General features: G+C 37.4%; 47 protein-coding genes, 2 pseudogenes and 1 riboswitch (1 of these 50 running past the window's edge). Of the genes and pseudogenes, 36 read left to right on the top strand and 13 right to left on the bottom strand.

The window, feature by feature from the left end:
* The first annotated feature begins 541 nt into the window (after nt 1–541).
* A riboswitch (PreQ1 riboswitch) is annotated at nt 542–585 on the top strand.
* Nucleotides 586–693: 108 nt separating this feature from the next.
* Genes queC through queE form a run of 3 tightly spaced genes read left to right on the top strand, consistent with a single transcriptional unit; the run spans nt 694 to nt 2,509 of the window.
* A complete protein-coding gene (gene queC, locus U8D43_RS08630) occupies nt 694–1,353 on the top strand; it encodes a 7-cyano-7-deazaguanine synthase QueC (protein WP_335870787.1) in 660 nt (219 codons plus the stop codon).
* Nucleotides 1,350–1,790, top strand: coding sequence for a 6-carboxytetrahydropterin synthase QueD (queD, locus tag U8D43_RS08635; protein ID WP_335870788.1), 441 nt, complete (start codon nt 1,350–1,352; stop codon nt 1,788–1,790). The genes queC and queD overlap by 4 nt, the downstream gene beginning before the upstream one ends.
* A complete protein-coding gene (gene queE, locus U8D43_RS08640; protein ID WP_335870789.1) occupies nt 1,787–2,509 on the top strand; it encodes a 7-carboxy-7-deazaguanine synthase QueE in 723 nt (240 codons plus the stop codon). The genes queD and queE overlap by 4 nt, the downstream gene beginning before the upstream one ends.
* Nucleotides 2,510–3,122: 613 nt before the next feature.
* Here queE and U8D43_RS08645 read toward each other — a convergent pair.
* The 3 genes from U8D43_RS08645 to pxpB are packed head-to-tail and all read right to left on the bottom strand — an operon-like array spanning nt 3,123 to nt 5,492.
* Nucleotides 3,123–3,857: a 5-oxoprolinase subunit PxpA gene (locus U8D43_RS08645; protein WP_335870790.1), complete on the bottom strand. Its 735-nt coding sequence runs from the start codon at nt 3,855–3,857 to the stop codon at nt 3,123–3,125.
* On the bottom strand, nt 3,854–4,810 hold the full coding sequence (locus U8D43_RS08650; protein ID WP_335870791.1) for a 5-oxoprolinase subunit C family protein: 957 nt from the start codon (nt 4,808–4,810) through the stop codon (nt 3,854–3,856). The genes U8D43_RS08645 and U8D43_RS08650 overlap by 4 nt, the downstream gene beginning before the upstream one ends.
* Nucleotides 4,794–5,492, bottom strand: coding sequence for a 5-oxoprolinase subunit PxpB (gene pxpB, locus U8D43_RS08655; RefSeq protein ID WP_335870792.1), 699 nt, complete (start codon nt 5,490–5,492; stop codon nt 4,794–4,796). Before pxpB ends, U8D43_RS08650 begins: the two co-directional genes overlap by 17 nt.
* 151 nt (nt 5,493–5,643) lie before the next feature.
* Here pxpB and U8D43_RS08660 point away from each other — a divergent pair, with 151 nt between their 5' ends.
* From U8D43_RS08660 to odhB, 4 genes are all read left to right on the top strand, one after another.
* Entirely contained in the window at nt 5,644–6,315 is a 672-nt protein-coding gene (locus U8D43_RS08660; RefSeq protein WP_335870793.1) for a response regulator transcription factor, read from the top strand.
* Nucleotides 6,312–7,721 (top strand): sensor histidine kinase, encoded by a 1,410-nt coding sequence (locus U8D43_RS08665; RefSeq protein WP_335870794.1) that lies wholly within the window; start codon nt 6,312–6,314, stop codon nt 7,719–7,721. Before U8D43_RS08660 ends, U8D43_RS08665 begins: the two co-directional genes overlap by 4 nt.
* Nucleotides 7,722–8,324: 603 nt before the next feature.
* Nucleotides 8,325–11,150 carry a 2-oxoglutarate dehydrogenase E1 component gene (locus U8D43_RS08670; protein WP_335870795.1) on the top strand — a complete coding sequence of 942 codons (2,826 nt, stop codon included), beginning with the start codon at nt 8,325–8,327 and terminating at the stop codon, nt 11,148–11,150.
* Nucleotides 11,151–11,169: 19 nt separating this feature from the next.
* Nucleotides 11,170–12,411, top strand: coding sequence for a 2-oxoglutarate dehydrogenase complex dihydrolipoyllysine-residue succinyltransferase (gene odhB / locus U8D43_RS08675; RefSeq protein WP_335870796.1), 1,242 nt, complete (start codon nt 11,170–11,172; stop codon nt 12,409–12,411).
* A 329-nt stretch (nt 12,412–12,740) separates the two neighbouring features.
* On the opposite strand, the gene sda is transcribed toward odhB, so the two are convergent.
* On the bottom strand, nt 12,741–12,875 hold the full coding sequence (sda, locus tag U8D43_RS08680) for a sporulation histidine kinase inhibitor Sda (protein ID WP_335870797.1): 135 nt from the start codon (nt 12,873–12,875) through the stop codon (nt 12,741–12,743).
* 163 nt (nt 12,876–13,038) lie between these two features.
* On the opposite strand from sda, the gene U8D43_RS08685 reads away from it, so the two are divergent.
* From U8D43_RS08685 to U8D43_RS08700, 4 genes are all read left to right on the top strand, one after another.
* Nucleotides 13,039–13,845, top strand: a complete 807-nt coding sequence (locus tag U8D43_RS08685) for an AAC(3) family N-acetyltransferase (RefSeq protein WP_335870798.1) — start codon at nt 13,039–13,041, stop codon at nt 13,843–13,845.
* 126 nt (nt 13,846–13,971) lie between these two features.
* Nucleotides 13,972–15,618 (top strand): AMP-binding protein, encoded by a 1,647-nt coding sequence (locus tag U8D43_RS08690; protein ID WP_335870799.1) that lies wholly within the window; start codon nt 13,972–13,974, stop codon nt 15,616–15,618.
* Nucleotides 15,619–15,781: 163 nt separating this feature from the next.
* The gene (locus U8D43_RS08695; protein WP_335870800.1) at nt 15,782–16,681 is read left to right on the top strand and encodes a gamma-glutamylcyclotransferase; all 900 of its coding nucleotides are present in this window, start codon (nt 15,782–15,784) and stop codon (nt 16,679–16,681) included.
* A 1,848-nt stretch (nt 16,682–18,529) separates the two neighbouring features.
* The gene (locus tag U8D43_RS08700; RefSeq protein ID WP_335870888.1) at nt 18,530–19,744 is read left to right on the top strand and encodes an NADH:flavin oxidoreductase/NADH oxidase family protein; all 1,215 of its coding nucleotides are present in this window, start codon (nt 18,530–18,532) and stop codon (nt 19,742–19,744) included.
* Nucleotides 19,745–19,774: 30 nt separating this feature from the next.
* Here the strand turns inward: U8D43_RS08700 and U8D43_RS08705 are convergent, their stop codons facing one another.
* The gene (locus U8D43_RS08705) at nt 19,775–20,089 is read right to left on the bottom strand and encodes a hypothetical protein (RefSeq protein WP_335870801.1); all 315 of its coding nucleotides are present in this window, start codon (nt 20,087–20,089) and stop codon (nt 19,775–19,777) included.
* A gap of 444 nt (nt 20,090–20,533) precedes the next feature.
* On the opposite strand from U8D43_RS08705, the gene U8D43_RS08710 reads away from it, so the two are divergent.
* The 4 genes from U8D43_RS08710 (at nt 20,534) to U8D43_RS08725 (ending at nt 26,001) form a co-directional block, all read left to right on the top strand.
* Nucleotides 20,534–20,740: a DUF6501 family protein gene (locus tag U8D43_RS08710; RefSeq protein ID WP_335870802.1), complete on the top strand. Its 207-nt coding sequence runs from the start codon at nt 20,534–20,536 to the stop codon at nt 20,738–20,740.
* A gap of 574 nt (nt 20,741–21,314) precedes the next feature.
* Nucleotides 21,315–22,196: an ATP-binding protein gene (locus tag U8D43_RS08715; RefSeq protein WP_335870803.1), complete on the top strand. Its 882-nt coding sequence runs from the start codon at nt 21,315–21,317 to the stop codon at nt 22,194–22,196.
* Between the two features lie 10 nt (nt 22,197–22,206).
* Complete coding sequence (locus U8D43_RS08720) at nt 22,207–24,114, top strand: vWA domain-containing protein (RefSeq protein WP_335870804.1); 1,908 nt, start codon at nt 22,207–22,209, stop codon at nt 24,112–24,114.
* Nucleotides 24,115–24,426: 312 nt separating this feature from the next.
* Complete coding sequence (locus tag U8D43_RS08725) at nt 24,427–26,001, top strand: cation:proton antiporter (protein ID WP_335870805.1); 1,575 nt, start codon at nt 24,427–24,429, stop codon at nt 25,999–26,001.
* A gap of 30 nt (nt 26,002–26,031) precedes the next feature.
* Here the strand turns inward: U8D43_RS08725 and yidC are convergent, their stop codons facing one another.
* The gene (gene yidC / locus U8D43_RS08730; protein WP_335870806.1) at nt 26,032–26,799 is read right to left on the bottom strand and encodes a membrane protein insertase YidC; all 768 of its coding nucleotides are present in this window, start codon (nt 26,797–26,799) and stop codon (nt 26,032–26,034) included.
* Nucleotides 26,800–26,829: 30 nt separating this feature from the next.
* Nucleotides 26,830–27,114 (bottom strand): hypothetical protein, encoded by a 285-nt coding sequence (locus tag U8D43_RS08735; RefSeq protein ID WP_335870807.1) that lies wholly within the window; start codon nt 27,112–27,114, stop codon nt 26,830–26,832.
* A gap of 157 nt (nt 27,115–27,271) precedes the next feature.
* Here U8D43_RS08735 and U8D43_RS08740 point away from each other — a divergent pair, with 157 nt between their 5' ends.
* Genes U8D43_RS08740 through U8D43_RS08750 form a run of 3 tightly spaced genes read left to right on the top strand, consistent with a single transcriptional unit; the run spans nt 27,272 to nt 28,363 of the window.
* Entirely contained in the window at nt 27,272–27,646 is a 375-nt protein-coding gene (locus tag U8D43_RS08740; protein WP_335870808.1) for a fluoride efflux transporter FluC, read from the top strand.
* The gene (gene crcB, locus U8D43_RS08745) at nt 27,646–27,993 is read left to right on the top strand and encodes a fluoride efflux transporter CrcB (RefSeq protein WP_335870889.1); all 348 of its coding nucleotides are present in this window, start codon (nt 27,646–27,648) and stop codon (nt 27,991–27,993) included. Before U8D43_RS08740 ends, crcB begins: the two co-directional genes overlap by 1 nt.
* A 16-nt stretch (nt 27,994–28,009) precedes the next feature.
* Nucleotides 28,010–28,363, top strand: coding sequence for a DUF1033 family protein (locus tag U8D43_RS08750; protein WP_335870809.1), 354 nt, complete (start codon nt 28,010–28,012; stop codon nt 28,361–28,363).
* A 205-nt stretch (nt 28,364–28,568) separates the two neighbouring features.
* On the opposite strand, the gene U8D43_RS08755 is transcribed toward U8D43_RS08750, so the two are convergent.
* From U8D43_RS08755 to U8D43_RS08765, 3 genes are read right to left on the bottom strand one after another with little or no spacing between them, the layout of a single operon-like run.
* A complete protein-coding gene (locus U8D43_RS08755) occupies nt 28,569–29,723 on the bottom strand; it encodes a Ger(x)C family spore germination protein (RefSeq protein WP_335870810.1) in 1,155 nt (384 codons plus the stop codon).
* 7 nt (nt 29,724–29,730) lie between these two features.
* On the bottom strand, nt 29,731–30,828 hold the full coding sequence (locus tag U8D43_RS08760) for a GerAB/ArcD/ProY family transporter (RefSeq protein WP_335870811.1): 1,098 nt from the start codon (nt 30,826–30,828) through the stop codon (nt 29,731–29,733).
* A 13-nt stretch (nt 30,829–30,841) separates the two neighbouring features.
* Nucleotides 30,842–32,356, bottom strand: a complete 1,515-nt coding sequence (locus tag U8D43_RS08765) for a spore germination protein (protein WP_335870812.1) — start codon at nt 32,354–32,356, stop codon at nt 30,842–30,844.
* A 321-nt stretch (nt 32,357–32,677) separates the two neighbouring features.
* Between U8D43_RS08765 and U8D43_RS08770 the strand changes: the two genes are divergently transcribed.
* Both U8D43_RS08770 and U8D43_RS08775 read left to right on the top strand, forming a co-directional pair.
* Nucleotides 32,678–32,878 (top strand): cold-shock protein, encoded by a 201-nt coding sequence (locus U8D43_RS08770; RefSeq protein ID WP_335870813.1) that lies wholly within the window; start codon nt 32,678–32,680, stop codon nt 32,876–32,878.
* An 81-nt stretch (nt 32,879–32,959) separates the two neighbouring features.
* On the top strand, nt 32,960–33,160 hold the full coding sequence (locus tag U8D43_RS08775; RefSeq protein ID WP_335870814.1) for a cold-inducible protein YdjO-related protein: 201 nt from the start codon (nt 32,960–32,962) through the stop codon (nt 33,158–33,160).
* A gap of 386 nt (nt 33,161–33,546) precedes the next feature.
* Here the strand turns inward: U8D43_RS08775 and U8D43_RS08780 are convergent, their stop codons facing one another.
* Complete coding sequence (locus U8D43_RS08780) at nt 33,547–35,028, bottom strand: aldehyde dehydrogenase family protein (protein ID WP_335870815.1); 1,482 nt, start codon at nt 35,026–35,028, stop codon at nt 33,547–33,549.
* Between the two features lie 282 nt (nt 35,029–35,310).
* Between U8D43_RS08780 and U8D43_RS08785 the strand changes: the two genes are divergently transcribed.
* The 7 genes and pseudogenes from U8D43_RS08785 (at nt 35,311) to U8D43_RS08815 (ending at nt 41,443) form a co-directional block, all read left to right on the top strand.
* Nucleotides 35,311–35,499, top strand: a complete 189-nt coding sequence (locus U8D43_RS08785) for a hypothetical protein (protein ID WP_335870816.1) — start codon at nt 35,311–35,313, stop codon at nt 35,497–35,499.
* A gap of 112 nt (nt 35,500–35,611) precedes the next feature.
* Nucleotides 35,612–36,205: pseudogene (locus U8D43_RS08790) on the top strand (flavodoxin family protein).
* A 283-nt stretch (nt 36,206–36,488) separates the two neighbouring features.
* Entirely contained in the window at nt 36,489–36,791 is a 303-nt protein-coding gene (locus U8D43_RS08795) for a UPF0236 family transposase-like protein (RefSeq protein ID WP_335870817.1), read from the top strand.
* Complete coding sequence (locus tag U8D43_RS08800) at nt 36,788–37,723, top strand: ISLre2 family transposase (protein WP_335870818.1); 936 nt, start codon at nt 36,788–36,790, stop codon at nt 37,721–37,723. Before U8D43_RS08795 ends, U8D43_RS08800 begins: the two co-directional genes overlap by 4 nt.
* Before the next feature lie 398 nt (nt 37,724–38,121).
* Nucleotides 38,122–38,721 (top strand): LbetaH domain-containing protein, encoded by a 600-nt coding sequence (locus U8D43_RS08805; RefSeq protein ID WP_335870819.1) that lies wholly within the window; start codon nt 38,122–38,124, stop codon nt 38,719–38,721.
* A gap of 300 nt (nt 38,722–39,021) precedes the next feature.
* On the top strand, nt 39,022–40,806 hold the full coding sequence (recQ, locus tag U8D43_RS08810) for a DNA helicase RecQ (RefSeq protein WP_335870820.1): 1,785 nt from the start codon (nt 39,022–39,024) through the stop codon (nt 40,804–40,806).
* A 142-nt stretch (nt 40,807–40,948) separates the two neighbouring features.
* Nucleotides 40,949–41,443, top strand: coding sequence for a DinB family protein (locus tag U8D43_RS08815; protein ID WP_335870821.1), 495 nt, complete (start codon nt 40,949–40,951; stop codon nt 41,441–41,443).
* Nucleotides 41,444–41,916: 473 nt separating this feature from the next.
* Here U8D43_RS08815 and U8D43_RS08820 read toward each other — a convergent pair whose 3' ends face one another.
* Nucleotides 41,917–42,672, bottom strand: coding sequence for an NAD-dependent epimerase/dehydratase family protein (locus U8D43_RS08820; protein WP_335870822.1), 756 nt, complete (start codon nt 42,670–42,672; stop codon nt 41,917–41,919).
* A gap of 131 nt (nt 42,673–42,803) precedes the next feature.
* Between U8D43_RS08820 and U8D43_RS08825 the strand changes: the two genes are divergently transcribed.
* Complete coding sequence (locus tag U8D43_RS08825; RefSeq protein WP_335870823.1) at nt 42,804–43,676, top strand: LysR family transcriptional regulator; 873 nt, start codon at nt 42,804–42,806, stop codon at nt 43,674–43,676.
* 76 nt (nt 43,677–43,752) lie between these two features.
* Here U8D43_RS08825 and U8D43_RS08830 read toward each other — a convergent pair whose 3' ends face one another.
* The gene (locus U8D43_RS08830; RefSeq protein WP_335870824.1) at nt 43,753–45,357 is read right to left on the bottom strand and encodes an ABC-F family ATP-binding cassette domain-containing protein; all 1,605 of its coding nucleotides are present in this window, start codon (nt 45,355–45,357) and stop codon (nt 43,753–43,755) included.
* Nucleotides 45,358–45,807: 450 nt separating this feature from the next.
* Between U8D43_RS08830 and U8D43_RS08835 the strand changes: the two are divergent.
* The 8 genes and pseudogenes from U8D43_RS08835 to U8D43_RS08870 form a co-directional block, all read left to right on the top strand.
* Nucleotides 45,808–46,816 (top strand): annotated as a pseudogene (locus U8D43_RS08835) (GGDEF domain-containing protein).
* 324 nt (nt 46,817–47,140) lie between these two features.
* Nucleotides 47,141–49,069, top strand: coding sequence for an endonuclease MutS2 (locus U8D43_RS08840; protein ID WP_335870826.1), 1,929 nt, complete (start codon nt 47,141–47,143; stop codon nt 49,067–49,069).
* Nucleotides 49,070–49,943: 874 nt separating this feature from the next.
* Entirely contained in the window at nt 49,944–51,989 is a 2,046-nt protein-coding gene (locus U8D43_RS08845) for a sigma 54-interacting transcriptional regulator (protein WP_335870827.1), read from the top strand.
* Nucleotides 51,990–52,300: 311 nt separating this feature from the next.
* Entirely contained in the window at nt 52,301–52,747 is a 447-nt protein-coding gene (locus U8D43_RS08850; RefSeq protein WP_335870828.1) for a MaoC/PaaZ C-terminal domain-containing protein, read from the top strand.
* Nucleotides 52,747–54,276: a long-chain-fatty-acid--CoA ligase gene (locus U8D43_RS08855; RefSeq protein WP_335870829.1), complete on the top strand. Its 1,530-nt coding sequence runs from the start codon at nt 52,747–52,749 to the stop codon at nt 54,274–54,276. Before U8D43_RS08850 ends, U8D43_RS08855 begins: the two co-directional genes overlap by 1 nt.
* Before the next feature lie 13 nt (nt 54,277–54,289).
* Nucleotides 54,290–55,708 carry an OB-fold domain-containing protein gene (locus U8D43_RS08860; RefSeq protein WP_335870830.1) on the top strand — a complete coding sequence of 473 codons (1,419 nt, stop codon included), beginning with the start codon at nt 54,290–54,292 and terminating at the stop codon, nt 55,706–55,708.
* A complete protein-coding gene (locus tag U8D43_RS08865) occupies nt 55,698–56,882 on the top strand; it encodes an acetyl-CoA acetyltransferase (protein WP_335870831.1) in 1,185 nt (394 codons plus the stop codon). The genes U8D43_RS08860 and U8D43_RS08865 overlap by 11 nt, the downstream gene beginning before the upstream one ends.
* 19 nt (nt 56,883–56,901) lie before the next feature.
* Nucleotides 56,902–57,671, top strand: the 5' portion of a protein-coding gene (locus tag U8D43_RS08870) for an acyl-CoA dehydrogenase family protein (RefSeq protein ID WP_335870832.1). 376 nt of this gene lie beyond the right edge of the window; 770 of the gene's 1,146 nt are visible here — the first part of the coding sequence; it begins with the start codon at nt 56,902–56,904; its stop codon lies off the right edge, out of view.

The following is a 57,671-nucleotide window of genomic DNA, read 5'->3' on the forward strand; positions in this document are numbered from 1 at the left end:
CTATGAGGTAGATATCCAAAAATCAAAACCAGCTTAAATCAAGTAATGGTGCCATAGCCAATCTTTAAAAATGGTCATTCCATTTTAGGGAGGGTGCTTTTTTGTGTCAAAATCAGCATCAAAACCCATTTTCGTATAAAAAGGAGCTTTAATATTAAGCTGCTTTTTAATGTAGTTGATTGAAGGAGAGATGGAATAAAATGAGAATATAAGCTTGTAAAAATGTTTGGAATAGTGTAAAATTACACTATAAATGTAAGTCTGCAGTTCGATTTTGGCGTAGGGTTCCTAGCCAATCGAGATATGAAGGAGGATGGGCTTAATTGACAATCCTATTTATTTTTTGTCTGTATATGTTAGTTAAGAGGAAATATCAACATCGAAAAATATAAATATCTATGTATAAACTGTAAACTTTGATAAGAGAAAATTTCAACTCTGCTTCATGGATGAAATTTGTCAGGCGTAGCCCTTTACCAATTCATTTTCTCATGATAATCTTAAGAGGAATCAATTTATGAAAAGAAGATAGTCTGCTTAAGCAGAAGAGGTTCGAAAACTCCCTCTATAAAAAACTATAAAACGGTATTATGATATACTGTTTTTTTGTCTTTTTGCAAATATAGAGTCGAAATTGAACCTCTTTCTTCTTTCAGTCTAAAATAACTGAAAAAGAGAGAGGAGTTTTTAAGAATGAAAAATGAAAAAGCAATTGTTGTTTTTAGTGGTGGACAAGATAGTACGACTTGTTTATTTTGGGCGCTGGAACGCTTCAAACAAGTTGAAGCGATTACGTTTAATTATGGTCAGCGTCATGCACTTGAATTAGAAGTAGCTGCAGACATTACTGCCAAATTAAATGTACCCCATCATGTTTTAGATATGGGGTTATTAAACCAACTGGCTCCGAGTGCCCTCACTCGTCATGATCAAGAAATATCGGAAACTGAAGGAGAACTGCCTTCTACTTTTGTTCCAGGTAGGAATTTAGTGTTTCTATCATTTGCTGCTATTTTAGCAAAACAAGTTGGAGGGAAGCATATCATCACGGGTGTATGTGAAACCGACTTTAGCGGTTATCCGGATTGTCGCGATGTCTTTATTAAATCACTAAATGTATCATTGAATTTATCAATGGATGATCAGTTTGTTATTCATACGCCATTAATGTGGCTCAATAAAGCGGAGACATGGGAGCTTGCTGATCAATTAAATGCATTTGAGTATGTTCGTGAACATACGTTAACGTGCTACAATGGAGTGATTGGCGACGGCTGTGGAGACTGCCCTGCCTGCTTTCTTCGTAGACGTGGATTAGAAGAATACCTCGTTCGAAAAGAGGGAACAAAATGATCCAGCAAATCTATCCAGCACCCCTTCATGATTATCGATATGAATTAAATAAAGACTTCCAATTTGCTGCTGCCCATTTTATACCTCATGAGGAAGCAGGTGAGTGTCAACAAATACACGGTCATACGTATTTTGCTAACATCACTATTGTTGGAAATGAGTTAAATGAAACTGGTTTTTTAATAAATTTTCAACAAATCAAAAAAATTATTCATAACCGTTTTGATCATCGAATCCTGAACGAAGATCCATTATTTTCCAAAGAAAAAGCTAATTATTTTCCAACGACAGAAGTTGTAGCACGAACGATCTGGGAGTTGATTCAATCTCACCTAGATACCTTGCCTACTCAATCTAAATGTGCACAAGTTTTCTTAAGAGAAACACCAACGAGTTATTGCATCTATCGTCCGCAAAAGGAGTTTTTGCAATCATGAAAAAATTCCCGATTCTAGAAGTGTTTGGACCAACTATTCAAGGAGAAGGTATGGTAATTGGACAAAAGACGATGTTTATTCGGACAGCGGGTTGTGATTATGCTTGCGACTGGTGTGACTCTGCATTTACTTGGGATGGAAGTGGCAAAGAAGATATACGTATGATGACAGCCGTCGAAATTTGGGAAGAGCTTCATCGCATAGGTGGACATCATTTTTCTCATGTAACGATTTCGGGTGGGAACCCAGCCTTACTCCCGCACCTGGGCGAATTACTAGAAATTTTCAAAGATAACGGTATTACTTCAGCACTTGAAACTCAAGGGAGTCGGTGGCAAGATTGGTTTCTTCAAATTGATGAATTAACCATTTCTCCGAAACCGCCGAGCTCTAAAATGAGGGTGAATATCGAGGTCTTAGATGAAATTTTGGTGACTTTACAAAGAGAGAATGTCAATACGAGCTTAAAAGTAGTTATATTTGATCTTGAAGATTTGCAATTTGCAACCGGAATTCATCAAAAGTATCCAAAAATCCCATTTTTTATACAAACTGGAAATCGATCTATTACAGAGGCGGATAATCAAAAATTAATAGCGGAACTTATGCAAAATTATCAGTGGTTAATAGATCAAGTCATGAAGTCCACACAATTAAATGATGTACGAGTGCTACCTCAGTTACATACATATGTATGGGGTAACAAGCGTGGAGTATAAAAAATGCCCTTATTGGGCATTTTTTCGTGTTTTTATTGAACGAAATTTCAGCAAACAGTAAGAGATCAACCGAAAGAACTATTGGTTAATAATGCATACATATCCAAATGAGTCTGGTGTCTGTCTCCATTCGGATGGACATTTTTTTAATTTATATCTTAGAAGCCATTAAAACTCATTTTCCGCACATCGTTATTCTATTAAAAATAATATATACTACATAGTCATTAATTCACAAAATACAACGAATAGTAAAACAAAATGACTTGAAATAGCCTTAAGTGCACATGAAAAAGTTAATTTTTTTTTTCAGTCGTGATACGAAAATTGTAAATGAATATTGAATAGGTGCACTTACGGAAAGTGAGTTAAAAGTACGTGAAACATTAAAGGAAACATGTATTGCCCACATAAAAAAACGAAACATGGATATGATGGAGGCAAAAAACGATCCTTTTGGTGTACTTGTAACATGGAAAACATATTAATATATAACAAAATTGATGAGAATATATTCCAGTCATTCATATGACCAAACAGATCCATTATTGAGAAAATCGCTATAAAGGTACGACTAGTATGTTCCCACGCAAGGTAAAAATATACATAAATGTTATCCGATTGATATAGCCATTTTTATTAAACGATCATGAATAAATTTAGCAAATAATGGTGCATGAGGGTGATCGCCATGCAGACAAACGGTATCCCCTTCTACCAAAATTTCAGTTCCGTTAGGTGTGATGACTTTTTGTTCTTTAATAATTGAAATAATTTGTTGTAAGGCCTGTTCTTTGTCAACAATAGTGGCAGAAGTTTCGTTTCGAGGAGTCAAGTATCCTCTTGAAGTATAAGTACGATCAGCAAAGATTTCCTTTCGGTATTGAATTCCATGGACCTTGCAGATCTCAAGCAAGGGACTATTATGAAAACCATAAACAATCAGTTCATCATCAAATTCTTTTACACTTTGGCAAAAGGCTACTGCTAGTTCTGAATCTTCATTAATCATATGATAGAGGGCACCATGTGCTTTGACATGATAAAGCTTAGCACCTTTACTTTTTGCAATACAACTGAGGGCATCTATTTGAGTGTGGACGATAGTAAATAAATCATTCGGAGAGAGCGGGGTTTTTTTTCTCCCGAAGTTTTCCTTATCAGGTAGACCAGGATGTGCACCGATTTTAACTGAGTTTTTTAAAGATAGCTCTACAGCTTCTTTCATTAGTTGGGCATTTCCTGCATGAAATCCACATGCAATATTTGCAGAGGAAATGTATTTCATCATTTCTTCATCATGATCGAATCCTTCTGCTAAATCACAATTTAAATCGATTTTCTTCATTTGAATATCTCCTTTTTCCTGTGAATAGATGAAGTAACCAACTTTTGTTCTAATTGGAGTTCCTGATTTATTTTAAACGCCTCTTCCCAATCCACTTCGATAAAAGTGAGTAAATCATGTGGCTTTTTTTGAGCTAATATACGTAAGTCAGCCGACACAATATGTGCAATCTTAGGATAACCACCCGTCGTTTGTGCGTCACTCATGAGCACGATTGGCTCTCCGCTAGGTGGAACCTGAATTGAACCAATCGTGATACCTTCCGTTGAGTAGTGATTCTCTTGTTTGAGATGGAGTGAATCTCCGTTGAGACGATAACCCATCCGATTGGAGTCTGAGGTAACCTGAAACTGGGATGTAAATAATTGAATTTGTGAGGATGTTGAAAAGTCATCAAAGTGGTTGCCGCGTATCAGCCTAAGTTCAGCAGTGCCTAAATAGTGAAATAAACTGGAAGATAACCGCCATTTAGAGCGTTTTTCGGAACAGGGCTGAAAGAATAATGTATCTCCTGGTTGCAAGGATCTGCCATGTAATCCACCAAACCCTGAAGTCATATATGTGCTACTACTTTTCAAAACTTGTTGTATTTGAATTCCTCCTTTTACCGCAATATATGCCCTGCAGCCAGTGAAGGCCCTGTCCATTTTTAAGATATCTCCCTTAGAAACAGGATAAATTTTTCCGTTCCAAAGGGATTGCTGATTTAAAGTGGCTGAGAATTTTCCACCACAAATACAGATTAAGGTGTTTTGGTTGAATTCAATCGTTGGTCCTATTAGTGTGATTTCTAAACAGGCGCTATCTTTTGGATTCCCAAGTGTAATATTTGCCAATTCAAGAGCCCATGTATCCATTGCACCGCTCCTTGGAACACCGTATTTTCGATATCCCACCCGGCCCAAATCTTGAACAGTTGTCATAAAGCCAGACTTATTAATTGTTAAGCTCATTTAAAGACCAACTCCTAAATTCTGAAGATGAAATGGAAGTAAATTGAACAGCATCTCCAGGTCGAAAAAAGGACGGCGGAGATTGGTTAATGTTGAAAAGCTTCAGCGGTGTTCTCCCAATGATTTGCCAGCCACCAGGACTAGCCTCTGGATAAATTCCTGTTTGAGGTCCTGCAATCCCGACAGATCCTGCTGGTACTTTTAAGCGAGGAGTCTTTTTTCGTGGATAGGCGAGTGTGGCAGGCAGTCCAGATAAAAATGGAAATCCAGGAGTAAATCCGATAAATTGCACATGATAAATCGGTTCCGTATGCTGAAGGATAAATTGGGATGAAGATAAATTTAACTCTTTACATAAGTAGGGTAAGTCTATGGCATACTTTTCTTCATAACAGACAGGTATTTGCAGTGTTCGAGAAGGCGATGAGGTAGAAGAGTTGTGTTGCAATGCCATTTTTACCAAATGATCTATTTCAAGAAGCTTCTCTCTGTAAAGCGTGAGAGGCGGGTAATAGAGCGTTATGGACTGATAAGCAGGAACAATATCAAGGATTTCATCACCCAAAGTATTTTCTATCACTCTAGTGACGTGACGAATTAGAGAAAAAATTTGTTTAAACTCGGCATGAAGTTGTATAATGATGGCGCTATCACCCATAAAGTCAATCCTGTAAGTAGTCATAAATCGCTCCTTGACTTTTCTAATTTTTCTAATATTAGTAGACTACCATAGAACATCGCCTTTTTCTAATATCTTCGTTTGTTTGGAAAATCAGGTAGTATGAGCGGTAAGGTAAAAGAACGTTTAATAGACCATAAAAGTAGGTGCGAAAATGAACATTTTAATAGTAGAAGACGAGAAGAACCTCTCGAGATTTCTTGAATTAGAACTAAAACATGAAGGATATGATGTCAAAGTAGTAGCCGACGGGCGAGAAGCGATTACTGTTGCTATTGTCGAAGAATGGGATTTAATCTTACTAGATGTTATGCTACCAAGCCTAAATGGAATAGAAGTGTGTAGAAGAGTACGGAAGTCTAAATCGACCCCCATTATTATGATTACGGCAAGAGACGGGGTTATGGATAGAGTTTCTGGGCTAGATAGTGGTGCAGATGATTATATTGTCAAACCCTTTGCAATCGAAGAACTACTTGCGCGAATTCGAGCGGTAGATAGACGAACCGCAAGTAGGCTGGGCCTGTCTACCAAACTTACGGTGAAAGATCTTAGTCTCGAAAAAGAAGCAAGGATATTAATAAGGAGAAACAAGGAGATCGATTTAACCAAACGTGAATTTGAACTACTTCTTACTTTTATGGAAAATATAAATATCGTACTAACTAGAGAACAACTATTAGATAAAGTCTGGGGATTTGATTCGGAAGTGGAAACAAACGTTGTAGATGTTTATGTGCGATATGTGCGAAATAAACTTCAACATGAGAATAATGAGCATTATATCGAAACAGTCCGTGGTATTGGATATGTGATGAGAACATGAAAAGAACATCGGAGTGGATTACTGTCAATTCGCTAAAAAAGAAATGGGCGATAGCTTCTGCGACAATCATTTTCTTCACCTTTACCCTTTTTAGTGTGATTCAATATGTCTCCTTACGTGAATGGATGTTAGAAGAAGAAAAGAAAGGTGTCACCCAAGCCTTAAATGATCTTTTTGTCTTTTTTCAACAACGAGGTCCAATTATTACAAGACAAGAAATTTTGGAAAGTCGCGACCTTATTCAACAGATATTAGACAGAAACCAGACCGTGGTCATCGTAAATCACCTAGGACAAGAAGTACTTTCTATTGAATCCAATTCTGTATCCCTTGCTAATATGCCCATTAAACTGATAAACGAAAAAAATACTGAACTTTTTAACTATGAATCTAATCGTTATTACCTAGCACAAGGACCGATCCAATCAAGAGAGTTTAATGGTCACATCATTGTCGTCTCCCCTTTAACCAGATTTGAACAAATGATGACGAACTTATTCTGGTTAACAGTCGGTTTAGGAGTATTAGCACTCATAATTAGTTCAATCGCTGGCTATCAACTCGCGAAAAGGTTAAGTTCCCCAATTAAACAACTAAAAGACACTATTTCTAAAATTGAAAAAAATGGATTACAAGAACGAGTGGATTTGACCCACTCTCATGATGAGATTGGTGAACTGTTGGAATTATTTAATCGAATGATGGGAAAAGTGGAGAGAAGCTTTGAGCAGCAACAACAATTTGTTGAAGATGCATCTCATGAGCTCCGCACTCCGTTGCAGATTATAGAGGGACATATAAGGATGCTGCAGAGATGGGGGAAAAGCGAGCCGCCAGTGTTAGAGGAATCACTAGAAACCTCTCTTGAAGAAATTGCTAGACTTAAAGGGTTAGTGGAAGATTTGTTAATCCTAACAAATCATGAAACTAAAAAAGTAGAATACTTTAAGACCGACACACTGGCACTTGTCAAAAAGGTTTTAGAGGATTTTCGACGACTTTATCCTGAATTCACGTTCTCGCTTCAAAGTGGAAAAGATTTGTTATTGGCCGACATTTCTCCTCAACACCTTGAACAACTTTTACTAATCCTCTTAGATAACTCGGTGAAGTATTCCAAGGAAAGGAAAGAACTGATCGTGAGTATTCAAACTAGTGGTGAAAATGTTTCAGTTTCTATTCAGGATTTTGGCCATGGTATCTCAAAAGAAGATTTGCCTAAAATATATCGCCGTTTTTATCGAGCAGATAAATCAAGAAGTCGAGATTCGGGCGGTCACGGATTAGGGTTATCTATTGCAAGACGAATCATAGAATTTAATGAAGGTACTCTTACTCTATCAAGTGAGATTGGCCAGGGAACCAATGCAATGGTGACAATCCCCCTCTCCCGAAAAACTGAGTAAAGAAAAATTACTCAGTTTTTTCTTGCGATTTTCGAAATATCTCTTCAGGTAGATTGAAATGGAGGGTTAAGGGTAAAGGATGAAAGATGTTTTAATCACATGTAAAGCAATAGATGTTTAAACCAATCGAACAAGGTTATCGATTGAAATATTCTTCCTTATAATTGGGTTGATAGTAAATAAATGGTAGTTAATCTATTTTTGAACAAAATATGTCTAAAATAGAAAAAAATATTTGGTTTTTTTAGGTTGTAGTAGTAAGATGGTATTTGATAATAAGTGAGAAAAATGCTTACATAATACTTTGAAAAGGAAGCGCTTTACTGATTGTTATTTTAGAATAGTCATTATGTTCGTTCTTTTTAGAGGGTTTTTGATTAGCTTTCGAAAGAAAAGAGAGCTAAAAATCAAGAAACATCAAAATTTTGCGGAATTTCGGATTAAGTCTTTTCCTGAGATCTTTCGAGTGATAAAATGGCAATGTAAGCGTTTCATTTCTCTCTCACTATAATATTTCTACTATTGCAATATTGAAAAAAGAAGAAATAATGGAACCCAAATTCAAGCAAAGAAAATGGGGCAATATCGTTGGAGGTTTTTCACATGAAAAAGCATTCGAACCAAGATCCATGGCAACAATTTTCCGGACCAAATCTTGGTTATGTCATGGATGTCTATGAACAATATCAAAATGATCCAGAAAATGTTGATCCAGAACTACGGGAACTATTTGAACTATACGGTTCCCCGTATAAAAGAAACACAACCAAGTTAAGTGGGATTCCAGAAGAAGATTCTTCACATGAACCTACATCTTATTCAAAAGTGGTTGCTGCTGTTCAATTAGCAGATAATATTCGTAGATTCGGTCATTTAGCAGCCGATATAAACCCGTTAGGGACGAGAAAGCTAGACACTCGCAGAATAGAGCTTGATTCTTTTAATTTAACCGAAGAAGACTTAAAACATGTACCCGTTCAATATATTTGTCCGGATGCACCAACTCACATAAAAAATGGATTAGAAGCAATCCAGCATTTAAAAGAGGTTTATACGAGTAAACTGGCTTATGAATATAGCCATGTACATGAACTAGAAGAGAAAAACTGGTTACGTCAAAAAATTGAATCCGCATCGGTACCCCTTACATTCTCGAATGATGATAAGCGCCAATTATTGCGCCGCTTAGCGGAAGTAGAAGGTTTTGAAACGTTTGTTCATCGAACATTCGTTGGGCAGAAGCGTTTTTCCATTGAGGGTCTTGAATCCATGGTTCCGTTCTTGGATCATTTGGTTCAATATTCAGTACAAAAGGGAGCTAAGACCGTTAACATTGGCATGGCTCACCGTGGAAGATTAAATGTTCTAGCTCATGTCATCGGAAAACCTTATGAAATGATTTTTGCTGAATTCCAACATTCTCCAAGTAAAGACTTAATCCCATCTGAAGGTTCAATCGGTATTACATATGGATGGACAGGAGATGTGAAGTATCATCTTGGAGCAGACAGACAAATTAAGGGAGCCAATACAGTCAGAGCTCGAATTACACTCGCGAATAACCCAAGTCACTTAGAAGTAATTAGCCCAATTGTTGCCGGTTATTCACGAGCTGCTCAAGAAGAACGACATGAGAATGGTTATCCAAAACAATCCTCCGAATCTTCTTATGCCATTATGATTCATGGTGACGCGGCATTCCCAGGTCAAGGGATTGTTGCTGAAACGTTTAATTTCAGTGGTTTGCGTGGCTACTCTACGGGTGGTTCTATCCACCTTATCGCCAATAATATGATTGGGTTTACCACCGAAAGCTATGATTCTCGTTCGACGAAGTATTCTTCTGATACAGCCAAAGGATTTGAGGTCCCGATTGTACATGTTAATGGCGACGACCCTGAAGCATGTTTAGCGGCAGCGTTAATGGCGTATGAATATCGTGAAAAATTCAATAAGGATTTTGTAATTGACTTAATCGGATATCGTCGTTATGGCCATAATGAAATGGATGAACCAATGGTAACAAATCCATTAATGTATAGCATCATTTCATCACACCCTACAGTGAAATCACTTTATGCAGATAAGCTGAAAAATGAAAACATCATATCTGGCGAAGAATTTGAAAAAATGGAAAAAGAAATACAGGAAAAATTACAGGCTTCATTTGAAAAAGTGCCCAAAAAAGAAGCAGATCCAGATATCGTTATGAGTCCACCTGAAATTGTCGCCAAAGGATTATCGAATGTAGATACAAGCATCGATCGGGTTGAGTTAGAGAACATCAATAATGAATTATTAACTTGGCCAGAAGAAATTAATGTGTTCAAGAAATTAGGGCGTATTTTGAATCGACGTAAGGATCCTTTTCAAGGCAAAGGGAAAATTGATTGGGCTCATGCAGAAACACTAGCATTCGCTGGCATTCTTAAGGATGGTACTCCTATTCGTTTAAGCGGACAAGATTCAGAACGAGGGACATTTGCTCAGCGACATCTTGTTTTGCACGATGTTGATTCTGGGAAAGAATATATACCACTCCATCACATTGACGGGGGCAAGGCCTCTTTTGTAGTACACAACAGCCCATTAACAGAAGTTGCTGTCGTAGGATATGAATACGGTTATAACGTGTTCGCTCCTGAAACATTAGTATTATGGGAAGCTCAATTCGGTGACTTTGCCAATATGGCTCAAGTGATGTTCGATCAATTTATTTCTTCAGGTCGGGCAAAATGGGGCCAAAAATCAGGCTTGGTAATGTTATTACCACATGGATATGAGGGGCAAGGACCTGAACACTCTTCTGGTCGTGTGGAACGATTCTTGCAATCAGCCGCTGAAAATAACTGGACTGTTGCCAATGTTTCTACTGCAAGCCAGTATTTTCATATATTACGGAGGCAAGCAGCTATTCTTCAGAAAGAAGAAGTCCGACCACTCGTAGTTATGACTCCAAAGAGCCTTTTACGAAATAATTTGGCTTCCGCAACTCCTGATCAATTGGCTACAGGAAGATTCCAACCAGTGCTTGAACAAGAAGGACTAGGTACTAATATAGAGAAGGTGGAACGCTTGGTTCTTTGTACCGGGAAGATTGGTATTGAACTGGCTGAAAAACTATCGAACAATCAGGAACATGATTGGATGCATATTGTTAGAGTGGAAGAAATCTATCCATTCCCGAAAAGGCAGTTAACGAAAATTCTTGAGCGATATCCAAATGTAAATGAACTGCTTTGGGTTCAAGAGGAACCAAAAAATATGGGAGCATGGACCTTTGTAGAGCCTAATTTACGTGAATTAGACTTAGAGTCCATTAACATCCGTTATGTTGGTCGCCGCCGACGTTCAAGTCCGTCTGAAGGGGAACCAACTGTACACAAAAAAGAACAAGAGAGAATAATAACGGAAGCGATAAATCGCTAAGTTAGAGGAGGACGTACAAGTGGCAGAAATTAAGGTACCAGAATTAGCAGAATCAATTACTGAAGGAACTATTGCACAATGGTTAAAGCAACCAGGTGATTCAGTTGTAAAGGGAGAATATATTGTTGAGCTTGAGACAGATAAAGTCAACGTTGAAGTCATATCAGAAGAAGCAGGTGTTGTACAAGAGTTGAAAGCTGCAGAAGGTGATACTGTCGAAGTGGGACAAGTAATTGCATTAGTAGGAGAAGGTATTGCTTCTACTAAATCTCAAGCTCCTTCGGAGAAAGAGTCAAAAGAAGATTCTCCACAAAGAAAAGAAGAAAATCTGCATGCAAAACAAGAAGGTGACGTGAATGAAAGACGTATGATTGCGTCTCCATCTGCTCGTAAATTGGCAAGAGAAAAAGGAATTGATTTAACTGAAATACCAACAGTTGATCCGATGGGACGCGTGCGAAAACAAGATGTAGAGTCCTTCTCTCACCAATCTCAAGAGACTTCTCAACCTGCAAAACAGGCGTCATCACCCGCTCCAATGAATGCGGCTCCCGATACAAAACCTGTTGAAAGAGAAAAAATGTCTCGTCGTAGACAAACCATCGCTAAACGATTAGTAGAGGTACAGCAAACGGCTGCGATGTTGACCACATTCAATGAAATTGATATGACAAATGTTATGGAGTTAAGAAAGCGTAAAAAAGATAAATTCTTTGAAAGCCATGATGTACGTTTAGGGTTTATGTCGTTCTTCACAAAAGCAGTTGTTGCGGCTCTAAAACAATATCCTTATGTAAATGCAGAAATTCAAGGGGATGAAGTCGTTCTTAAGAAATTCTATGATGTAGGTGTAGCAGTTTCTACAGAAGACGGCTTAGTCGTTCCGGTTGTTCGTGATTGTGATCGTAAAAACTTTGCAGAAATCGAAGGCGAAATTCTTGAACTTGCAACAAGAGCAAGAAACAACAAACTTGCTTTAAGTGACCTTCAAGGAGGTAGCTTCACGATTACAAATGGTGGTGTGTTTGGTTCTTTATTATCGACTCCAATTCTTAATGGCCCACAAGTAGGGATTTTAGGCATGCATACGATTCAATTACGTCCAGTTGCGATCGATGCTGAACGTATGGAAAATCGTCCGATGATGTACATTGCACTTTCTTATGATCACCGTATAATTGATGGCAAGCAAGCAGTTGGTTTCTTAGCCAAAATAAAGTTCTTGTTAGAGAATCCAGAAGATTTGCTTCTTGAAGGATAAATATTTAACATGCTCTTGTTATAATGTAGCACGTTAGGAAATCTTCCTAACGTGCTTTTTGAATTTTAGATTGATCATCCTATTTAATATAATTGCACTAAGGAAACTTTTTTAGTTATTTGCATAAATTATAAGTAAATGCAATAAGAGGGGAGGAGGGAAATAAATGACCTCTAAAACGGCAAAAAAAGTCGCCATATATAGTCATCTATTTCATGCATTAGGTATTATTTCAGATCATGAGTTTGAAAAACTCATGAATAAAAAAAGAGCTAATTAAAAACGCTTGGCCATGGCCAAGCGTTTTATTTCTATTGACTGATCATTGTTTAAGAGTGTTTAAAGGAAGTTAATCCTCTTTGTCGTAGTTCCTTTTTCAACAGTTGAATCCAATCCTTTTCTTGACCATGTTTCGATGCGTCCCGATAGGCTGCCACCAATTGTTCATTACTTAAAATCTTCATAATCAACCTCCTAGACAATTTAAATATTGAATATTCAATATTTTCTCTACATTTTACACTGTATTCATCTGAATGAAAAGTAATAACCATTGAACGAAGAAAATTCTTGTTTGTTAAAAAATATTCCCTCATACTAAAAGAAAAACAAAAGGGGATTATTAATTTGGGGGAACAAAACGTAGTGCATAAAACTAGTGGACCAATAACAAAACAAACGCTAATCGACGACCTAAAAAGAATCGGAGTCCAAAAAGGAGATTATTTAATGGTCCATTCTTCCCTCTCTTCCTTAGGTTGGGTGTGTGGTGGAGAGCAAGCCGTAGTGGAGGCTTTGCTCGAAGTAGTTACTGAAGAAGGAAGTATCATCATGTCGACCCAGTCATCGAACAATTCTGATCCAACATATTGGGAAAACCCTCCTGTACCTGAGGATTGGCATGAGGTCATAAGGAACCAGATGCCAGCTTATCATCCTGCTCTCACTTCGACACGCGGAATGGGCAGAATAGTAGAGTCATTTCGAACTCACCCAGATGTGATAAGAAGCGCCCATCCGAAGCTTTCTTTTGCAGCATATGGAAATGTCGCCCAGAGTCTAATAGACAATCATTCAATAAATCTTCCATTTGGAGAAGAATCTCCTTTAGCCAGACTTTACGAGAGGAATAGCAAAATTCTCTTGCTTGGTGTGGATTATGATAGTTGTACCGCGATGCATTTAGCAGAATACCGATTGGGCACCTTACCAGTTAACCAGCAAGGATCAGCCATGATGGAAGACGGTCAAAGAGTATGGAAAGTATATGAAGAATTTGATGTAGATTCTGATCAATTTCCAGCGATTGGGCGGGCTTTTGAAGAGAAGGGTAAGGGAGCTTATGGAATCGTAGGCATGGCTGAAACAAAATTGTTGCCACTAAAAGAACTTGTCGATTTTACTTTGGAATATCTGCAAAAATCAACAAAATGATCGTATTACCTTTACATAAATAGACAAAAACCCCACTAGCTCCTATGGTAGGATAAGGATAAAACGTGGCTGATACCGTACTAGAGGCGTTTCACTCCACGAATCTTTTATCAGGAGGGAATAGTGTTGAAAGATCTACTGAGAACAACGATTGGTGAGTTATTAGATGAAAAGGCACAGTTTTGCCCAAATGATCTCGCCGTCATTTATTCAGATAAACAAATCCAGTGGAGTTATCAACAGTTTAATGATCTTTGCCGTCAAGTGGCAAAAGGTTTTCAACAACTCGATATACAGCACGGGGATCACATGGCTATTTGGGCAACTAATCGGCCAGAATGGTTAGTGACTCAATTTGCAAGTAGTAAAATAGGTGCTGTACTAGTTACTGTGAATACAAACTACCAAAAAGCAGAATTAGAATATTTATTACGTCAATCCGATTCTTCTACTCTTATTCTTATGGACACTTACAAGTCTAGTTCCTTTATAGAAATGTTACTTGAAATTTGTCCAGAGCTAAAAGACTGTAAACCGGGTCAATTGAAAAGTAAACGTCTTCCTCACTTGAAAAATGTTATTATTCTTAGCGAGAAATCCTATTTGGGTGTATATAATTGGAAGGAAATTTTAGAATTAGGCAAAATAGGGTCAGAGGAAGACTTAGCAAAAGAGTCTGCTCGTTGTCACCCTGATGATGTCATCAATATGCAGTATACTTCTGGAACGACAGGCTTTCCGAAAGGGGTTATGTTGACTCATAGTAATATTATTAATAACGCATTTAATATTGCAAAATGCATGGAGTTGTCAAAGCAGGATCGTTTATGTATTCCTGTCCCATTCTTCCATTGCTTCGGTTGTGTCTTAGGAACATTAGCTTGTGTGACTGTTGGAGCAACGATGGTGCCGATAGAAATATTTTCTCCTGAAAAAGTGCTAAAAACGGTAGAAAAGGAAAAGTGTACGGCTCTTCACGGAGTTCCGACAATGTTTATTGCTGAATTAAATTCCCCACATTTTGCTGAATTTGACTTAAGCTCATTGCGAACAGGTATAATGGCGGGATCTACCTGTCCGATGGAGGTAATGAAAGGCATTATGAATAAAATGGGTGTAGCTGAAATCACCATTGCCTACGGACAAACGGAAGCATCCCCAGTCATTACTCAATCAAGGACAAATGACCCAATCGAACTTCGTGTGCAAACGGTCGGAAGAGCCTTGCCTCATGTCGAAGTAAGAATTGTTATTCCAGGTACAAACACAGAAGTCAATGCTGGTCAACAAGGAGAACTATGTACAAGAGGCTATCATGTTATGAAGGGGTATTATAAAAATAAAGATGCCACTAGGGAAGTTATTGACAAAGATGGATGGCTTCATACTGGTGATTTGGCTATCATGGATGCACAAGGCTATTGTCGGATAACAGGGAGATTGAAGGATATGATTATTCGAGGTGGCGAAAATGTTTATCCTCGAGAAATAGAAGAATTCCTTTATCAGCACCCTAAGATTTTAGATGTGCAAGTCATAGGTGTTCCGAACGAAATCTATGGAGAAGAGATCATGGGATGGGTTATTTTAAAAGAGGGAGAAAAAGCGACATCAAAAGAACTTAGAGAGTATTGTATAGGGAAAATTTCAAAACATAAAATCCCTCAATTTTTCGAATTCATCGAGGGTTACCCGATGACTGCTTCAGGAAAGATTCAAAAATTTAAACTTAAAGAAATGGCCGAACAAAAGGCTTTTACGACAAAGCTATAAAAGGATTCCTGCTGCTACTTTAGTATGCAGGTTTTTTGTTATACTATTAAAATAGGAAAATCTTGTTACGAATACTTTATTAATAGTAAACTCCCAAATATTCTAGAGCAATTCACTAGGAATAGGGACTTTTTAACCTGTAAGTAATGGAGAGGAGAAAGTTATGTATCTATTTGTTTATGGATCACTTAGAAAATATGAAAAGAACCATTTTTTTTTAGATAAAGCGACCCTTGTTTCCAACCAAGCCTGGGTCATCGGAACGCTATATGATACTGGTAAAGGCTATCCAACCTTATCAAATGGTAAGCAACGGGTTTATGGTGAAGTGTATGAAGTGAATAATGAAATAATAGCGAGAATTGATGCTTTAGAAGGGTATCATTCAGAAAATAGGCATAATTTATTCGAGAGAAGCAATATGTCAATTCATACAGATGAAAAAAGAGTGAAGGCATACGTCTATTTTTGTGAAAATATACATAAATCATATATCCCGATTGCCAGTGGCGATTGGCGCATTTCACAGTTTTTTCAAACACCACTGTCAACCATATATTATTTTGCCTATGGTTCCTGTATGGATCAAGAACGTTTTTCTATTGCCCAGGTTCACCATCTTTTTCAAGATAAAGTAGGACGTGGTATTCTTGAGGGGTATTCGATGAAATATTGTTTTGAAGTTCCTGATGGAGGACGTGGCGATATTGTCGAGGATGGTGGAACTACAGAAGGCGTCATTTATCAAATTGATAAGCAAGGAAAGGAATACCTTTATATGCGCGAAGGTGTGGATGCAGGATGGTATCGTCCTGCTCTCATAGATGTGGTTGTGAATGAGGGGGAAATGAAGAATGTGCTTACATTTATTGTGATAGATAAAAAGGAAGAAAAATGTCCACCTTTCCATTATGCTAGGGAGATTCTCCGTGGGGCTCATCCTTTCGTAAGTAAAGAATATACGCAATCCCTTTTGAATCAATTGAAAAATCTGAAAATGGATGAAGTGGAAATTGAGCAAATAATAAATGAACTTACTCAATTGAAAAGGTCTCCACAATGAGCAGCGACTGATTAATTCGAATCGACGAAATTCAGTGAGATTATGAAGAAGAATATGTTCCAGGAGAGATCGAAGTGATTAGAGTAGAAGAAATCATTTTGATAAAGAGTCCTATTATACCACATTCGAACAGCAATATAGTTTCTCGGTGCAGGTGAAGATTGGAAAGAGGGAATTGATCGTAGCCAATCCTTTTAGGTGAGTTACCTTATGCCATTTGGCTTAATAAAGCTTATCATGAAGGGTATACAAATATGTAACTCAACGATATATTTATAAAAAATAGACGAATATGTAGGCGTTTGTCTTAAATTAATACGGCCAATAAATCTTTTTCATTTTCACATCAAAGAAATGATATATGAGAAGGATATTCAAGATCTAGTGGAGGTATGTGGTGAAATATAGGATTGCGATGATGGATTAAAAGAAAACATTCAAAAGAGGCGTAGCGATTATCTTTCATTATCAACTAAACGTGGGGGATTTCTTCTTAATTTACCGGAGAAAAGGCATTTATAATACTCTAGTTCAAGGACGGTTGTAAATAGCGATCAGGAGTCTCATGAGGTACATGCTAAGCACGTGTCGGCCATTCTACTAAGATCTTAACTAAAGTCGGTTTTGAAACAAAAATAGAGTATGAATATTGGGTTTAAGAGAGCTGATAGGGCAATCAAATCATTGTGTTGTATGAATCGTTTCACTTTTAATTAAGGCTCTTTGTATGAAAAAAGGCATCTCTAAATTAGTAAGTTCGCCCCAAATATATCAGGTATATAACAATATTGGGGTTAAAATTTTTTTTTGATAGGCGGTGGCGGCGTGACATGAGCGCTGCCATCGAGTTTTTCGTATAATATGTTGCTATTGGCACAATGAAAAAAAAGCAGTAAGGTTTTTTGACGGATTTTGGACTTTTTATCTAGAAATGGAGAAGTTTTCATTAAGAAAAGAGCACGAAGTAATACAAATCAGGGGATATATTCCTATTCGAAAAGCCACAATCTTTGCGAAAACACCCTTAATTAAAGAGAAAGCTCGATAAAGGGAGGGAGGTGCTGAATTGATTTTCTTGTTCCTCCTGTTGAGCAGTATGGAAATATCAGTCTTTACCTTATTAGTTGGCGTATTTATTTTGAATTTCCCCTACCAAACGAACTGGCGGCAGCTTTCCCCGGGGATGATTTTAACTTAGAAAGGGTATAGCTTTCTTCTATCCTTTGGCTTGATCTATTTAGTCCTTATTACTTCCTTGACAATATCGTATGGAATCGGCAAGCAGTTAGGCTACTATTTTATTAATCTATTTTCCAAAAGAAAAAGCGAGCGAAGTATTTAAAAAACAAAGAAGTGAATCAACCAATATGGACTTCTCTCCAAATTTTTTCTTTTTTATCCCAGGTTTACGCATCACCATGCCCTACTTTTCAGGAACCATTAAATTGTCTTTAGTTAAGGCTCTTTTCGTATATATTGTGGCTATTTCATCTGAATTTTGATTAAATCGCCCATTTCACTGTTGATTCCCATCAAAAATAGACGAAATGATGCCGGAAACAAAGCGATATCACCATTTATAGACTGGTTCGAAAAGCAACAATCTTTGCGAACACAGCCTTAGTTAAATATATGCTCTACGCCTCTCCAGCGCCTTCGTTTGGTGAATGATGTACTTTTAAATTGGTCAGTTTTTTCCAGACACATACGAATATATTGTGGAATATACCTTCTTAGTGATAGCAGTTGTGATGGTTATTTCCTTTGTATTGTTTATCCATTTTCACATTTGTAAAAGATAAATTAAATCCGTATCATGAAAAGAGGTAGAATGTTATTCTAGACAATATACTATTTAAACCTTACACACTTCCCTGTGGAGTCACGGTAAAAAATCGTTTTTTTAAAGGTGCTATGAGTGAAGGATTAGCTTCACCAACCTACTTTCCAACCAATCAACTCTACTCATTATATGAAACATGGGCAGATGGAGAAATCGGTGTTGTTGTGACAGGAAACGTCATGGTTGATAAAAGGGCATTAGGTGAACCACGAAATGTGGTTGTTGAGAGTGATGAAGTGAGACCCTATTTAGAAAAATGGGCAGAGTCTGGTACTAAGAATAATACCCAACTCTGGATGCAGTTGAACCACCCAGGAAAGCAAGTATTTAAAGGGGTTGTTAGTGATTCAGTTGCACCTTCAGCAATTCCATTTGAGGGTTCACTTGGACGGTTTTTCCCTCCCCCACGAGCTCTAAATTCTCTAGAAATCAAGGAGATTATTCACCGATTTGGTTATTCCGCTAAGCTAGCTAAAATATCGGGGTTTACAGGAGTTCAAATTCATGCAGCGCATGGGTATTTATTAAGTCAATTTCTCTCCCCGACACATAATCAACGTGAGGATGAATGGGGAGGAAGTATCGATAATCGATGTCGGTTATTAATCGAAGTCTTTCGCGAAATTCGTACACAAACAGGAAGTGATTTCCCAATTAGTGTTAAGTTAAATTCAACGGATTTTCAAAAAGCTGGATTTTCAGAAGATGACTCCTTGTATGTGGCTCACCGTCTGCATCAAGAAGGGGTAGATCTATTAGAACTATCTGGTGGTACATACGAGAGTCCCGTGATGACGGGGGTAGTAAAAGATAGCACGAGAGAAAGAGAGGCCTATTTCCTGGAATTTGCGGAAACATTGCGTAAAGAAAGTTCACTGCCCCTAGCTGTAACGGGAGGTTTTCGAACAAAAGAAGGAATGATGGAGGCGGTTTTGTCTGGAGCGACGGATTTCATTGGAATGGCTCGACCACTCGCTGTTTATCCGGATTATCCACTAAAAGTACTGAATGGTGAAAATCAAAACATAGTCATCAGTGAAAAGAGAACAGGGATCAAAACAATAGATCAAAGCGCCATGCTTGAAATGACTTGGTATGCTCAACAACTTGAACGATTAAGTAAAGGGAAAAATCCAAAGCCTAATTTCCCAGTATTTTTGTCTCTAATAAAATCTCTGCTGAAAAACGGCAATGAAATTTTTGGCAGTAGAAGAAGCTAGTACCTCTTAAGATTTTCTCTTAAAAGTGAACTAGCTGCTTTCTTGAACTATGGGAATGTAATTTCCTAAAATGCCAATTACCTTTATATTAAGGAGTGAGCCATCATCTTTTTCATAGGTTTTATCGATCGTATGAAAAATTAAATATCCTTTTTCAATAAAGGAACCAACTTCAAGATATGTTGATGATTGTTTATTGTTGAGGGATTGAGTACAAGTAAAGGAACCACAGGACAATTGATGGGTATCTTCGAGCCAGGAATAAAATTCGTTTTCATTAGGTTGTTGGATGATAAGGAGAATAAGAACTCCGAGAAGAAAGAGGTAAGGTAAAATTCGTTTCATAAAAATTCCCCTTTTATTAAATATTTTCCATTTTTATCATAGCATATTTCTTCTTTAGAAAAGGCTCTTTTCCTATACATTATTGCTATTTAATCTAAATTCAGATGAAGACCTCAAAATTTGCTGTTGATTTTCATTTTTAAATAGACGAAATGATGTCCCGAAATGAAGTTATATCAACGTTAATAGATTGATTCCAAAAGCAATAAACTTTGCGAAACTGCTTTAGAAAATAAAAATTTAGTAAAATAATGAACAAAAAATTCAAATTAATATCTTTTTTGATAAAAAAACTTATATTACCACTGCAGATTTTGACGATTTCTCTTATATTTAAACATATTTATAGGGAATTGAAAAGCGTAGGAATTCATTGTATTGAGGGATTGATAACTAAGGGTGAGAAGACTATACTAGACTTATTAAACTAAAAGGGGATAAATCATGTTGCATTTAAAATGGAAAAATCAAGATAGTATGAAACAGATTCAATGTACGCACACGGATGCGAAGAAATACATGGTACACAATATGTTAACAGTTGGGCATAAATATGAAGTGAAAAATGAAACAGAAGAGTATTACTTTATTGTTGATAATGCCGGAAAGGTCTCTGGTTTTTATAAAGAGTATTTTGCTGAAGTAGTATAAAGGAGAAAGTTGGATTTGGGTGAAAGTAATTTTCCATTATTATTTAAGACTCATTTCGTATACATTGTTGCTGTTTCTTCTAATTTTTGAGGGGGTTTCTATTTTGCAGTTGATTTTCGTCAACGAAGAGGAAAGATGTCTTGAAATAAAGCTATGTCATTGTTATAGACTGTTAAGAAAAGCAACAAACTTTGCGAAAATAGCCTAAAAAAACACGCGAAAATGCAACTGCATTTTGCGTGTTTTTTGTTAAAGTTATTAGTCAAAAAGAATGTTACTTTCATTTTTTGGAGAAATACCATCGGCTAAACTGAGGAATCCGTTATTGATAAATTCCATTAGATTGAGAGTGTACGAAAAGAGTCTATTTTTATTAAGAATGGATAGTTTGTTACTTGATTTGTGTGTTCATTATCTTGAGATTAATGAATGATTTCTTTACATGTTAGCTCTTATTTTTCTGTTTAAAGAGAGTGAATAAAAGTCCCACCAACGAAAAGAAACAATCTTTGCGATATTACGACGTTTCGTTGTAGAATGAAGGATGCATGTTAAGAAAGAGAGGATTGTCGTTATGAAACAGTATATTCAACAACTTCCATCAGAAATTCAACATAAAATCCGAGAGCGAAAAGAACACTTTTTAAATAATGAGCAGAACTTAATCGGGACAGGTGGCTACACCCCAGCTGAGCCATCCATCATAGCAGATTGTTTGATCGCCATGAGCCTGGGCAAAAACGTCTTATTAAAGGGACCAACTGGAGCTGGTAAGACCAAACTCGCAGATACACTATCAGCAATATTTGGTCAACCGATGCATAGTGTGAATTGTTCGGTCGATTTAGATGCAGAAGCGTTGCTGGGATACAAAACTCTACAGCAGCAAAACGATAAAAATGTGATTGAATTTGTTCCGGGTCCTGTTACGAAGGCTATGAATTCAGGTCATCTATTGTATATTGATGAAATTAATATGGCTAAACCCGAAACCTTACCGATCTTAAATGGGGTTCTTGATTATAGAAGGATGATTACGAATCCCTTTACGAGTGAAGTTATCAGTGCAAAACCATCATTTGGAGTCATAGCTGCTATAAATGAAGGATATGTTGGGACGGTACCCTTGAATGAAGCTCTAAAAAATCGGTTTATTGTCGTAGAAGTACCTTATATTCAAGGAGAGGTGTTATTCTCAGTCTTAAAAGAACAATCACAACTACAAGAAAACTCATTGTTACAGCAATTTGTGACTTTATCTGAGGATTTATATACCCAGGTTAAAAATGGTCAAGTGTCAGAAGAAGCAGCATCTATTCGTGCTTTGTTAGATGTCTGTGATTTGTCACTTTACTTACCTCCTATGCGAGCTATTCAAAGAGGAATTGTTGATAAATTAGAAGACGAGCGTGAAAAAGCGGCAATCATAAACATTGCCCAAACGATTTTTGGATAAGGATGATTTTATGCATCGTTTTATACAATTCAATGATGAGACCATCAACTCCTTCATGGTCATGGAGCTCGTTGATTTAGCAAAAACACTGATAAGAAGCAAGAATGTCGATATTCAGTACGGTCCTCATTCATATTTAGACCCCAAAAATTCGATTATCTATATCAGTCACTTTTGGGATCATCGACCTATTGAAGAAGAAATGAATGGGCTAAAAAGTGATATTTACTTGAGAAGCATTGGTAGCTATAAATATAGTGATTTCAGTGCAATTACAATGTACGTAAATAAAATAAAAAAAACTTCTATTCCTAGTTTTGCAAAACAATTATTTATGCTAGGAGAAGATATTAGACTTGAACAGATCTGTATAAAGCAAAGAAAGGGGACAAAAAGGGCATTCGACATTCGCCGAGAGATATATTATAAGCATTTTTCGACACAACTAAAGACAAATCTCGTAAAAAGTCTCCATACAGATGCTCTTTTTAATACCTTGTATTTGCTACTTCATGCTGATAGAGTTGTTGATCCTCCGCATATCTCAGACAGGATCACCCTTGCGTTGCCATATATTCAAAGAGAGCTCCAGTTTTTTCATGAAACTAAATCAACAGGAGACGTTATTGGGCACTGTTTAAAAATAATTGCTGTATTAGAAGATCTTTTAGATAAAGATATGTTAAATGAATATTTTCATTTGCCAGAACATGAGTACACTATGGAAATAGATGCGCTAAGCTTTGACGAATTAAAACGAAAAGATAAGTTGAAAAACGATGATACCATTTCCTCAAGGGATGAAGAAACGTATGAAGAGAAAATGGATATGTGGCATCGGGAAACGAGTGAAACAGGTCAAAGTTTTTTGCAATTTGATATCGAACAAGGATCACAAACTGATATTTTAGGTGATGGAGTACGTGAAGGAGACGAAGGGGATCAAGCGTTAGGAGCAGTTCAAGGCTCTTCCCAGCAAACGGCTCGAAACCAATATGATCAGCTTGAAGCAGTGCAGCAAGAACGAACAGAATTAAGTGGAGGTCAAGCAGAACCCTACGGAAAAGAAAATAAATATGCGAATCCCGTTTATTTGAACGCTTCTCGTATCGAGTTTGAACATAAACGAGCGTACGATGAAAATTTGGCGTCCGTATTTACGTATCAGAAGAAGCTACAAAAAATGATTGAAAAAACATTAGAACATAAAAAGGTACAACCTCGGTCTGATTTACATGTAGGAAGATTAGGTAAGAAATTACTTAAGTATGTAACTGATGAGAATCCTCGTTTATTTTATAAGAAGAATAATCCTTCTACTGAGATTGACGCAGTATTTTCCTTGTTAGTTGATTGCTCGGCAAGCATGTATGACAAAATGAAACAAACAAAGCTTGGTATTACTCTCTTCCATGAGGCGTTAAAATCAGTCAAAGTTCCTCATGAAATTATTGGTTTTTGGGAAGATACTGATTCAGCAACTAAAATGCATCAACCAAATTATTTTCAGGAATGCATTACATTTTCAACGTCCTTAAAACGGAATAGTGGTCCCGAGATTATGCAATTAGAACCGCAGGAAGACAATCGTGATGGATTGGCAATCCGAATCATGACACAACGTTTGCTACCTCGTCATGAGCAACAGAAATTTTTACTCGTATTTTCAGACGGAGAACCTGCTGCCCTAGATTATGAGCAGAACGGAATTATAGATACACATGAAGCTGTAATTGAAGCAAGAAAGCTTGGGATTGAAGTGTTGAATGTTTTCCTTTCTAATGGCGAGATTGATCATGCGCAAAAAAATACAATTCAAAATATATATGGTCGCTACAGCATTCTCGTTTCCGATGTAGAAGAACTTCCAGATGTGTTGTTTCCTTTGCTTAGAAAGCTTTTGTATAGAAGTATCTAGCGTAATGGAAAACAACGTTAAAATCGAGGCCACTAAAAAAGCAACTTTAATTATTTTTACTGCAGAGTTTCATAAATGCACAAAAAATTCAATAAGCCAAGGACTTATATATATTAGGTTCTTGGCTTATTTTTCTTATTAATGTCACTTTTTCAGTGCCTCTTCAAACAACAGAAATTTGTCAATTAATCACCTCGACCTTAGAAAATTCTAATGGGAGGATAAAATTGCTATGAATTTTTGAACTTTTTACAGAAAAACGGTATTCTAAGGAAGACGGTAAAGATATACATAGAAGAGAGGAAGAAAAGAATGCATGAACTAGATTTACATCATATTTTCGAATTATTGCTAATATTAGTAATGATCGCAGCAGGTATTACAGCTATTGCCAAAAAGTTGAATCAACCATATCCGATTGCGTTGGTTATCGTCGGTGCCTTGATTGGGCTATTTAACATTCCGGTTTTAGAACCTCTAAAGCAATTTATTACCGAGGGTGAAGTCTTTAATTTTGTAATTATAACCTTGTTTTTACCTGCATTGTTAGGGGAAGCCGCATTAAAATTGCCATTCTCTCACTTGAAAGAAAATAAAGCACCAATTATTTCGCTAGCATTTGGCGGTACCTTAATTTCGTTTTTATTTATTGGATTTACATCTTATTATTTGTTTGATTTTTCAATTTCAGCCGCCTTTGTTTTTGCAGCATTAATGAGTGCGACTGATCCAGTAAGTGTACTATCAATATTTAAAAGCGTCGGCGTTCAAAAACGACTAGCGGTAGTGATTGAAGGGGAGTCACTTTTCAATGATGGTTTAGCCGTTGTATTGTTCAACATCTCTGCATTTTACCTTGTTTCCTACATCGATGCAGGATGGAGTGGTTTAGGTAGCGGACTCTTCGAATTTATTCGAGTCGTATCCTTAGGTCTGATAATCGGTGGTTCATTAGGTTACGGTTTCTCCATATTAACCAAGTATTTTGATGACTATCCTTTAGAAATTATTTTTTCAATCATATTGTTTTATGGCTCGTTTTTATTGGCAGAAAGCGTACATGCTTCAGGTGTTATCGCTGTCGTCGTTGCCGCGTTGATTTTTGGGAACTTTGGAGGAAAGGTAGGCATGAGTCCAACCACAAAATTAAATATTAACAACTTTTGGGATGTAGCTGCCCTCCTAGCTAATTCTCTCGTATTTTTAATGGTAGGTCTCGAAATAACTAGAATTGATTTAACTGACAAGTGGGGATTAATTTTTGCAGCTTTGTTTGTTGTTCTAATAGGACGAAGCATAGCAGTCTATACGAGTTTATCGTTTATTAAAAGCTTTCCAATAAAATGGAAACATATTTTAAACTGGGGTGGGTTAAAAGGGTCTCTCTCGATTGCTCTTGTGCTTAGTCTTCCGCGGAATTTTGATGGAAGGGAAGAAATATTAATAATAGCCTTTTCCGTCGTCCTATTCTCGTTAGTAGTCCAAGGTTTAACGATTAAACCTTTGATTGCTCTCCTAGGAATTAAGCCAAAAGAAGAAGGGGCGGACGAATTTCAATCTTATATTGCTAAATTACATCGTTATGAAGCGGCTATTCAAGAAATACAAGTGACCAAAAAACGATTGTATATTGCGGAGGCAGTCGCAAGTGAATTAACTGAGAGTTATGAAAAGGAATTAGATATAGTGAAGAAAAGCCTAGAAAAATTATACCTTGAGCAACCACATTTAAAAGAAACACAACTCGATTCATTGAAAAAGATGTCGCTTTATGCCGAGCATGAAATCATTGACTTATTGGTTAAGGAAGAAGTTATTTCGAGTGGAACGGCTGAAAAGGAACATAACTTGATTACAAATGATATTGTTAATGTAGAAGAGCATTAGAAAAGGAGGAGCGGAAATCGCTCCTCCTTTTTAGGCTTCTTCTTTACTTTTATCTGGATGACTTTGAAAATATTTTTTACTTATAAGTGTTTGACCGATTAAAAAGATTCCGCCGACAGTCCAATATAAAGGAAGAGCAGAAGGTGCCGTAAAGGAAAAGATAAGAATCATTACCGGAGACAAATAACTAATCATTTTCATTTGTTTCAATTGTTCTTCTGGCAACCCTACTAAGGTTACTTTTGCTTGACCAAAATAGATGATTCCGGCAATTATTGCCATTGCAATGTCTGGTTGACCTAAGTTAAACCAAAGAAATGTGTGTGAAGCAATTTCCTCAGATCCACGAATGGCATAGTATAAACCTAGTAAAATAGGCATTTGAATAAGAACGGGTAAACATCCCATATTCAGAGGATTTACACCATGCTTTTGGTACAGTTGCATCATGTCTTGTTGTAACCTTTTTTTCTCTTCTGCATCCTCTGTGGTTTTCATTTTATCCTGGATTTCTTTCATTTCAGGTTTTAGGTTCTCCATTTTCCCCTTCATTGCTTGTTGTGTTTTATAAGTTTTGATCATAAAAGGCATTAGAACAAGACGAATGAGTAAGGTGATGATGATAATGGCAAGACCGAAATTCCCACCTAAAAATGTACCAATTCCATGTAGGGCTTTAGCAAAAGGAAATACAAACGTATTGTAAAATAATCCTTCTTCATTCTGCACGGCTTGACATCCAGATAAAAAGAAAACGGATGATAACATAAGTATTAAATAAAAAACTTTATTTTTCATAATTATTCCTCCCAAATGTAAGTTGATTATTTATATATTCAACTTACAATGAGAGTCATCTTCGTTGTTTGAAGCAAGTTTCAAACGAATGGTTCTTAATAACCAATGAGTTGGTGAATTGAATGAATCAATCATATCTCTAGAATTGAATTGGCTATGAACATCATGATCGTGCGGGATCAAATCTGATGTAGAATACGAATCATAATGGATTTGAATCCAAGCATAGACAAAGGAGAAAAATGAGGTAACAGCCAAACTTGCGTATAACGAATACAAAAGCAAATCAGGCGTATAGTCTAACAGGAAATGCATAACTAAATTTCTCCTTCTTCATGAGTAGATGGTTGAAGTATACATGATTTAGTGGGTAGAATCAATTATGGTTTAAAGTTTAATCGTTACAAATTTAAGGACAAACTGTGTTAAAATGCTACTGGGTCTTTTAATGCTACTGAACAGGAGTTTAAATATGAACTATCTTATGGTTTTTTTCGGAGGTGCAATTGGAAGTTTATTGAGATATCTCGTTAGTGTACTGGGAAATCAAGGTGGGTTTCCATTTGGAACTTTAAGTGTAAACATTCTAGGAGCATTTTTGTTGGGTTACGTTACTCATATTTTTTTCCATCAGGTTAAATTCCCTCCTTTAATCGTGAGAGGCGTCTCGACAGGATTAATCGGATCTTTTACTACGTTCTCAGCATTGAGTGTGGAGATGGCAAATTACATCTTGAATGAAGAGTACTTCTATTTTGTATCCTATCTTTTTGTGTCTGTACTCGGGGGTCTTGTGTTTGCACTTTTAGGATACGCTTTAGGAGGAAAGAGGGGGCGATTACATTGATGGTCTTTATAGCAATTGGAGGAGGATTGGGAGCTTTAGGACGGTATATCGTTGGCAATGCACTAAACAAATCAAAGTCATACCTCCCGTGGGGAACGTGGCTAGTGAATATACTGGGATCATTTATCCTTGGAGTAATCGTAGGCTCACACATCGAAGAGGTAACCTATGCATTCATTGGAATCGGATTTTTAGGTGGGTTCACGACCTTCTCAACATTTATGGTAGAGTCAATTCAGTTGTGGAAAAAAAATAAAATAAATTTCGTGATCTATGTGTTGACTACTTATCTCCTTGGCATAATGTTTGCTATATTTGGCTTGATCATAGGGAGAGGAACGATCTAGATTGGAGGTGAGGAAAATGAGTGAGTGGCATATATTTGAAACTCGGGCAGAGTATGAACCCTGGTGGTTTTTTGAAGGATGGAGAGCGACAATATCAAAAAGTGATACCTTTATTGATAAAGACAATGCCCTCTCATATTTCTTAATGCGGACGGAAGAACTGTTTGATCGGAATAAAAACCGAAAAGCCAAAACCTATAGTACTTTAGCTTTTTGGAAGGATGAGGAAAAAATATTTTGCGAGGCCTGTGATGATGATTTGCAAATGTACACGGGTTTAATATTGATGAATGGTACATCAATCTATGAATGGAAAGAAGAAGAGTATGAAGAAACAATACTAAAAAAAATCAAAGTAAAACCAAGCTGATAAGCTTGGTTTTACTTTGATTTTTTTGAAGTTGGTTTTAGCGTTTTCGAATTAGGGTGTGTAGACAGCTTCAGATATGTCCACGCATCAATATGTAGAAAAATTTTGGGTATCACTTCGTATGTTTTTTTCACGTGTTGAATCTCTAAACAAGTGTATGTCCCCCACATTAAATTATATAGCTACAAAGGATACAAAAAGATTCTTAATCAATCACTCCCGTTCGAGCAATCTCACCATTAACTTCCACGTTTATTTGAGTATGTTGATAGATTTTTCGCCATTCATTTAATGTAAGACTACTATCTACTTTAGCACGATAATACCTACCGAATCCCACAACGTCTGAGTTTAAATTTTGTAAATCTGAAATGGACTTCTTTACTTTTTTCTTAATTTGCTTATTGATTTCTTTAGTTAGAGCTTCTATTGTTTTAGGGTCGCCTAAATCCATGTCTTGGGTCATTTCAATTATTTCCATTTTTAATTTTAAATCAATATCAAAGGTAGGTGTAGTTTGATCTCCGATTTTGATTTTGTTTTGGGTTTGAATATTGTTTATCGTAACATAGAGCTCTTCTTCTGATTCAACCTGGGTTTCTGGATCGATTAATGGAGAAAGGAAGTATTTCTTTAAATTATCCTGATTCAATTTTAATTCTAATGTTCCTGATTGATAATTGTCCATCAAAATATTGAAAAAGAACAAATCTTCAATGGGTAATTCGCCAACTAAATGATCATCTACGAAGACGCCCAGACTACTGATGCGGATTTCATCTTTATCAATCGATAGAATTGGCAACATCGGATCCACTCCGACATCTAAGAGATTTGTTAAGAAAGTATGCAAAGTGGGATCATTAATAATTTCCATTTTTATGTTTTGTTTTATTAAATTATATAAGTAGGTACCCATATTACCTTGGATTTCTTCACTTTTGAATGAAAGAATGTCATTCGCTTTAGTATCCGCAATAGCTAAGAAGAGCATATTACCAATAGCGGCATCCCTAGAAAGGGTATCGCCTAAGTAGCTGACCCCTTTTTCCGCTAATTCTTTTCCGTAAATTGATACGCGGAGTTGTCCTGATACTAGACTCTTACTTGTTTTTAAGTTTAATTTCTGTCTAATCCCTTTGCTAGTGTGAGCATCTGCAGTGATTACTTTTGATATTTCACTTTGCTGAGGGTCGAATTGATGTATAACTATGGTTCCGTGAATCAACTGGTCTCCTGTGATATCATACCCAACCGCAGTAGATAACCCCAGCGTTTCAATGTATTGAGTTTGAACACAACTTGTCAGAAGGGGGAGGGTTACTAGGAAAACGACCATTAATTTAAAATGTCTTTTCATCTCTTCATCACCGTTTCAATATTTTTTTCTTCAACATTACTAGGAGAAAGAGGATGAATGGGTATATGAGGACCAAAGCAATACCTACGTCTCCTGTAAAGTCCGATATTTTGTTTATTTGAAGCCTTGTGGAAAAAAAGAAAGAAATAATCCAAATAATAATGGCCATAAAATAAACGCTGTACCGTTGATTCATATTAAAAACTCGTTTAAGACCTCTTGTTGCTGCCCAATAATAAAAGCAAAGATTAGGCAAGATTATGAGCATCCAAAAAGAGATCGCAATAAACTCAAACCGTTCTAAATTAGGGACTCGGACTATTTTAAACATTGATAAGACAGGCCATATCGTTACTTTCAATCCCTCAAATGAAAAAAAACCAATGGAGGTGAACGTAATAATCGAAAATAGGATCGTTGTATATAAAACAGCAAAAATAGAGTATTTTAGTGCTTTCTTTTTTTCTTTGATATAGGGAAAAACAAAATATAGCATCTCAAATCCAAGAATAGATAAACTTGTTTTAAAAGTACCCATTGCAATTTCTTTTAAAGAGTGGTCCCATACCGGAAAGTAATGAGTCCAAATTATCAGCTTGAATGGTGAATAGAGAATAAATGTTATCCAAAATGAAAGGGTGAAGGACATGAAAGCTACCCCAGCAATCACCCGGATTCCACCTAGTACCCCGTAAATGGTTAGAATAAGGAGTAAAGCCATTACTACCCAAGTTGGAAGAGTGGAAAAGATCCAAGCTTGAATCATTTCCGTATAATCCATCCCGATGGTAAAAAAAGCTAAAAATAAATAACAAATATAAAGAGTATTAAATAAACCTCCTAGCCATTTGCCGAAAATATCATATTGAACCCCGTACAGGTCTGCGGAGGGATATTGTCGTAATGTAACGTAAATCACAGTGACAACGGCAATCATGAAGAAGGAAGAGAGCAATACTGAAATCCAAGCATCTTGTTCAGATTCTAAAAAAATTATTCGAGGTAAGCCAACTATCCCTACACCAGTTTGAACAGTATGAATGATAAACATAAGAAGAAAAGCGTTGATCAGTAATCCCTCTTTAGGATTGACATTAATTTTCATGAGTTAACATCCTTTATTCATCAATGTCTTTTTTTATTTTAGCCTTTTTTTTAGGCATTCGAAAATCATCAATTGGGCGGTTGGTTTGCGGTCTTTTCGCTAAAAATTGTAAGGGAACCCGAAATAAACTGTATTTCCAATCGCTAAATCTCGGTGGATATACCGGGGATAAATACGGTCTGCCCAGTGTAGTTAAACGTAATAAGTGGATGATGATGATACAAAATGCGAACATAATACCTATCCCTCCCCATAGTCCAGCTAATATAATCAAGGGGAATCGAATCAATCTGACGGCGGTACCCATTAAATAACTTGGAGAAGTGAAGGAACCTAATGCGCTTAAAGCAATAATGATGATTAATATATTACTCGTGAACCCAGCTTGGACAGCGGCTTGGCCAATAACAATACCGCCTACGATACCCATTGTTTGTCCTACTTTCGTTGGTAGTCGAGCACCTGCTTCTCTTAGTAACTCAATAACAAACTCCAATAGTATCGCTTCGAAAACAGGTGGAAAGGGGACATTAGCGCGAGATTGACCTAGTGATGTGAGTAATGCTGACGGAATCACCTCGTAATGATACGTTAAGACGGCCACATACGCTGGTGTTAGTAAGACAGATAGAAAAATGGACGTGAACCTGAGCATCCGCAGAAAAGTACCCATATTCCATCGTAAATAAAGATCCTCGGTCGATTCGAAAAAGGTGAAAAATGTCGCTGGTCCGATTATAGCTGTTGGACTTTTATCTACTAACAAACCTACTTTCCCTTGAATCAAGCTAATCGTAAACCGATCGGGCAATTCTGTTACTGTAAGTTGTGGAAAGATTGAATAGGAGTTATCTTCGATTTGTTGAGAGAGAACAGCACTATCGATTACGCTGTCAACTTCTAAGTCCCAAAGGCGTTGTTTAAATGAATTAACATTTTCTGTTTCTGCAATATCGGATATATAAACAATTTGGACTGAAGTTTTTACTCTACTGCCAACGATAATTTCTTCAACTTTTAGTTTTGGATCATCAATTCGTCCTCTTATTAGACTTAGGTTAGAGGAGATGTCTTCTGTAAAGGAAACCTTTGGACCGAAGACGATGGATTCTGTTTCAGATTTCTCCACGGAACGAGCTGCCTTTTCTCCAATTGAAGCGAGAATACCAGTAGCATCACCTTCAACATAAATATAAACAGAACCCTTAATAATGTTATTCCCGATAAAAGGAAGTTGGTTTGTGGTCATAACAGTGCCAACTGGTAAAGAATATTGTAATTGTTTGTAATTCAAGTCTTCAATTTTGATTTCATTAAGGTGTTGGATAACCATATTAAGTGTTGAAGAGTTTATCATTTCACCAATATAAGCTAGAATTAATTTCTTGTTTCCAATGATCATCATTTTTATGACAAGATCTGAGCTGTTGTTTAGTACTTCTTCTAGCTGTTTCTTACATTCCTCAATTTTGGTTGAATGAGGCTTGGTAGGTTTAGGATTAGGTTTTGCCTTGTTTCTAAAGAACATGATTCTGACCACCCTAATTATCATAGTCTAGCTTTATGTTGCCCGATTGTTGGCACTTCATCCTCATAGATTTTTAGACAACGAAGCAAGAGAATTTTACCTATCATAGAAACCAGGTAATTGAGGTAATAGTAGCATTTGACAATTGGGTGATATCGTGTATAATGTAGACAAAACTAAGGATATTCAATGGAAAAGCGCTTCATTTACACTTTATAAAGAGTCATCGTTATAAAACGATACTTTTTATAATATGTAAATGTTTTTCTCAAGCAGTATTGCATATTACTAAATTTCTTTTATTTTTTGGAGGTACATTTTATGAAAACAGGTACAGTGAAGTGGTTTAATGCAGAAAAAGGTTTCGGTTTCATCGAAATTGAGGGAGAAAATGACGTATTCGTTCATTTTTCTGCTATTACTGGTGAAGGTTTCAAAAGCTTAGAAGAAGGTCAACAAGTAGAATTTGAAGTTGTCGAAGGCGACCGTGGACCACAAGCTTCTAATGTTGTGAAGTTATAATTATTCGTTTTGATTTTTAGGCTACCCACAGTGATATTTGGGTAGCTTTTTGCATAAATACGTACAAGGGGGCAGATGATCATGGCATTTGGAAAAAGAAAAGAAGAAGAAATCATCGAAGAAGAAACAAAAATTTGGGAGTGTAGTTCAGAGGACTGTAAGTGCTGGGTACGTGACAACTTCAAAAGCTCTGATTCACCAATTTGTCCTATTTGCGGAAGTCCAATGCAGCTTTCAAGCAAAGTACTACAAGTAGTAGAAAATCCTCACCGTAGCTATTAACAAAGGTTCTTTTCGTATACATTTTTCAGATGATTTCCATCAAAAATAGACGAAAAGATGCCTCGAAACGTAGCAATAATACCCTTTATTGACTGCTTTGAAAAGAAGCAAACTTTGCAAAAAACGGCCTAATAAAAAAACGAGAAACCTTAATGGATTTCTCGTTTTTTTTATTGGAGTGGTATTTAAAAGGTGTGCTTACTGTAAAAGTCTTTTTACGTGTTCTTGGTGATGCTTGGCGAATCTGCGCATTGCATTTCCACATTTTTTCTTGGCACAGCTGATGTTGGCCAGGGACTCAAGCCTCTTTTTTTCGTCCCCATAATAGTACTTTTGCAGTTTTTCATTCAGCAGGAAACTACTGATTAACTGATCTCTGCAATTTTTTATTTCATTGCGATCCAAACACTTTTTACTTCTGTGTAGTTATCGAGAGCGTAGGATCCCATTTCACGCCCGATTCCAGATTGCTTGTATCCTCCGAAGGGTGAAGCTGCGTCAAAGACATTGTAACAGTTGACCCAAACAGTACCTGCACGCAGGTTTTGAGAAATGTAGTGGGCTTTTCTTACATCTTCAGTCCAGACCCCAGCAGCTAAGCCATAGTCGGTATTATTGGCTCTTGAAATGAGTTCATCAATATCATCATAGGGCATAGCGGAAATAACCGGACCAAAAATTTCTTCTTTGGCAATCGTCATTGAGTCATTTACATCGGCGAATATAGTAGGAGAGACGAAATAACCAGATTCATAAGGATTTTCTCCCCCAGTTAATAATTCCGCACCTTCGTTGACCCCTTTTTCAATATAACCTAGTACTCGGTTTTGTTGAACGGTTGATACAAGTGGTCCAATCTCAGTGTCTTCATGTACTCCCGCACCCTGTTTGATTTTTTTGGCGTGAGAGACCATATCTGATACCACATTATCAAATTGTTTTTTCTGAATGAATACCCGAGATCCAGCAGAGCAGACTTGACCTTGATTAAACATTACCCCATTTAAAGCACCAGGTATCGCTTTTTTCATGTCTGCATCTGGAAGAATAATGTTGGGTGATTTCCCACCAAGCTCAAGTGTCACTCGTTTTAGAGTTTTTGCTGCCCGTTCCATAATCATTCTGCCGACTTCAGTTGAACCGGTAAACGCAATTTTATCGACATTAGGATGATCTACAAGTGGTTGTCCTGCTGTTTCGCCAAACCCAGGTACAATATTAACAACACCCGGAGGGAAGCCCGCTTCATCAATTAACTCTGCAAGATAAAGCGCAGACAATGGCGTTTGTTCTGCAGGTTTCAGTACGACCGTACATCCTGTTGCTAACGCTGCTCCAATTTTCCACATTGCCATGAGTAAAGGGAAATTCCAAGGGATGATTTGACCGACTACTCCTACTGCTTCGTGACGTGTGTAATTAAAGAACGGCCCACTTACAGGAATGGTTTGCCCTGTCATTTTTGTAGACCAGCCAGCAAAGTAACGCATATGTTCGATTGCTAGTGGAATATCCGCATGGGTGGTTTCTCTAATTGGTTTCCCATTATCAAGGGTTTCGAGTTGAGCAAGAGAATCGCCGTGTTCTTCCATCAAATCCGCTAATTTATACATAAGGCGACTTCGTTTTGCCGCACTCATTTTAGACCATGGTCCTTGATCGAAAGCTTGTCTTGCTGCTTTTACAGCCAAATCTATGTCCTCAGCATTCGCTTCATACACCGTCGCTAAAATTTCACCATTCGCAGGATTCGGTGTATCGAATGTTTTTCCAGATTTACTTTCGACAAACTCACCGTTAATGTAAAGCATTTTCTTTCCTTGTAAAAATTTTTCAACCTTTTCATTTACCGTAGTAGCCAATTTCATTGAAACATCCTCCTCTTATTGTTAAAGAATAAAAGTATGTAGTTTCTTGATGGCGAACAGATGAGTCCGATTTCATTCATATTGTGAACGCTTACATTTCTTAGGCTATCATGCCTTATGCTTCATTGCAATAAAATATGTTTGTCAAAAAACGCTATGAAATGACAAAAACCAAATTATGCCATCAAGTAATAATATGGCCAAATCGGTATTCTACGCCCATACCAAAAGTTGTTGATTGAATACAGTGTAATATTGACAGATGATAAAGGAGGATGCGTCGTGTCTAACAAACAAGAAGCAACGGAAAATCAGGTAGAAGAGACATCGTCAGAACGAAAATTTTGGGACCTACTATGGAAAGGCCCGATTGTAGAAAAAGATGAAGGAAAAGCAAAGGAGAAAGAAAAGTTAAATACGGAAACAGCTGATGAAGAAAATGAAGAAAGAAAAGGTTTTTGGTGGTTGTGAAATATTGGAGGATTCAGATTTTTGAATCCTCTTTTTTTGTTTTTTATGGAGTTTTAAGGGGTAAGTACTATTAATAGTTGAATTAGAAAGGAATGATAGGTTGAAAGCATTAATGTTAAATTGCTCTCTTAAAACGAGTGATGAAGTGTCAAATACAGAATCCTTATTAGAAGAAAGTAAAGATATATTCTCAAACAATAACATCGAAACAGAAAGTGTACGAGTAGCAGATTACCATATTGGCTATGGTATTACCCACGAAAAAATAAATGAAAATGATCAATGGCCAGAACTATTTTAGAAAGTAAAAGAAGCAGATATCCTCTTAATTGGTGAGAAAAGTTCCCTTTCCACACTTGTCTTGGAACGCTTATATGGAGGAAGCTCGTTAACCAATCAAAAGGGACAATACCTATATTATAATAAAGTCGCAGGTGTGGTAGTAACCGGTAATGAAGATGGAGCCAAGAATGCTTCAGCCTCAATATTGTATGAGTTAAGTCATATCGGTTTTACGTTACCACCAAATGTGGATACATACTGGGTGGGAGAGGCAGGACCGGGCCCGTCTTATATTGGAGCAGAAGGTCATAAAAATGAATTTACTCTTAGTCATAGTAGAGTCATGTCTCATAATCTGGTTCATTTTACAAAATTATTAAAAAAACACCCAATTCCAACTGAAGGAAATGTTATATCCAATTAATATTACTGATAAATATAAAATCTTTCTGACGAAAAACATTTAAAATGGTTTTGGATTATCTTATCAATTTCTTTAGATGTGACTATTGAGGGCGGTTTAGTATGAGTAAAATGTTTGTCGGAGGAATATTTACCTTCTCATCCACTTAATGGCGTAGCCGTTAAATGGATGAGAAGGTCACCAAGCGAAAGCGCGGTAGATGGAAGAATATAGACATAGAAAAAAGGGCCACTACTTGTTAGAATCAAAGTCGACAAAAACCGATTCAAAGGAGTGAACCCTTATGAAAAAAGATAACATAAATCATCCGAATTTAAAAGAGTTAGAACAAGTTGTTTGGAGGGAGCTACAGAAAACCTACTCCCAAATCATGACCAGCCTCTTGTCGGATATAGACGATACTATAGCGAAAGAACGAGATACCAAACGATACCGCCATCAGGACAAACGAACGGTAAAGCTAGTCAGCCTTTTGGGGGAAATAGAAGTTAACAGGAATTATTATCGGGATAGAGAATCAGGAGAGTACGTTTATCTCCTTGATCGCTATCTGGAATTCGAGGGTGCGGGGGATTTAGTCCCTTGATAGAGGAAGCAGCGATTGAACTAGCCATTACCGGGCCCTCCTATAGAAAAGCAACTCGAACACTGGAAACGCTCATTGGTTATCGAGTGATCAGTCATGAGGCTATTAGACAGCACCTATTGAACGTGTCAAGTATCCCGAAATCACGTCAAACACTAAGCCAACCTGTTCTATTTGTTGAGGTGGATGGCTTATACCTAAAGAGACAAGAAAAAAGAAAAAAAGGCAAAGAAGAGAAAATAGCGGCCGTTCATCAAGGGTGGGAAGTGAATGGAAAACGTGTCTCTCTCAAAGATAAGCGACACTTTGTTCATCGGGGAAAAGAGCCTTTCTGGGAAGCGTTTGAGGATTTTCTGGTAGATACGTATGACTATGATTCTTCCGTGCATCGATTAGTGATCAATGGAGACGGAGCGAATGGGATTACATCGTGTCGAGGATATTTTAAAGATCGTGCCTTCTTTTCAATTGATCGCTTTCATGTGGTGAGGGAGATTAGAAGGTTTTTCCGTGAGCACCCACGCTATCGCTCGATGAGAAAAGCATTGGCTACCTATGACGGTGAGAAATTCATCACTGAATTGAACAGTGCAGTAGGAACATTGGAAAAAGAAACGAAAGAGAAAAAACTGGAGGAATTGATTCATCAACTGGAAAAATACCCTGAAGCGTTGGGAGATTATCGAGATTGGCTGAAGAAAAAAGGAATGGCTACCCAAGGAATGAGGCCGATGGGAAGTGCAGAAGGAACGATGAGTGTGTTCGCCAAACGACTGAAAAACGGCCGAAGTTGGGTGGAAAATGGGGCTAATGCGATGATTACTGGAATGATCGCATACTTAGATAATCTAGCGATGAAAACCTTATTCGGTCGGGTTGAAAGATGGACCGACGAAAAGAAGGAAAGAATTCTACCAAGACACTATGTATAAAAGGTCGAAAGTACAATTGGTCAAGCAACAAGAGATAACATTCACTATCTGAAGGGAAAGGCGAAAATACCCGTATATAATGCGTTACAAGGTCTTAAAGGATTTTAAAAAAACCGAATTATAATAACAAGAAAGTACCCTTTAAAAATGAATCCGCTTACCGCTTATCGTTGGGAATAAATTCCGCCAACAAATTCTTGACTCAATCGGCTGTTTAAGTAGTGAATATTGCTTTTTGTATAAATGGTAAAATCTATACGTTACAGGATTAGGTGATCTATTTTCTTTGTGTTAGAATCAACCAATTTTACAATTAGAGCTATTGAATAAAGTAATACCTTAGAGTTTTATTACGAATTCCCATTCATATACATGAATTAAAAGGGGGAATTCACTTCATGGGTATTTCGAATGAAGGAGATCTAGAAATGATCCCTTCAATTCACCGTTCATCTGTGATTGGCCCGAAATCCGTCCTCATGGGGAAAGTTAACGTAAAAAGGCTAGCTTATATAGGTTGTGGTACGCTGATTAAAGGAAATGATTCTTATCCAATCTATATCGGAGAGAGGGCGAATATCCACGATCATAGTTTGCTTCAGTGTCAACCATTGAGATTTGTTGAAATTGGGATTCAAAAATACAGCCTATATGTAGATGATGATGTTACGATATTAGAAAATACAATGGCTCATGGTCCTTTATCTATAGGAAAGAATTCATTAATAGGGCAAAACGTTCTTATTTACCAAGCAGAGATAGGGAGTTCATGTGTCGTGATGCATGGAGCAATAATTGCCAACAACGTAAAAATTCCTTGTGGACGGTTTGTTGGTCATCGTGAACATGTATATTCCCAAGCACAAGCAGATGGATTGCCAGTTGTACCTGAAAAATACCAGTTTCTTAATGAGAAAATCGTAGATTTTTACATGAGAATTAGAAAGAATTATAAGGAGAATATCGAGTTGTCCCTTTTAAACACCAAAGTCCTCTAAGCGGAGGACTTTTTTATGCCAAGTAATTATAGACTTTCGAAAGGGGAGACCACAGTTTTACTCAAGACTGTTTTCGAGACAGCAAGGAAATCGTGATAGCTATAAACCAATGGGATTTTTTACTGTATCTCCTTCAATGTAACATCTATCATAGAGGTTGATTGCCTTCAAATTCAATCTGAATACTTCATGATACATAAAAAAAGGTGCAGATCTTTTATGCCATAAAGAAAGCGTAAAGAGAGGTTTTATAGTAAAATAAAAGTAAATTAATTGTGCTGAAACGAGAAAGGATTAGATATGAATTTTACGATTGCGCAAGAATACTTAAAAAAATATTATGGGTACGATTCATTTCGTGATGGCCAAGAAGAAGCAATTAAGATGGTCTTAAAGGGAGAGAAAGCGACTGTTATCATGCCCACAGGTGGAGGGAAATCCCTTTGTTATCAAATTCCATCGCTTATGTTTGAAGGAACGACAGTAGTTATTTCGCCATTAATCTCGCTGATGAAGGATCAAGTAGATGCCTTAATTGCTATGGGGATTCCGTCTACATTTATTAACAGCACATTGTCTGCGCGTGAGACAAAGGAGAGAATTCACAATTTAAAGCAGGGTGAGTATAAGCTAATCTATATTGCCCCAGAACGGCTTGAAATTCCGTCCTTTTTACAAGAATTAGAGGAAGTAAATATCCCATTGGTAGCAATCGATGAAGCCCACTGTATCTCACAATGGGGACACGATTTTCGACCAAGCTATATGAAAATCAAAACACTATTAAGTCAACTGACTCAAACTCCAAGAATCATTGCTTTAACGGCTACAGCAACCGAAGAGGTTCGAAAAGATATATGCGATCAACTAAATATCCCAATCCAAAATTGTTTAATAACGGGTTTCCAACGACCAAATTTAGCTTTTTCGGTGATTAAAGATCAAGACCGAGACCGCTTTTTAATGGAATTTACAAAGAAAAATCAATTGGAGTCCGGAATTATTTATTGTGCAACGAGAAAAGAAACGGAAAGATTGCACAAAAAATTACAACAACAGGGTATTAATTGCGGGAAGTATCACGGTGGATTGTCCCATCAAGAAAGGAAAGAGATGCAAGAAGAATTCCTTCAAGATGAAACATTAGTGATGGTTGCTACCAATGCCTTTGGGATGGGTATAAATAAGTCTAATGTTCGATATGTCATTCACTATCAAATGCCTAGAAACATGGAAAGTTATTATCAAGAAGCTGGTAGAGCAGGAAGAGACGGAGAAGATAGTCAATGTTATTTGTTGTTTTCTCCTCAAGATATTCAGATTCAACGATTTCTAATTGATTCATCATTAAGTCAGGAACAACTCAAAAACGCTGAATTAAAAAAACTTCAATACATGATAGATTACTGCCACACTGAAAATTGCCTCCATACCTTTATTATGAATTATTTTGGGGAGGAAGATCATCCTGCATGTGGAAGCTGCGGAAATTGCCAAGATAACCGAGAACAAGTTGAGATTACGAAAGAAGCTCAAATGGTTCTCTCCTGTATGCTTAGGATGGGGGAGCGCTTTGGTAATACGATGATCGCTCACGTTTTAACAGGATCAAAAAATAAGAAGATATCGACCTTTGGCTTTCAATCCTTATCTACCTATGGACTAATGAAGGGGCGTCCCCAAAAAGAAGTGAGTAGACTAATTGACTATTTTATCTCACAAGGGTTGATTGAAGTGATAGCAGGCAAGCTCCCGATTCTCAAAGTAACAAATTCAGGCAAAAAGGTCCTGAAGGGTGAAAAGAAAATCTATCGGAAAGAGGCGTTGAAAGCGAAGGAAATCACGGTAAATGATGACTTATTTGAGAACCTTCGACATCTTCGCAAAAAGCTAGCTGAACAAGAAGGAGTTCCACCATTCGTCATATTTTCAGATAAAACTCTACGGGAATTAAGTTCAAATCAACCAACAGATTTAGAAAAGTTTTTGGACATTAAAGGAGTAGGTATTCAAAAACAAGAAAAATACGGCAACCTATTCATTCAATGTATTGTTGAATATCAAAACAGAGAATCCTTTGTCTAAAATAGAGAAAATTGAGTATGATCCCCCTATTTGAAGAAGGAGTTAAATGGGAAATGGCAAATTATTTTGCTATGCATCCTCTAAATAACATATGAAAACCAATGTACCCGATTTAATAATGGATTAAAAGGAGGAGGTAAGGGTGGAAACAGAATTAATGTTATTAAAGGATGCACGACTAGAACTGCTCCAAGAGATTGATGGCTTATCTGATGCTCAATTGAATGAAGAAATTGAAAAAGACGGATGGACCATTATGCAAGTTCTACATCATTTAGTGTTAATGGAAGAAAATGTTACAAAAATTATACGATCTACCATAGCATCTGAGGAGACTCAATTTCTTGAAGCCAAACCTGTGCATTACACCGTGAATCGGTCCATAAAAGTAGATGCTCCATCATTTGTTTATCCTAGAGAACAATCGATCACCTTTGAAGAAATAAAAAACAAACTTCAAAATTCACGTAGGAAACTTCTTTTGGTACTATCCCAAACAAATAGAAGTCTCTTAGAAGCCAGAGGTTCTGTTCATCCAGTGTTTGGTTTGATCAGACTAGACCAGTGGGTGTCTTTTATTGGATATCACGAAAAGAGACACTTAGAACAAATTCAAGAATTAAAAGATAAACAATGAATTTTTCAACCTGAATTCGAACAAATATCAATCGATTAGAATTATATCAAATGCGAATCAAAGGTTGTTAAAAAGATGTATGATTCTTTTATAGGTCAGAACTATTGGAGATTAACAGCTTTTAACCCATTGACAGGTAGTGCTAATTTTCTGCTTCGAGTATTTGTATTTTACAAAAAGTACAAATAGTCTTGGCTAAAAGGGTGTATATTAGAGGTTTCTGTAATAACTTTGCTGAAGGTTTATTGATAGTGATTGGTTTATTTAAATCAAATCATACTTACTCTTAAATCGGTCATTATTAATTGGCATAAACCATTCGTTCAAAAGAATGGTTGTTAGCATTGAAAAATCATAGGACATTCTCTCTGCTAAAATTCAATAAAAGAGGGAATGTCCAAAATTGTTTGACATCTTCGAGCATGTAACTACTATCGAAATGTGAATTTTATCTATCTGAGGTTTAGTTACAATTAATGATCGAAAAGTGGTATCTTATTTAATTCGAATGCATCATCTTTCGGACTATAGCCAACCAATCCCTTTGTTTCTTCAAGGTTAAGTCTTTTAAATCGATTATTTGAAACACCATGCAATATCGAGAAAGGCGATAAATCGGTGGCTGCTAGAGATTGTAAAAGAAGATCATTAAAGTCTCTAGGACTGAGATAGGCACTCATATCGCGAGCAGAAAGATTGTCTAAACCCTCTTTATAGTCATCATACGCTCCGATACGGATTGCAATACTTTGCAGACCCTCAGTATAAGCAAAATAAGCAGCAACAGCTTCTCCAAAACATTTACTAACTCCATACATGTTTTTAGGTCTAACAGGTGAAAAAGGGTGAATTTGGTAATCGAGAGGATAATTTTCAATCGTTTGAGCGCTAGATGCGAAGATGACTTTGCTTACAGAGTTATCTTTTGAAGCTCTAAAAATATTATATGTGCCCTTTATATTGTTTTCCAAAAGAGATTGATAAAAATCTGCATCCGGCGATGGATCACCTGCTAAGTGAATCACAATATCGATTCCTTTTAAAGCCTCTTGACATGCGTTCAAATCGGAAACATTTAATGGTATAACTTCATGAATGCCTTTATAACCTTCTAAAGCAGAAATATTCAAATCTGAAAGCCTCAGTTGATAATTCTTCTGGTTGCTTAAAAACGATGTAACTTCATTTCCAATCTTACCTGCTGCGCCTGTGATTAATATGTTTTGCATTTTTTCTCCTCCTCGAAAAACTAAAAATTTCATAAATGAAATGATATGTCTAGTATATGTGGTTGTAAGTCATGAAGAAAGCGAATAAAATTAATGGTATATATGAATATAATTCATGAGGAGGAAAGATAGTGTCCTTAGCGAAGTACGAAATATTTTCTAAAGTAGCTGAACTCAAGAGCTTTACAAAAACTGCTGAAGTGCTAGGATTTACCCAATCAGCAGTGAGTCATGCAATCACAAGTTTGGAAAGAGAATTTTCTTTCCCGTTATTTATTCGCAGTCATTCCAAAATTAAGTTGACGAGAGATGCAGAAATACTATTAATTAATATTCGAAAAATTTTGTACTACAATGATATGCTCCATCAAGAGGTAGATGCTATCAATGGATTGAAAAAAGGAAGAGTAAGAGTGGGTGTTTTTTCAAGTGTCTCTGCAGCCTGGATTCCTGATATTATCAAGGTAATGGGGGAAAGGTTTCCTCATTTGCTTATCGAATTAATGGAAGGAAATTATGACGAGATTGTTGAGTGGCTACAGTATGGGGAAATAGATTGTGGGTTTTTAAATAATATTGACCACTTAGAATCATTTGAAGTCATAAATTTAAAGAAAGATAGGCTCTTAGCTGTCCTTTCAACCGAATCTCCGTTATCGAATGAAAATCAACTTTCAATTCAAAACCTTGAGAAATCTCCATTTATCATGCCAACTTATCAATGCTACAAAGACATTTTGGGGATTTTTAATGCGAATCAGATAACTCCACAAATTAGATTTGAAAACATGAATGAAAGTTCGGTCATTTCTATGGTAGCTAATAACTTAGGGATAAGTATATTACCTGAAATGGTTATTCCTAAGTCTGTAAATTCTATTCAGGCAATACCGCTTGATCCAAATGCTTTTCGGAGCATTAGCCTTGCAGTCCGAAAGCCAGCATCTCCAGCGGCTAACTATTTTTTAGAAGTTACAAAAGAAAGAGTTGCTGGCTTGTCATAGATATAGAACCTAGCGAAAAAATTTTCACAAGCTAAAAACGCTCAGAGAGTATCTCCCAGAGCGTTTTTAGTTTAACTTAAGAAACGGATGTTTTTTTATACTCTAAATATTCGTCATAGGTCATTAACTTATCAGTAATCGTTCCATTGTCATGAATATCAATTACACGATTAGCAATTGTTTCGATAAATTGGTGATCGTGAGAGGCAAAGATCATGGATCCTTTAAAACTGATTAAGCCGTTGTTGACAGCAGTAATCGATTCAAGGTCTAAATGGTTAGTTGGTTCATTTAGAAGCAACACATTGGCACCACTTAACATCATTTTTGAAAGCATGCATCGGACCTTTTCTCCACCAGATAAAACACTAGCTTTTTTGTTTACTTCTTCACCTGAGAAGAGCATTCTTCCTAAGAAACCACGTAAAAACGTTTCACTCTGATCATTAGGAGAAAATTGACGTAACCAATCGATTAGTGGCAACTCAGATCCCTCAAAGTATTCAGAGTTATCAGCAGGGAAGTAAGCTTGAGAAGTAGTAATTCCCCATTTAAAAGATCCGCTATCAGGTTCCATTTCACCTGCAAGAATCTTGAATAAAGTGGTTTTTGCAATCTCATTTACGCCAACCAACGCAATTTTGTCGTCCTTATTCATAATAAAGCTGACGTTATCAAGGATTTTTACTCCATCAATCGTTTTGTTTATCCCTTCAACACGAAGCAAATCATTCCCAATTTCACGCTCAGGATTGAATCCTACATATGGATAACGGCGTGAAGACGGGCGAATGTCATCGAGTGAAATTTTATCAAGTAATTTTTTACGAGAAGTGGCTTGTTTCGATTTAGATGCATTCGCACTAAATCGAGCGATAAAGGCTTGCAACTCTTTAATTTTCTCTTCTTTTTTACGATTAGCATCTTGAGTGAGCCTAGATGCCAGTTGGCTGGATTCATACCAAAAGTCATAGTTTCCTACATAAACCTGGATTTTACTGAAATCCAAATCCGCAATATGTGTACAGACCTTATTTAAGAAATGACGATCATGCGATACAACAACTACGGTATTCTCAAAGTTAATTAAAAACTCTTCTAACCATTGAATGGCTGCGATATCTAAATGGTTAGTAGGCTCATCAAGTAAAAGAACATCCGGCTGCCCAAATAGTGCTTGCGCTAATAGAACCTTCACTTTATCAGAACCTGTTAGATCGGCTAGCTTTTTGGTGTGAAGGTTTTCCTGAATGCCAAGTCCTTTTAATAAGATAGCTGCTTCTGACTCAGCTTCCCATCCATTTAACTCGGCAAATTCACCCTCAAGTTCAGCTGCTTTCATACCATCTTCATCTGAAAAATCCGCCTTCATATAAATCGCATCTTTTTCTTGCATGACTTCATATAGACGCGCATGTCCCATCATGACCACTTTCAACACTTCTTCTTCATCGTATTGGAAGTGATCTTGTTTTAGCACTGCTAAACGCTCACCAGGACCTAGAGAGACATTACCTGTTTGAGCCTCAATTTCACCTGAAAGTATTTTTAGAAAGGTTGATTTTCCTGCCCCATTTGCCCCAATTAATCCGTAACAGTTTCCAGGGCTAAACTTAATATTCACATCTTCAAACAGTTTCCGATCTGCAAATCGCAAACTGACATTTGATACAGTAATCATGTATATATTCATCCTCCATATCTTTATCTAAAGTATTATAACACTTTCACGGGAAGAAAAAAATAAAAACTACAATTTCATGGTAAACGATTCAAAGATGTATGCATATAATAAAAAAAGTTGCTGTTCCGCAAAATAGTAGGTTGAACTAAAATGGAAAAGAGTGATGGATTTGAAATCAATAAAAACAAGAAAAATCCCACATGGAACCTCTTCAAAAACACCTCTTAGTTATTCTTTTTTTCCAATAGCATCAGCAATTACACTTTACACAATTGTTCATTTTTGGCTATAAATATTAGTCAAAAAGACCTTTCATTCTTATAATCAGAAATAGAGAGAAAGAAAGGTGATTTTTTGAACGTACTTAGTGATTTATTTGTAAATATAACGATTATCGTGACTCTCCTATTTGGTTATTCTCAAATATTAAAAAATAATCTTCTTACAATGAATTCTTCGATTCAGAAAAAGATGCTACGAGGCTTGGCTAGTGGCGGACTAGGGATAATGCTTATGATCTATAGTATTCAGGTGACGGAAGAAACTATTGTGGATTTACGACATATAGCCGTATTATTGCCCACGCTATACGGTGGTTGGATACCTGGTCTAGTGGCAACCATCGTGATCATTGCTGGTCGTTTTATTCTCTTTGGAATTACTACATCTGCAATTGGTGCTCTTTTTTTAATGGTTTTGGTCTATGTGGGCATTTTACTTTTAAACCTTTTTCAATTCCGTCTTTATATTAAAATATTTTCTTTTCTTTTGTATGCAAACGTCGTGTTTTCAGTAATATTGAGTGCGATTCTTAAAGATTGGAGTTTGACAAGTAACATTTTACCTGCGTATTGGGTCACTTCATTTGTCTCTGGTTTTGTTGTTGTTTATGTGTTTGAATATATTAAAACGTCTCAAGAGACATTAAGAAAATATGAAGCTCAATCATCCACCGATTTTCTTACAGGGTTAGGAAATGTCCGTTATTTTGATTCAGTTTTTAATCAACTGACCGTCGAACGTAAAGAGAAAAAAGAAGATCTTTCATTTATGTTGCTAGATATTGATTATTTCAAAAAAATCAATGATACGTACGGGCATAATGAGGGAGATGACGTCTTAAAACAGCTAGGGGCACTTTTATTAAAAAAATCGAGAATGAAAGACGTTGTCTCCCGCAATGGAGGGGAAGAATTTAGCATATTAATGCCAGATACTAATCTATGTGACGGATTAAAACTGGCCGAACTTGTGCGAAGATTATGCATTCACCTTAACCTCAGGAGAGAAGTTATTTCTGACTATATCAATTGGTGTTTCTCACTTTCCTTCGATGACGGTGCATCCTAAAACGTTAATTGAATTAGGAGACAAAGCCCTTTATCATTCTAAACATAATGGCCGGAACATAGTGTCTAAATATGATTCGGCTCTCGAAACAGTATTAGTAAATTGACAAAAAAGCATCTTGCGATTATGATGGAAAGGAATTTATAACGTAAGGGAGTTTGTTCTATGTTAGGTGTCGTTCTTAACTAATCCGTAATTTCATACGGTCATTTCTGCTTAGAAAACAAGGTGTTTTTGCCTATGGTTTGAAATGATAGTTAAGAACAATGGTCATCACATAGCTCTGAACGGATTTTCTGTTTAGCTGTGTCTTCCAGACATAGCTTTTTTCATACAGATTTTTTGGTTACTTTCGTTCAATCTTTTGAAAAGACCGCAATAGACATTGTTCTTTGCGGTCTTTTTGTATCTAAATTTAGGAGGAAAAAAATTGAAAACAGAAATGCTTAAAGTTCTAGAATTTGAAAAAATTAAAGAAGATATCAGTTCTTATGCGTTAACATCAGAAGGAAAGAATAGAATTCATTCGTTAAAGCCTTCATCTCACAAAAAGAAAATCGAGGCTTGGATAAATGAAGTTGGCGAAGCTGAAGCGGTAATTGGTATCAGTTCATCCGTGCCTATTCATGGATTAGACGGGATGGGTGCTCTCTTTGGAGGATTAAATAAGGGAGTACCTCTTCGAATCGATGCATTTGTGAAACTTAGTGGATTTTTGGATCACTCCAGTAAGCTAAAACGATTCATGAAAGACAAAGAATATATTGCTCCGGTGATATCAAGCTATGTATATTCAATAGAAGAATTGCCGCATCTTCAAGATGAAATTCAACGCTGTCTTCGTCATGGTCAAGTGGATGATTACGCGAGCAAGCCTTTGTTGAAAATCCGAAAAGAGTTAACCATTGAAAAAGAGCGATTGAATGAGAAAGTGCAAAATCTTGTAAATTCCAAAAAATATACTCCCTACTTACAAGAGAAGATGGTGAGTCAACGCAATGGAAAATACGTTATCCCAGTAAAAAAAGAATACAAAAAGAAAATCGAGGGATCTGTCATCGACCTATCTGCAAGTGGATCGACCTTATATATTGAACCGTATGAGATTGCAGTTCAACAAGCAAAGATGGAGGAACTCAGCCTTCGCGAACAATCGGAAGTTGAAAATATTTTATATTACTTGACTGGGTTAGTGGAAGACAATGAGCAAATTCTTGCCGTTGCCACTGAAACGATGATCACCTATGATGTTATATTTGCCAAAGCAAAGTACAGTCAAAAAATAGGTGGACGTAAAGTAGCTTTAAATGAATCACAAGTTATCCGTCTCAATAATGCAAAACATCCATTACTAGGGGAAGATGCTGTTCCTTTGAACGTAACGCTAGGGAATGGCACCCATGCATTGGTCATCACCGGTCCTAATACAGGTGGGAAAACAGTCACGATTAAAACAATTGGTTTGTTAACCATAATGATTCAATCCGGTATTTTAGTTCCTGTGGGTGAAAATAGCGAATTGAGTATTTTTCAAAACATTTATGTAGATATAGGTGATGGTCAGAGTATAGAACAAAATTTGAGTACTTTTTCTTCGCGCATAACCAATATTATCGATATTTTAGCCCAAACGAATGATCGCTCGCTCGTGCTCATTGACGAACTTGGATCAGGTACGGACCCGAGTGAGGGGATGGGCTTGGCCATTGCGATTCTAGATGAATTATATGAAAAAGGAGCCACCCTTTTTGCCACCACTCATTTTAATGAAATGAAAGAATTTGCCAACACACGAGAAGGCTTTATTAACGGATCAATGGAGTTTGACTTAGAAACACTACAACCTACTTACCGCTTATTGATTGGCGAAGGGGGAGACAGTCAAGCCTTTGAAATCGCACTTAAACTCGGCATGCATCAGAAAATAATTGAAAAGGCTCATAGGCTTACGTATAAATTTGAGAAAACATTTGAAACAAATGACAGCCTAATTGAACGTCAGCGCAAAGAAAAGCAACTTGCATCGAACCGATATCTGCGAAGAGAGAAGAAAGAAAAACAGCAGGTCAAGGATGTGAGAAAATTTGAAAAAGGAGATAATGTCCGTATTCCAAGTGAAGATGAATTGGGTATCGTTTACGAAGGTCCTTCAGAGAAAGGACACTATATTGTTCAAGTAAAAGGAGAAAAGCGAGAGTACAACCATAAGCGCCTAACTTTATACATTTCAGCTCAAGAGTTGTATCCAGATGATTACGATTTTGATATCCTCTTTTCATCGGTAGAAGAACGCAAAAAAAGTCACCTTATGAGTAAAAGGCATATAGAGGGGCTGGAAATATTGAAAGAAGATGAGTAAGGGGGTTCGGACAGTAAACTTCTGGCAAATGATTAATATCGTCAATGAAAGAGACTTCCAAGTGGAGGTCTCTTTCATTTAGAGTGATGTAAACATGATCATTCATTATGTTTTGTGAAAATTATCATCTAGAAATAATGAATGGATTGTATATTATTGGACCATTTTCTGGGATGGAGCCATCGGGAGTTGCGCAGCATAATGATAAATTTTGGTCGATGAGTGTTGCGCATTGTAACCTAACAATATGGGTCGAGATACAATATTTAGAGGCGGATAGTCTCCGTATTCCCTATCATGTCGCGAATAAATACAGCTTTTGAATTAACCAAGGATGCCTCTACCTTACTTGGGGATAGCAGAAAGAAGCAGAGGTAATTCATCATTTATAACTTTTTTAGGGTACATCCCTCAGCCACTAGTACTTTCTTAAAAAGCAAATTTTTTAAGGATTTCTACTTTGTCATGGCTGAATTGGTGAGGGGAATCGAAAAATAAACAGAAAATCTACACAGATTTCTTCTTCCATGGATGAAGGGAAATGGGTAGGGGCTAGCGAAACTTAACAAGTAGAAAGAAAAAATATTCCATAAAGGATATATGCAAGAAAGCAATCTATTATGAGAGTTAAATTTGCAAGACTAATTTTGTATAGTTTGTAGCTAGTAATACTGAAAATAGCTAGGTTTAGGCATTCTGTTTGAGATTACACCTGAAATGATACCCGAAACAAAGCTAAATCATAGATAATAAACTGATACGAAACGTAACAAACTTTGCGAAAACAGCCTTTTTACCAGCATGCACTGTGAGAATAAATGAATAAAAATTTGACGACAAAAAGAAGGATAGGATGATATGAAAGGGGAAACAGATGATACTTCGAGAAATAATGACCCGTATTTCCATAGCATTAACCAAAGAGGACACACTAGAAAAAGCAGTGAAAATTATGAAACAATTAAAATTTAATGTGATACCCGTGATTAACCATGAGGGAAGACTTTGTGGAGTTTTTACGCGGACTTCTATGCATGAAATGATTCTGTCTCATCTGGGGGCGAAAGATTGCATTGGTCCCTACGTCATAAATAAGGCGGTGGCAATTGAGGAAAACACTCCTTATCATCAAGTGGAGGCATATGTGAGAAGCAGCTCAGTAGGGACGGGTGTTGTGGTAGATGATCGACATCGTCCGATTGGCCTATTCACTAAAACGGATATGATCAGTGCTTTGTTTCAACGAACTCAATCTTTCTCTTATCAACTACAACAGATTCTTCAATCTTCTCAATTAGGGGCAATTATGACAGATGAACAATACACCATTCTTTTTAATAATGAAAAAGCAGGACAGTTACTGAATCAGCAAACTCTTGAAGGAAGAAAACTTTATGAGTTTTTCCCTTCATTAAATGAAGGAAAGATCAAACGATTAAAAGTACAAGATCATTTCGTTTTGTTCCGGATGTCCTCTTTTGAAAGAGGGTTGAATCAAAAGGGTTATATCTCCTTCCTTCAAGACGTTTCAGATGCAGAAGAGATGGCGTCGGAATTAAAAGTCGTTCAACAGATGAAAAATGTGTTAGAAACAGCGATGGAACATGCCTATGATGGGATTGTCATGGTGAACAAAGTGGGGGAAATTCAATTAATCAGCCCGCCGATGTGCGAGTTATTTTCGATTGAACGGAAATCGGTTTTAGGTAAGTCAATTTCATCGGTGTTGCCACAACTAAATATCACCTCGGTTATTCAAACTCATCACGCTGAAGTCAGCGACGTCTTAGAAATTCAAGGAATCAAGTACATCGTTAACCGACTTCCCATTATTGAAGATGGGGAAGTCATAGGTGCGATAGGGAAAGTCACTTATCGTCAATTAGATGAAGTGAAAAAAGTGCTTAAAAAGCTAGAACAAATGGAAAACCAAGTCCAATATTATAAAAATCAATTAAAGCAAAAAGATTCATCTCAATATCAATGGGAACATATTAGAACAAGAGATGAAGAAATGGAAAAATTGATTCGAACAGCCATTAAAGCGGCGCGAGGACTTTCGACCATTTTGATTCGTGGAGAAAGCGGAACTGGAAAAGAGCTGTTCGCTCATTCTATTCATGCTTCTAGCGGACGGCAAAGCAAACCATTTGTGACCGTGAACTGCGCTGCGATTCCAGAGCAATTATTAGAGTCCGAGTTTTTTGGATACGAAGAAGGTGCCTTTACAGGAGCGGCACAAAAAGGAAAAATTGGAAAATTTGATTTAGCTAACGGAGGGACACTATTTCTAGATGAAATCGGGGATATGTCACTAACCCTTCAAGCGAAAATGCTAAGGGTTCTTCAAGAAAAGGAGTTCTATCGTGTTGGGGGTACCAAACGAGTTAAGGTAGATGTTCGGATTATAGGGGCGACCAATCAACCGCTTGAGAGGCTAGTTGAGGAAGGGGATTTTCGGGAAGATTTATACTACCGCCTCAACGTGATATCTTTACATATTCCTCCGCTTCGGAATCGCTCAACAGATGTGGAGCTGTTAGTACATCATTTTATGGAGCATTTTAATTCGATTCTAGGAACAAGTGTGGTGGGAATAAATAAGGATGCTCTTCAGTATTTGAGATCCTATCACTGGCCAGGAAATGTTCGAGAGCTGAGCAACGTGATAGAGCGGGCTATGACATTTGCTGAGCATGGACAGATTCAGAAAGAAGATTTACCCGATAATTTAATTATGCATGTTCAAGCTAGCAAACCATCACCCTCAAATCAAACGATGAGGGAGCTTCAATGGGATGCAATTGAAGACGCCATAACAGTCAGTAAGGGAAATAAATCAAAAGCAGCTGAACTATTAGGTATTAGTCGATCGTCTTTGTATGAAAAATTAAAGAAGTTATCCACCCCCTCTCGATAAGTGTCCAGATTTTGGACACTTTTTTTATTTTTGTCCAGAAACTGAACAAAACAGAAGATGGCTGGATTCCTATTTTAGATTAATAACTTACTTTTCTGAATTTTTTAACAGAAAAAAATATAGGTAAGAAATGGTTTTGTCTTGTCTAGTTTCATGCGTAATTGACTCTATATCATAAGTCAATCCTTGTCATTAGGCAAAGGGGACTCATGTCAGTCTTCATTTTATGCTGGGATGGGGTTGTGCTCTATTCTTTGTTGGCACACTTCTTGCATGTATAGGAGTGAAGGTTAATTGATAGGAGGGGGAAATTGATATTTTCACAGTTTTTTGAAGGACAACGCTTTCAAACAGAACCGTCTCTAATCACAAAGGAAGAAATACTCCATTTTGCTTCTCAGTTTGATCCTCAGTATTTTCATCTAAATGAGGTAGAGGCTGCACATGGACCTTTTAAAGGAATTATTGCTTCGGGGTTTCATACGATGTCAATCATTTGGGCGAAGTTTATCAAGATGAATATTCTTGGGACCGATTGTCTGGGAGGAACCGGGGCTGAACTCATTCAATGGAAAAAACCGGTTCGACCAAATGATGTAATTGCCGGAGTTATCACAGTGAAATCAAAAAACCCCCTATCTAGAAATAAAGGTTTACTCTCTTTGCAAATGACGATTGAAAACGCGGAGAACCAAGAAGTCTGTTCTGCCCTTGTAAAAGTTTTAGTGAGAGATATTCAATTAAAGGAGGAAGAATGATGAATATTGGAAGTACAATGTCAATGAACGCGAGACGACATCCGAACAAAGAGGCCCTTATTTATGGAGAAAAACGCTATACCTACCAAGATTTTAATGAAATGGTTAATGCTTTGGCTAACGGATTACTTCTACAAAACGTTAAGAAAGGCGATAAAATTGCCCTGATGATGAAGAATTCTGATGATTATGCTATCTGCTTTTATGCTGCCGCTAAGGTTGGCGCTGTTTTGGTCCCTATCAATTTCCGACTAGTAAGCAAAGAAGTACGATACATCCTTCAACAATCCGATTCTTCTATAGTCATTTGTGACGACGATCTGGCTGAAACGGTCGAAGACGCTAGAAAAGGATTATCTCTTGTGCGTGAGGTAATTTGTCCTTCACCTTCTTCTTATTCACACCATAAAACACTTAGGGAAATAAAGTCGGCGAACCTTACAGAACCAGGTGTAGAAGTAAGTGATGATGATGACTTAGAAATTCTATACACTTCTGGGACAACGGGACGACCAAAAGGGGTGCTACTCGACCATAAACGAATCATGAACGTAGGGATTATCATGTTGGCAGGACTTGGATTAAACCCACAAGATCGCTTTTTACATATTGCGCCGCTATTTCATTCTGCTCAGTTAAATTTATTTATGATCACGGGCTTTTTTTTAGGTGCTACCCATGTGATTCATCGTGATTTCCATCCAGTTAAAACGTTAGAAACGATTGAAAAAGAAAAAGTGACGTTTTTCTTCGGGGTACCAGCGATGTATACGCATCTTTTACAAGTGCCAATGAAAGAAAAATACGATCTTTCTTCAATATCGCGTTGTGCGTACGGAGCAGCTCCGATGGCACCTGAACTTGTGAAACAAAGCATGAGTTTATTTCAGACTAAGCAATTTTACAATCTTTGTGGTCTTACAGAAGGTGGACCAGGGGGCATAATTTTAATGCCTGAGGATCATAAAACAAAGCTTGGTAGTGGAGGGAAAGCGTTCTTTTTCACCGAAGCAAGAGTAGTAGATGAAAGTATGAATGATGTCAAAGTTGGTGGCGTAGGGGAACTGGTACTCCGCGGGGAAACGATGATGAAGGAATATTATAAAAAACCGAAAGAGACACAAAAAGCTTTTGAAGGAGGCTGGCTTCATACTGGAGATTTGGCTCAGATTGACGAAGAGGGCTTTATTACGATTGTTGACCGGAAGAAAGACATGATTATCTCCGGTGGTGAAAACGTGTATTCAATTGAAGTGGAAGAAATTATGTATGAACATCCACAAGTGCTTGAAGCATCCACCATTGGGATTCCGGACGAGGTGTGGGGAGAAATGGTCGCAGCCGTCATTGTGCCAAAGCCTGGTGAAACGATCGACGAGGAAGAGTTTCAGACATTTTGTCGTCAGTCATTAGCAGGTTACAAAATACCAAGAAAACTCTTTATTGTCGAAGAACTGCCACGGAACGCATCTGGAAAAATTCTTAAATATCAATTACGCGAAAAATTAGGGAAACAACCGCAGAAATAAAAGGAGGAATATCATGAAAGGAATTTTAGCATACGAAGTCTATGTTCCGCATCACCGACTGGACAATGAGGAAATCACTTCCTTTCACGGAGGACTCACCGGTAGGGGTTCCAAAAGTGTAGCTCACTATGATGAGGATAGTCTAACAATGGCGGTCAATGCCTCACTACCACTCACAAAGCAATGGGAAAACAAGCCACCACAAAGCATATACTTTGCTTCGACATCGTCTCCGTACCAAGAGAAGCTAGGCAGTGTCACCATGTCAAAAGCTTTACAATTGCCTTCTTCAACCAAGACGATCGATTTTGGCAATAGTCTACGAGCCTCGACTAATGCCTTTTTCACCGGTCTTGACTCGGTCACGTCTCAACAAGAACGGGTATTAGTGAGCATGGCGGATCGAAGACTTGTAAAGCCTAACAGTCCCTTAGAAGCAGAAATGGGGGCTGGAGCGGTTTCATTCCTACTCGGAGAAGGTGAAGATGTTCTCGCTGAATTGGTCGCATCTACCCATGTTGGTAGTGAGGAAATCAGTCAATGGCGAACAGGAGAAGATGTATTTGTCCGACAATGGGAGGATCGTTTTATCGCGACCTCAGCTTCTGAATCGGTCCAAGAATGTGCTATTAAGGTGTTAACTAAGGCAGCCTCCACATTAGATAAGGTCGACTATGTCATTCTTGCTGGAGCAAGTCAAAAACTTTCCCTAAATCTAGCAAAAGCCCTTCGTATCGACAAAGAGAAGTTAGTGACAATGAAGGATAATTCGATTGGACATCTTGGAACAGCAAATGGACCTTTTATGGTCTCAAAAGCACTTGCAATAAGTAAACCGAACCAACAAATCCTTTGGCTACAAGTTGGAGATGGCTGTGATGGTGCCTTACTGAGAACCACAGAACATCTGTCGACTTATCGGTCAGAAGGGCTTCCAATCATCGCTGAAAATAAAGTGTCGTACGGACAGTATTTACGCTGGCATGAACTTATCGGGATCGATGAAGGAAGACGTCCAAGTGATCCTACTCCTTCTGCTCCTGCATTAAAGAGAAATCAGGAACAAAACCTAGGGCTCACCGGATCAATTTGCACTCAGTGTGGGCAACCATATTTCCCGCGTCAACGAGTGTGCGTTAAGTGCTCTGCGAAGGATGAGATGGACACCTTCTCGCTTCAAGGAAAATCAGCGAAAGTAGCGACGTACACGGTTGATTATTTAGCCAGTTCCGTTTCCCCGCCAAGTATTTTTGCAGTGGTTGATATCGAGGGTGGCAGTCGAATGCTTGCCCAAGTTACAGATTGTCAACCGGAGGAGTTATCCATAGGGACAGAGGTACAATTCAGCTTCAGAAAGTTGTATGAAGCTGGGGGCATTCATAATTATTTTTGGAAAGTCGTTCCAAAGAGAGGAGCTCATCATGAGTCGTAAAGGAATACACGATAAGGTGTCGGTAGTAGGGATGGGGTGCACTAAATTTGCTGAACATTGGGACAAGAGCACAGATGATTTAATTATTGATGCTGCTTATGAAGCTTTGCATGATGCAGGGATTGAAATGAAGGATGTAGAAGCGGCTTGGATTGGCACGATGGATTCTGGTTATGCGGGAACAACCTTATCGGGTGCATTAAAAAGCCAATATATCCCTGTAACCCGTGTAGAAAATATGTGTGCAACGGGTTCAGAAGCGTTTAGAAATGCAGCCTATGCAGTTGCATCAGGTGCGTATGATGTAGCCTTAGTGGTCGGTGTTGAAAAGCTGAAGGATTCTGGCTATAGCGGCTTAGTAATGAATTCTTCTCCAGGTGATGGAACCGCTCCAAATATCACCGCGCCAGCTGCGTTTTCACTGTTAGCACCAGCCTATTTCCATCGCTTTGGGTTAGACGATAAACAAGGGAAAGAAGTGCTAGCCAGAATTGCTTGGAAAAATCATGCCAATGGCGCACTTAATAAAAAAGCGCAGTATCAAAAAGAAATACCGATGGAAACCATCATCAAATCACCGTTGGTTGCAGCTCCCCTCGGCGTGTTCGATTGTTCTGGTGTTGCAGACGGTGCAGCTGCTGCTGTAATTGTTCGCTCTGAAGATAGTAAAAACTACCGAAGCGATCCGATGTATGTAAAAGCCTTAAGCATTGCCGCTGGTCCCGGTGAAGGCATGCTCACACAGGATTTTGATTTTACAACCATTCGTGAAAACGTAAAAGCAGCAGAAGATGCCTATAAACAAGCCGGTATCAAGAATCCTCGTAAAGAGATCTCGATGGCAGAGGTTCATGATTGTTTCACGCCGACAGAGCTCGTAATCTATGAAGATTTAGGTTTTAGTGAACGAGGAGAGGGCTGGAAAGATGTGATGAGTGGTCGGTTTGATTTATCAGGTGATATACCGGTTAATCCAGATGGTGGTCTGAAATCTTTCGGTCACCCGATAGGAGCAAGCGGGCTGCGTATGATGTACGAAATGTATCTTCAGTTTCAAGGTAAGGCCGAAAAACGACAGCTACATGATCCAAAAATTGGCTTAACGCATAACTTAGGCGGATATCCATGGCAGTGTGTATCATTTATCTCCATTTTAGGAAAAGAACTTTCATAGAAAAAGGAGCTAGATTAGCATGAAGCATCTCTATTTAACAGAAGAGCATGAGGAATTTCGAAAATCTTTACGAAAATTTTTGGTGAAAGAAGCGGCTCCGTATTTTGAGCAGTGGGAAGAAGATCGAATGGTTCCTCGATCTTTTTGGGAGAAATTAGCGAAACAAGGCTATCTATGTCCGAATCTCCCGGAAGAATACGGGGGATTAGAGACCGATTGGGCCTACTCCGTCATTATTAATGAGGAATTAGAACGGGTGGGTTCCGGTTTGGTAGGCGTAGGATTACACAATGATATTGTCGTCCCTTATTTAGAGTCTTTTGGAACTTCAGAACAAAAAGCACGATGGCTCCCTTCTTGTGTAACCGGGGAAACTATTACCGCGATTGCCATGACTGAGCCAGGGGCGGGATCAGACTTAGCGAATATAAAAACCACTGCGATTTCAGATGGCAATCATTATATCGTGAATGGTTCAAAAACGTTTATTACGAACGGGATACATTCGGATTTAATTTTAGTCGCCTGTAAGACGGACCCCAACGCAAGCCCAGCCTATAAAGGGGTTAGTTTGCTAGTGGTTGAGCGGAATACACCTGGGTTTTCACGTGGGAGAAAGCTGAATAAAGTGGGCTTACATTGTCAGGATACAGCTGAATTATTTTTTGAAGATTGCCGTGTGCCAAAGGAAAATCTCCTTGGACAAGAAGGAAAAGGTTTTCTTTATTTAATGGACAAACTTCAACAAGAGAGGCTACTCGTTGGGATTTCGGCACAGGTAGCTGCTGA

Source organism: Bacillus sp. 2205SS5-2 (assembly GCF_037024155.1).
Classification (GTDB): Bacteria; Bacillota; Bacilli; order Bacillales; family Bacillaceae_K; genus Bacillus_CI.

Coding starts and splice junctions, on each gene's coding strand:
- U8D43_RS08735 (WP_335870807.1), bottom strand. CDS start 27,114: ATGCATTTCCTGTTAGACTATACGCCTGATTTGCTTTTGTATTCGTTA.
- U8D43_RS08780 (WP_335870815.1), bottom strand. CDS start 35,028: ATGAAATTGGCTACTACGGTAAATGAAAAGGTTGAAAAATTTTTACAA.
- U8D43_RS08765 (WP_335870812.1), bottom strand. CDS start 32,356: ATGTTCTTTAGAAACAAGGCAAAACCTAATCCTAAACCTACCAAGCCT.
- queC (WP_335870787.1), top strand. CDS start 694: ATGAAAAATGAAAAAGCAATTGTTGTTTTTAGTGGTGGACAAGATAGT.
- recQ (WP_335870820.1), top strand. CDS start 39,022: ATGAATTTTACGATTGCGCAAGAATACTTAAAAAAATATTATGGGTAC.
- U8D43_RS08775 (WP_335870814.1), top strand. CDS start 32,960: ATGGCATTTGGAAAAAGAAAAGAAGAAGAAATCATCGAAGAAGAAACA.
- U8D43_RS08725 (WP_335870805.1), top strand. CDS start 24,427: ATGCATGAACTAGATTTACATCATATTTTCGAATTATTGCTAATATTA.
- U8D43_RS08805 (WP_335870819.1), top strand. CDS start 38,122: ATGGGTATTTCGAATGAAGGAGATCTAGAAATGATCCCTTCAATTCAC.
- U8D43_RS08865 (WP_335870831.1), top strand. CDS start 55,698: ATGAGTCGTAAAGGAATACACGATAAGGTGTCGGTAGTAGGGATGGGG.
- U8D43_RS08760 (WP_335870811.1), bottom strand. CDS start 30,828: ATGAAAATTAATGTCAATCCTAAAGAGGGATTACTGATCAACGCTTTT.
- queE (WP_335870789.1), top strand. CDS start 1,787: ATGAAAAAATTCCCGATTCTAGAAGTGTTTGGACCAACTATTCAAGGA.
- U8D43_RS08665 (WP_335870794.1), top strand. CDS start 6,312: ATGAAAAGAACATCGGAGTGGATTACTGTCAATTCGCTAAAAAAGAAA.
- crcB (WP_335870889.1), top strand. CDS start 27,646: ATGGTCTTTATAGCAATTGGAGGAGGATTGGGAGCTTTAGGACGGTAT.
- sda (WP_335870797.1), bottom strand. CDS start 12,875: ATGAAGATTTTAAGTAATGAACAATTGGTGGCAGCCTATCGGGACGCA.
- U8D43_RS08715 (WP_335870803.1), top strand. CDS start 21,315: ATGAAACAGTATATTCAACAACTTCCATCAGAAATTCAACATAAAATC.
- pxpB (WP_335870792.1), bottom strand. CDS start 5,492: ATGACTACTTACAGGATTGACTTTATGGGTGATAGCGCCATCATTATA.
- queD (WP_335870788.1), top strand. CDS start 1,350: ATGATCCAGCAAATCTATCCAGCACCCCTTCATGATTATCGATATGAA.
- U8D43_RS08710 (WP_335870802.1), top strand. CDS start 20,534: ATGTTGCATTTAAAATGGAAAAATCAAGATAGTATGAAACAGATTCAA.
- U8D43_RS08845 (WP_335870827.1), top strand. CDS start 49,944: ATGATACTTCGAGAAATAATGACCCGTATTTCCATAGCATTAACCAAA.
- U8D43_RS08860 (WP_335870830.1), top strand. CDS start 54,290: ATGAAAGGAATTTTAGCATACGAAGTCTATGTTCCGCATCACCGACTG.
- U8D43_RS08650 (WP_335870791.1), bottom strand. CDS start 4,810: ATGAGCTTAACAATTAATAAGTCTGGCTTTATGACAACTGTTCAAGAT.
- U8D43_RS08695 (WP_335870800.1), top strand. CDS start 15,782: ATGTATCTATTTGTTTATGGATCACTTAGAAAATATGAAAAGAACCAT.
- U8D43_RS08645 (WP_335870790.1), bottom strand. CDS start 3,857: ATGAAGAAAATCGATTTAAATTGTGATTTAGCAGAAGGATTCGATCAT.
- U8D43_RS08705 (WP_335870801.1), bottom strand. CDS start 20,089: ATGAAACGAATTTTACCTTACCTCTTTCTTCTCGGAGTTCTTATTCTC.
- U8D43_RS08720 (WP_335870804.1), top strand. CDS start 22,207: ATGCATCGTTTTATACAATTCAATGATGAGACCATCAACTCCTTCATG.
- U8D43_RS08855 (WP_335870829.1), top strand. CDS start 52,747: ATGAATATTGGAAGTACAATGTCAATGAACGCGAGACGACATCCGAAC.
- U8D43_RS08770 (WP_335870813.1), top strand. CDS start 32,678: ATGAAAACAGGTACAGTGAAGTGGTTTAATGCAGAAAAAGGTTTCGGT.
- yidC (WP_335870806.1), bottom strand. CDS start 26,799: ATGAAAAATAAAGTTTTTTATTTAATACTTATGTTATCATCCGTTTTC.
- U8D43_RS08750 (WP_335870809.1), top strand. CDS start 28,010: ATGAGTGAGTGGCATATATTTGAAACTCGGGCAGAGTATGAACCCTGG.
- U8D43_RS08670 (WP_335870795.1), top strand. CDS start 8,325: ATGAAAAAGCATTCGAACCAAGATCCATGGCAACAATTTTCCGGACCA.
- U8D43_RS08820 (WP_335870822.1), bottom strand. CDS start 42,672: ATGCAAAACATATTAATCACAGGCGCAGCAGGTAAGATTGGAAATGAA.
- U8D43_RS08660 (WP_335870793.1), top strand. CDS start 5,644: ATGAACATTTTAATAGTAGAAGACGAGAAGAACCTCTCGAGATTTCTT.
- U8D43_RS08795 (WP_335870817.1), top strand. CDS start 36,489: ATGAAAAAAGATAACATAAATCATCCGAATTTAAAAGAGTTAGAACAA.
- U8D43_RS08755 (WP_335870810.1), bottom strand. CDS start 29,723: ATGAAAAGACATTTTAAATTAATGGTCGTTTTCCTAGTAACCCTCCCC.
- U8D43_RS08740 (WP_335870808.1), top strand. CDS start 27,272: ATGAACTATCTTATGGTTTTTTTCGGAGGTGCAATTGGAAGTTTATTG.
- U8D43_RS08830 (WP_335870824.1), bottom strand. CDS start 45,357: ATGATTACTGTATCAAATGTCAGTTTGCGATTTGCAGATCGGAAACTG.